67 protein-coding genes, 2 rRNA genes, 1 pseudogene and 2 other annotated features (1 of these 72 only partly in view) are annotated in these 56,658 nt (G+C 43.4%); all 70 genes and pseudogenes read right to left on the bottom strand.

Translation table 11 applies throughout. The annotated features are described in order from the left end of the window. A protein-coding gene (gene truA / locus ACTWQL_RS21870) for a tRNA pseudouridine(38-40) synthase TruA (RefSeq protein WP_443144505.1) crosses the window boundary here: on the bottom strand, positions 1 to 516 show its 5' portion. Its footprint begins 234 nt before the window's first position; the window shows 516 of its 750 coding nt (coding positions 1-516); its start codon is at positions 514 to 516; its stop codon lies off the left edge, out of view. Positions 517 to 528: 12 nt separating this feature from the next. Beyond that, entirely contained in the window at positions 529 to 1,326 is a 798-nt protein-coding gene (locus ACTWQL_RS21865) for an energy-coupling factor transporter transmembrane component T family protein (RefSeq protein WP_443144504.1), read from the bottom strand. Beyond that, positions 1,323 to 2,188: pseudogene (locus tag ACTWQL_RS21860) on the bottom strand (energy-coupling factor ABC transporter ATP-binding protein). Before ACTWQL_RS21860 ends, ACTWQL_RS21865 begins: the two are co-directional and overlap by 4 nt. Next, on the bottom strand, positions 2,164 to 3,003 hold the full coding sequence (locus ACTWQL_RS21855; protein WP_443144503.1) for an energy-coupling factor ABC transporter ATP-binding protein: 840 nt from the start codon (positions 3,001 to 3,003) through the stop codon (positions 2,164 to 2,166). The pseudogene ACTWQL_RS21860 and the gene ACTWQL_RS21855 overlap by 25 nt, the downstream one beginning before the upstream one ends. A gap of 434 nt (positions 3,004 to 3,437) precedes the next feature. After that, positions 3,438 to 3,650 (bottom strand): hypothetical protein, encoded by a 213-nt coding sequence (locus ACTWQL_RS21850; RefSeq protein ID WP_443144502.1) that lies wholly within the window; start codon positions 3,648 to 3,650, stop codon positions 3,438 to 3,440. A gap of 384 nt (positions 3,651 to 4,034) precedes the next feature. Then, entirely contained in the window at positions 4,035 to 4,397 is a 363-nt protein-coding gene (rplQ, locus tag ACTWQL_RS21845; protein ID WP_443144501.1) for a 50S ribosomal protein L17, read from the bottom strand. 46 nt (positions 4,398 to 4,443) lie between these two features. Then, the gene (locus ACTWQL_RS21840; RefSeq protein ID WP_221569165.1) at positions 4,444 to 5,388 is read right to left on the bottom strand and encodes a DNA-directed RNA polymerase subunit alpha; all 945 of its coding nucleotides are present in this window, start codon (positions 5,386 to 5,388) and stop codon (positions 4,444 to 4,446) included. Between the two features lie 193 nt (positions 5,389 to 5,581). Continuing rightward, a complete protein-coding gene (rpsK, locus tag ACTWQL_RS21835) occupies positions 5,582 to 5,977 on the bottom strand; it encodes a 30S ribosomal protein S11 (RefSeq protein WP_221569166.1) in 396 nt (131 codons plus the stop codon). An 18-nt stretch (positions 5,978 to 5,995) separates the two neighbouring features. Further along, on the bottom strand, positions 5,996 to 6,361 hold the full coding sequence (gene rpsM, locus ACTWQL_RS21830) for a 30S ribosomal protein S13 (protein ID WP_443144500.1): 366 nt from the start codon (positions 6,359 to 6,361) through the stop codon (positions 5,996 to 5,998). A gap of 19 nt (positions 6,362 to 6,380) precedes the next feature. Beyond that, positions 6,381 to 6,494: a 50S ribosomal protein L36 gene (gene rpmJ, locus ACTWQL_RS21825; protein WP_003322638.1), complete on the bottom strand. Its 114-nt coding sequence runs from the start codon at positions 6,492 to 6,494 to the stop codon at positions 6,381 to 6,383. A 174-nt stretch (positions 6,495 to 6,668) separates the two neighbouring features. Then, the gene (gene infA / locus ACTWQL_RS21820; protein WP_093073147.1) at positions 6,669 to 6,887 is read right to left on the bottom strand and encodes a translation initiation factor IF-1; all 219 of its coding nucleotides are present in this window, start codon (positions 6,885 to 6,887) and stop codon (positions 6,669 to 6,671) included. After that, positions 6,880 to 7,200: a KOW domain-containing RNA-binding protein gene (locus ACTWQL_RS21815; protein WP_261134657.1), complete on the bottom strand. Its 321-nt coding sequence runs from the start codon at positions 7,198 to 7,200 to the stop codon at positions 6,880 to 6,882. The genes infA and ACTWQL_RS21815 overlap by 8 nt, the downstream gene beginning before the upstream one ends. Before the next feature lie 16 nt (positions 7,201 to 7,216). Next, the gene (gene map / locus ACTWQL_RS21810; RefSeq protein ID WP_443144499.1) at positions 7,217 to 7,963 is read right to left on the bottom strand and encodes a type I methionyl aminopeptidase; all 747 of its coding nucleotides are present in this window, start codon (positions 7,961 to 7,963) and stop codon (positions 7,217 to 7,219) included. Continuing rightward, positions 7,963 to 8,613, bottom strand: a complete 651-nt coding sequence (locus ACTWQL_RS21805) for an adenylate kinase (protein ID WP_443144498.1) — start codon at positions 8,611 to 8,613, stop codon at positions 7,963 to 7,965. Before ACTWQL_RS21805 ends, map begins: the two co-directional genes overlap by 1 nt. Positions 8,614 to 8,685: 72 nt before the next feature. After that, positions 8,686 to 9,975 (bottom strand): preprotein translocase subunit SecY, encoded by a 1,290-nt coding sequence (secY, locus tag ACTWQL_RS21800; RefSeq protein WP_443144497.1) that lies wholly within the window; start codon positions 9,973 to 9,975, stop codon positions 8,686 to 8,688. After that, the gene (gene rplO, locus ACTWQL_RS21795) at positions 9,975 to 10,415 is read right to left on the bottom strand and encodes a 50S ribosomal protein L15 (RefSeq protein ID WP_261134661.1); all 441 of its coding nucleotides are present in this window, start codon (positions 10,413 to 10,415) and stop codon (positions 9,975 to 9,977) included. The genes secY and rplO overlap by 1 nt, the downstream gene beginning before the upstream one ends. A gap of 33 nt (positions 10,416 to 10,448) precedes the next feature. Next, positions 10,449 to 10,637, bottom strand: a complete 189-nt coding sequence (gene rpmD / locus ACTWQL_RS21790) for a 50S ribosomal protein L30 (RefSeq protein WP_221569173.1) — start codon at positions 10,635 to 10,637, stop codon at positions 10,449 to 10,451. 13 nt (positions 10,638 to 10,650) lie between these two features. Continuing rightward, positions 10,651 to 11,151 carry a 30S ribosomal protein S5 gene (gene rpsE, locus ACTWQL_RS21785; protein ID WP_221569174.1) on the bottom strand — a complete coding sequence of 167 codons (501 nt, stop codon included), beginning with the start codon at positions 11,149 to 11,151 and terminating at the stop codon, positions 10,651 to 10,653. A 21-nt stretch (positions 11,152 to 11,172) separates the two neighbouring features. Continuing rightward, positions 11,173 to 11,535 (bottom strand): 50S ribosomal protein L18, encoded by a 363-nt coding sequence (rplR, locus tag ACTWQL_RS21780; protein WP_443144496.1) that lies wholly within the window; start codon positions 11,533 to 11,535, stop codon positions 11,173 to 11,175. Positions 11,536 to 11,567: 32 nt separating this feature from the next. Then, positions 11,568 to 12,107: a 50S ribosomal protein L6 gene (gene rplF, locus ACTWQL_RS21775; protein WP_443144495.1), complete on the bottom strand. Its 540-nt coding sequence runs from the start codon at positions 12,105 to 12,107 to the stop codon at positions 11,568 to 11,570. A gap of 33 nt (positions 12,108 to 12,140) precedes the next feature. After that, positions 12,141 to 12,539, bottom strand: a complete 399-nt coding sequence (rpsH, locus tag ACTWQL_RS21770) for a 30S ribosomal protein S8 (RefSeq protein ID WP_443144494.1) — start codon at positions 12,537 to 12,539, stop codon at positions 12,141 to 12,143. Between the two features lie 30 nt (positions 12,540 to 12,569). Then, positions 12,570 to 12,755 (bottom strand): type Z 30S ribosomal protein S14, encoded by a 186-nt coding sequence (locus ACTWQL_RS21765; protein ID WP_138420165.1) that lies wholly within the window; start codon positions 12,753 to 12,755, stop codon positions 12,570 to 12,572. A gap of 21 nt (positions 12,756 to 12,776) precedes the next feature. Continuing rightward, entirely contained in the window at positions 12,777 to 13,316 is a 540-nt protein-coding gene (rplE, locus tag ACTWQL_RS21760) for a 50S ribosomal protein L5 (RefSeq protein WP_443144493.1), read from the bottom strand. 26 nt (positions 13,317 to 13,342) lie between these two features. Further along, positions 13,343 to 13,654, bottom strand: coding sequence for a 50S ribosomal protein L24 (rplX, locus tag ACTWQL_RS21755; protein WP_443144515.1), 312 nt, complete (start codon positions 13,652 to 13,654; stop codon positions 13,343 to 13,345). Between the two features lie 51 nt (positions 13,655 to 13,705). Continuing rightward, positions 13,706 to 14,074, bottom strand: coding sequence for a 50S ribosomal protein L14 (rplN, locus tag ACTWQL_RS21750; protein WP_221569179.1), 369 nt, complete (start codon positions 14,072 to 14,074; stop codon positions 13,706 to 13,708). Positions 14,075 to 14,120: 46 nt separating this feature from the next. Further along, complete coding sequence (gene rpsQ / locus ACTWQL_RS21745) at positions 14,121 to 14,384, bottom strand: 30S ribosomal protein S17 (RefSeq protein ID WP_443144492.1); 264 nt, start codon at positions 14,382 to 14,384, stop codon at positions 14,121 to 14,123. A 21-nt stretch (positions 14,385 to 14,405) separates the two neighbouring features. After that, positions 14,406 to 14,609, bottom strand: coding sequence for a 50S ribosomal protein L29 (gene rpmC, locus ACTWQL_RS21740; RefSeq protein ID WP_225067063.1), 204 nt, complete (start codon positions 14,607 to 14,609; stop codon positions 14,406 to 14,408). Continuing rightward, positions 14,599 to 15,033: a 50S ribosomal protein L16 gene (gene rplP / locus ACTWQL_RS21735; protein WP_221569182.1), complete on the bottom strand. Its 435-nt coding sequence runs from the start codon at positions 15,031 to 15,033 to the stop codon at positions 14,599 to 14,601. Before rplP ends, rpmC begins: the two co-directional genes overlap by 11 nt. Positions 15,034 to 15,035: 2 nt before the next feature. Further along, positions 15,036 to 15,695 (bottom strand): 30S ribosomal protein S3, encoded by a 660-nt coding sequence (gene rpsC / locus ACTWQL_RS21730; RefSeq protein WP_443144491.1) that lies wholly within the window; start codon positions 15,693 to 15,695, stop codon positions 15,036 to 15,038. 3 nt (positions 15,696 to 15,698) lie between these two features. After that, complete coding sequence (gene rplV, locus ACTWQL_RS21725) at positions 15,699 to 16,040, bottom strand: 50S ribosomal protein L22 (protein ID WP_443144490.1); 342 nt, start codon at positions 16,038 to 16,040, stop codon at positions 15,699 to 15,701. A 20-nt stretch (positions 16,041 to 16,060) separates the two neighbouring features. After that, positions 16,061 to 16,339 (bottom strand): 30S ribosomal protein S19, encoded by a 279-nt coding sequence (rpsS, locus tag ACTWQL_RS21720; RefSeq protein ID WP_443144489.1) that lies wholly within the window; start codon positions 16,337 to 16,339, stop codon positions 16,061 to 16,063. Positions 16,340 to 16,396: 57 nt separating this feature from the next. Beyond that, the gene (gene rplB / locus ACTWQL_RS21715) at positions 16,397 to 17,227 is read right to left on the bottom strand and encodes a 50S ribosomal protein L2 (RefSeq protein WP_443144488.1); all 831 of its coding nucleotides are present in this window, start codon (positions 17,225 to 17,227) and stop codon (positions 16,397 to 16,399) included. 26 nt (positions 17,228 to 17,253) lie between these two features. Beyond that, positions 17,254 to 17,544, bottom strand: a complete 291-nt coding sequence (rplW, locus tag ACTWQL_RS21710; RefSeq protein WP_221569187.1) for a 50S ribosomal protein L23 — start codon at positions 17,542 to 17,544, stop codon at positions 17,254 to 17,256. Next, the gene (rplD, locus tag ACTWQL_RS21705) at positions 17,544 to 18,167 is read right to left on the bottom strand and encodes a 50S ribosomal protein L4 (RefSeq protein WP_443144487.1); all 624 of its coding nucleotides are present in this window, start codon (positions 18,165 to 18,167) and stop codon (positions 17,544 to 17,546) included. Before rplD ends, rplW begins: the two co-directional genes overlap by 1 nt. A 17-nt stretch (positions 18,168 to 18,184) precedes the next feature. Continuing rightward, a complete protein-coding gene (gene rplC / locus ACTWQL_RS21700; protein WP_443144486.1) occupies positions 18,185 to 18,823 on the bottom strand; it encodes a 50S ribosomal protein L3 in 639 nt (212 codons plus the stop codon). Between the two features lie 39 nt (positions 18,824 to 18,862). Further along, positions 18,863 to 19,171 carry a 30S ribosomal protein S10 gene (gene rpsJ, locus ACTWQL_RS21695; RefSeq protein ID WP_221569190.1) on the bottom strand — a complete coding sequence of 103 codons (309 nt, stop codon included), beginning with the start codon at positions 19,169 to 19,171 and terminating at the stop codon, positions 18,863 to 18,865. A gap of 668 nt (positions 19,172 to 19,839) precedes the next feature. After that, on the bottom strand, positions 19,840 to 21,030 hold the full coding sequence (tuf, locus tag ACTWQL_RS21690) for an elongation factor Tu (protein WP_443144485.1): 1,191 nt from the start codon (positions 21,028 to 21,030) through the stop codon (positions 19,840 to 19,842). A 119-nt stretch (positions 21,031 to 21,149) separates the two neighbouring features. Next, on the bottom strand, positions 21,150 to 23,234 hold the full coding sequence (gene fusA, locus ACTWQL_RS21685; protein WP_443144484.1) for an elongation factor G: 2,085 nt from the start codon (positions 23,232 to 23,234) through the stop codon (positions 21,150 to 21,152). A gap of 53 nt (positions 23,235 to 23,287) precedes the next feature. After that, on the bottom strand, positions 23,288 to 23,758 hold the full coding sequence (rpsG, locus tag ACTWQL_RS21680) for a 30S ribosomal protein S7 (protein ID WP_221569193.1): 471 nt from the start codon (positions 23,756 to 23,758) through the stop codon (positions 23,288 to 23,290). A gap of 373 nt (positions 23,759 to 24,131) precedes the next feature. After that, positions 24,132 to 24,554 carry a 30S ribosomal protein S12 gene (gene rpsL, locus ACTWQL_RS21675; protein WP_221569194.1) on the bottom strand — a complete coding sequence of 141 codons (423 nt, stop codon included), beginning with the start codon at positions 24,552 to 24,554 and terminating at the stop codon, positions 24,132 to 24,134. A 111-nt stretch (positions 24,555 to 24,665) separates the two neighbouring features. After that, positions 24,666 to 24,914 carry a 50S ribosomal protein L7ae-like protein gene (locus ACTWQL_RS21670; protein ID WP_443144483.1) on the bottom strand — a complete coding sequence of 83 codons (249 nt, stop codon included), beginning with the start codon at positions 24,912 to 24,914 and terminating at the stop codon, positions 24,666 to 24,668. 86 nt (positions 24,915 to 25,000) lie between these two features. After that, on the bottom strand, positions 25,001 to 28,624 hold the full coding sequence (rpoC, locus tag ACTWQL_RS21665; RefSeq protein ID WP_443144482.1) for a DNA-directed RNA polymerase subunit beta': 3,624 nt from the start codon (positions 28,622 to 28,624) through the stop codon (positions 25,001 to 25,003). A gap of 35 nt (positions 28,625 to 28,659) precedes the next feature. After that, on the bottom strand, positions 28,660 to 32,202 hold the full coding sequence (rpoB, locus tag ACTWQL_RS21660; RefSeq protein WP_443144481.1) for a DNA-directed RNA polymerase subunit beta: 3,543 nt from the start codon (positions 32,200 to 32,202) through the stop codon (positions 28,660 to 28,662). Between the two features lie 451 nt (positions 32,203 to 32,653). Then, positions 32,654 to 33,256, bottom strand: a complete 603-nt coding sequence (locus tag ACTWQL_RS21655; RefSeq protein ID WP_443144480.1) for a class I SAM-dependent methyltransferase — start codon at positions 33,254 to 33,256, stop codon at positions 32,654 to 32,656. 165 nt (positions 33,257 to 33,421) lie between these two features. After that, a complete protein-coding gene (gene rplL / locus ACTWQL_RS21650) occupies positions 33,422 to 33,784 on the bottom strand; it encodes a 50S ribosomal protein L7/L12 (RefSeq protein WP_443144479.1) in 363 nt (120 codons plus the stop codon). A 63-nt stretch (positions 33,785 to 33,847) separates the two neighbouring features. After that, positions 33,848 to 34,345 (bottom strand): 50S ribosomal protein L10, encoded by a 498-nt coding sequence (gene rplJ / locus ACTWQL_RS21645; RefSeq protein WP_443144478.1) that lies wholly within the window; start codon positions 34,343 to 34,345, stop codon positions 33,848 to 33,850. A gap of 40 nt (positions 34,346 to 34,385) precedes the next feature. Beyond that, positions 34,386 to 34,530, bottom strand: a sequence feature (ribosomal protein L10 leader region). Between the two features lie 41 nt (positions 34,531 to 34,571). Then, the gene (gene rplA / locus ACTWQL_RS21640) at positions 34,572 to 35,315 is read right to left on the bottom strand and encodes a 50S ribosomal protein L1 (protein WP_443144477.1); all 744 of its coding nucleotides are present in this window, start codon (positions 35,313 to 35,315) and stop codon (positions 34,572 to 34,574) included. 64 nt (positions 35,316 to 35,379) lie between these two features. Continuing rightward, positions 35,380 to 35,805 carry a 50S ribosomal protein L11 gene (gene rplK, locus ACTWQL_RS21635; RefSeq protein ID WP_221569202.1) on the bottom strand — a complete coding sequence of 142 codons (426 nt, stop codon included), beginning with the start codon at positions 35,803 to 35,805 and terminating at the stop codon, positions 35,380 to 35,382. 714 nt (positions 35,806 to 36,519) lie between these two features. Continuing rightward, the gene (gene nusG, locus ACTWQL_RS21630; RefSeq protein WP_221569203.1) at positions 36,520 to 37,056 is read right to left on the bottom strand and encodes a transcription termination/antitermination protein NusG; all 537 of its coding nucleotides are present in this window, start codon (positions 37,054 to 37,056) and stop codon (positions 36,520 to 36,522) included. Between the two features lie 92 nt (positions 37,057 to 37,148). Continuing rightward, entirely contained in the window at positions 37,149 to 37,343 is a 195-nt protein-coding gene (secE, locus tag ACTWQL_RS21625; RefSeq protein ID WP_443144476.1) for a preprotein translocase subunit SecE, read from the bottom strand. A gap of 152 nt (positions 37,344 to 37,495) precedes the next feature. Then, positions 37,496 to 37,645, bottom strand: coding sequence for a 50S ribosomal protein L33 (gene rpmG, locus ACTWQL_RS21620; RefSeq protein ID WP_443144475.1), 150 nt, complete (start codon positions 37,643 to 37,645; stop codon positions 37,496 to 37,498). Between the two features lie 388 nt (positions 37,646 to 38,033). Further along, on the bottom strand, positions 38,034 to 38,684 hold the full coding sequence (gene sigH / locus ACTWQL_RS21615) for an RNA polymerase sporulation sigma factor SigH (protein ID WP_443144474.1): 651 nt from the start codon (positions 38,682 to 38,684) through the stop codon (positions 38,034 to 38,036). A gap of 71 nt (positions 38,685 to 38,755) precedes the next feature. Beyond that, entirely contained in the window at positions 38,756 to 39,265 is a 510-nt protein-coding gene (locus tag ACTWQL_RS21610; protein ID WP_443144473.1) for an NYN domain-containing protein, read from the bottom strand. Between the two features lie 2 nt (positions 39,266 to 39,267). Continuing rightward, entirely contained in the window at positions 39,268 to 40,014 is a 747-nt protein-coding gene (gene rlmB / locus ACTWQL_RS21605; protein ID WP_443144472.1) for a 23S rRNA (guanosine(2251)-2'-O)-methyltransferase RlmB, read from the bottom strand. After that, complete coding sequence (locus ACTWQL_RS21600; protein ID WP_443144514.1) at positions 40,011 to 40,418, bottom strand: Mini-ribonuclease 3; 408 nt, start codon at positions 40,416 to 40,418, stop codon at positions 40,011 to 40,013. Before ACTWQL_RS21600 ends, rlmB begins: the two co-directional genes overlap by 4 nt. A 20-nt stretch (positions 40,419 to 40,438) precedes the next feature. Then, positions 40,439 to 41,842, bottom strand: coding sequence for a cysteine--tRNA ligase (gene cysS / locus ACTWQL_RS21595; RefSeq protein WP_443144471.1), 1,404 nt, complete (start codon positions 41,840 to 41,842; stop codon positions 40,439 to 40,441). Further along, positions 41,839 to 42,486 carry a serine O-acetyltransferase gene (cysE, locus tag ACTWQL_RS21590; RefSeq protein WP_443144470.1) on the bottom strand — a complete coding sequence of 216 codons (648 nt, stop codon included), beginning with the start codon at positions 42,484 to 42,486 and terminating at the stop codon, positions 41,839 to 41,841. The genes cysS and cysE overlap by 4 nt, the downstream gene beginning before the upstream one ends. A 369-nt stretch (positions 42,487 to 42,855) precedes the next feature. Beyond that, positions 42,856 to 43,073 (bottom strand) — a binding site (T-box leader). Positions 43,074 to 43,123: 50 nt separating this feature from the next. Then, positions 43,124 to 44,590: a glutamate--tRNA ligase gene (gltX, locus tag ACTWQL_RS21585; protein ID WP_443144469.1), complete on the bottom strand. Its 1,467-nt coding sequence runs from the start codon at positions 44,588 to 44,590 to the stop codon at positions 43,124 to 43,126. A gap of 89 nt (positions 44,591 to 44,679) precedes the next feature. Then, the gene (ispF, locus tag ACTWQL_RS21580; protein WP_443144468.1) at positions 44,680 to 45,153 is read right to left on the bottom strand and encodes a 2-C-methyl-D-erythritol 2,4-cyclodiphosphate synthase; all 474 of its coding nucleotides are present in this window, start codon (positions 45,151 to 45,153) and stop codon (positions 44,680 to 44,682) included. Next, the gene (ispD, locus tag ACTWQL_RS21575) at positions 45,146 to 45,844 is read right to left on the bottom strand and encodes a 2-C-methyl-D-erythritol 4-phosphate cytidylyltransferase (RefSeq protein ID WP_443144467.1); all 699 of its coding nucleotides are present in this window, start codon (positions 45,842 to 45,844) and stop codon (positions 45,146 to 45,148) included. The genes ispF and ispD overlap by 8 nt, the downstream gene beginning before the upstream one ends. Before the next feature lie 25 nt (positions 45,845 to 45,869). After that, positions 45,870 to 46,979: a PIN/TRAM domain-containing protein gene (locus ACTWQL_RS21570; RefSeq protein ID WP_443144466.1), complete on the bottom strand. Its 1,110-nt coding sequence runs from the start codon at positions 46,977 to 46,979 to the stop codon at positions 45,870 to 45,872. A gap of 123 nt (positions 46,980 to 47,102) precedes the next feature. Beyond that, positions 47,103 to 48,176 carry a DNA integrity scanning diadenylate cyclase DisA gene (gene disA, locus ACTWQL_RS21565; RefSeq protein ID WP_443144465.1) on the bottom strand — a complete coding sequence of 358 codons (1,074 nt, stop codon included), beginning with the start codon at positions 48,174 to 48,176 and terminating at the stop codon, positions 47,103 to 47,105. A 3-nt stretch (positions 48,177 to 48,179) separates the two neighbouring features. Then, positions 48,180 to 49,550 carry a DNA repair protein RadA gene (radA, locus tag ACTWQL_RS21560; protein WP_443144464.1) on the bottom strand — a complete coding sequence of 457 codons (1,371 nt, stop codon included), beginning with the start codon at positions 49,548 to 49,550 and terminating at the stop codon, positions 48,180 to 48,182. 418 nt (positions 49,551 to 49,968) lie between these two features. Further along, positions 49,969 to 52,401 (bottom strand): ATP-dependent protease ATP-binding subunit ClpC, encoded by a 2,433-nt coding sequence (clpC, locus tag ACTWQL_RS21555; RefSeq protein WP_443144463.1) that lies wholly within the window; start codon positions 52,399 to 52,401, stop codon positions 49,969 to 49,971. A gap of 13 nt (positions 52,402 to 52,414) precedes the next feature. Beyond that, complete coding sequence (locus ACTWQL_RS21550) at positions 52,415 to 53,488, bottom strand: protein arginine kinase (RefSeq protein ID WP_443144462.1); 1,074 nt, start codon at positions 53,486 to 53,488, stop codon at positions 52,415 to 52,417. 3 nt (positions 53,489 to 53,491) lie between these two features. Then, a complete protein-coding gene (locus tag ACTWQL_RS21545) occupies positions 53,492 to 54,016 on the bottom strand; it encodes a UvrB/UvrC motif-containing protein (RefSeq protein WP_443144461.1) in 525 nt (174 codons plus the stop codon). A 14-nt stretch (positions 54,017 to 54,030) separates the two neighbouring features. Then, the gene (locus ACTWQL_RS21540; RefSeq protein WP_443144460.1) at positions 54,031 to 54,495 is read right to left on the bottom strand and encodes a CtsR family transcriptional regulator; all 465 of its coding nucleotides are present in this window, start codon (positions 54,493 to 54,495) and stop codon (positions 54,031 to 54,033) included. 127 nt (positions 54,496 to 54,622) lie between these two features. Further along, positions 54,623 to 55,339 carry an MgtC/SapB family protein gene (locus tag ACTWQL_RS21535; protein WP_443144459.1) on the bottom strand — a complete coding sequence of 239 codons (717 nt, stop codon included), beginning with the start codon at positions 55,337 to 55,339 and terminating at the stop codon, positions 54,623 to 54,625. A gap of 877 nt (positions 55,340 to 56,216) precedes the next feature. Beyond that, positions 56,217 to 56,332: ribosomal RNA gene (rrf, locus tag ACTWQL_RS21530) — 5S ribosomal RNA — on the bottom strand. 200 nt (positions 56,333 to 56,532) lie between these two features. Next, positions 56,533 to 56,658 (bottom strand): 23S ribosomal RNA (locus ACTWQL_RS21525); the annotation flags it as partial.

Here is a 56,658-nt window from a genome sequence, read left to right as displayed (position 1 = left end):
CGTAATAATACGAATCCGCTCCATCACTTCCGTTTTCGCTGAACAGAACGACGTGAAATCATGCTCTCCAATCAAAAGCTCCGCGGCAGTCCGCATACTCAACACGTCAAGCTCATACGGAAAATGATAGGTGTAGTTCCTTCTGAAAACATCCTCATCAAACTTCCTTAATATTCGATAACGGTATTCTTTTGCTGATACATCATAACGAGCATGAAAATCAGGATCCTCTTCGGTTATTGACTGGATGCGGATATCAGCGGGAAGGAGCGTATTCAACGCTCGTTTCCAGGCGGATGGTTCGATATGAAGCGTTGTATCAAAATGAATCACCTGACCGACCCCATGAACACCTGCATCAGTCCGGCCTGAAGCAGTCGTCCTGACAAAATCTCCTTTATGCATTCGTTGGAGAACCTGTTCGATTGTTCCCTGAACCGTTCTCAGGTCTGGTTGGATCTGATATCCCGAAAAACCTGTACCATCATAACTCACTATTCCGCTTATCCGTTTCAAAAAGGCCACCCTCTAAGATCTTAGTAAAAATAATACGATGATCAATACAGCCACCATAGAAAGTGCCAGCGTATCAATCACTTGCCATTTCAATATTCTAAGCTTCGTCCTGCCTTCACCGCCCCGGTAACCTCTGGCTTCCATCGCAAGCGCAAGGTCCTCAGCTCTTTTAAAAGCACTGATGAATAGTGGAACGAGCAATGGAACGAATGCCTTGATCCGTTCTTTGATCGGACCGCTCGAAAACTCTGCACCTCTCGCCGATTGTGCCTTCATGATTTTTTCTGTCTCTTGTAAAAGAGTCGGAATGAAACGCAAGGAAATCGACATCATCAACGCGAATTCATGGACAGGGAACTTCACTTTTTTCAATGGATCCAGCAGACTTTCAATTCCATCCGTAATATCAATCGGTGTAGTTGTAAGGGTCAATAAAGATGTTAAAAGAATAAGGAATAAGAGCCGTAAAGCAATGAATACCCCTTGAACGACACCACCTTCGTGAATCGCTGTCCAACCGAAATCCACTAACACCGGACCTTCCTTCGTCATGAACAGGTGCAAGATCATCGTAAATAGGATGATCCAAAGAATCGGCTTCAACCCTTTGATGATAAAGGAGATCGGCACTCTTGATAAAAGAGCTGTCGCAATCGTGAAGATACCGAGAAAAGCATAGCTTGCCCAGTTGTTTGCGAGAAAGACGATGATGACATAGATGAAAACAGCCACCAGCTTAGCGCGCGGATCCATACGATGGATCGGTGAATTTCCAGGGATGTATTGACCGATTATGACATTTTCCATCATTGGAGATTCCCCGCCTTCATCGTCTGCTCAATGATTTCTACGACTGCCTCTTCTGTAAAGCCCGCTTCAATAGAAATTCCGAAACGTTCTTGGACCGATTTGAGAAAACGTGTAGATTCGGGGATGTCCAATCCTACAGCTTGAAGCTTGTCTTCCTGCCTGAAAATTTCTGCAGCAGTCCCTTCCATATAGACGGTTCCACCAGACATGACCATGATCTTGTCAGCGTAACGTGCAGCATCTTCCATGCTATGCGTCACTAAAATGATTGTAATGTTGTGTTCCCGTTGCAATGACAGGAACAAGTCCATCATTTCACGCTGTCCGCTTGGATCGAGACCCGCAGTCGGTTCATCAAGGATCAGGACATCAGGCTTCATCGCTAAAACGCCTGCAAGGCTACACGGCGCATTTGCCCACCGCTCAACTCAAAAGGTGACCGTTGCAAGTACTCATCTCCAAGACCGACTGTGACAAGCGATTCCTTCGCCCTACGTTTTGCTTCAACCTCACTTACACCAAAGTTGCGAGGTCCGAAACAAATGTCTTTCTCGATTGTTTCTTCAAACAATTGATGTTCAGGATACTGGAATACCATGCCGACGTGCTTCCGGACTTCCTTGAGCCTTTTCCCTTTTTCATTCGGACGGATCGTTGTATCACCAATCGCAACAGAACCCGAAGTTGGTTTCAAAAGTCCGTTCAAATGCTGAATCAATGTCGATTTTCCTGAACCGGTATGACCGATGATCGCATAAAAGCTCCCAGGCGGTACATCGATTGATACATCATACACTGCACGACGTTCCTTCGGCGTTCCCTTGCTATAGATGTGCGCTAGCTGTTTTGTCGATAGTTCCATAATGCATCCACCAATTCTGTTTGTGTTAAAGTCGGCGCAGGTAAGTTTATCCCTTTTTCCTTCAACTTCTGTTGGATGTTCAATGAAAAAGGTAATTCTAGTCCAGCATCTAACAATAACCCGGTATTTTGGAAAACGTCTTTCGGTGATCCAGATGCCACCACTTCCCCTTGCTTCATCACAACGATCCGGTCTGCTTTAATTGCCTCTTCTAAATCATGGGTAATGGACAACACAGTGATGCCATCCTTTTCATTCAATTCACGGATTGTTGCTAATACCTCTTGCCGTCCTTGTGGATCAAGCATGCTCGTAGCTTCATCCAGGACGATGACATCAGGTCTTTGTGCTAAAACCCCTGCAATCGCCACTCTTTGCTTTTGTCCTCCTGATAGCTGGTGAGGCTCCTGATTTTCATACTCGTTCATCTGTACCCGTGCCAACGACTCAGAAATCCGAACAATCATTTCTTCACGCGGTACACCGTTATTCTCGAGCCCGAATGCGACATCATCTTTAACGGTCGTCCCGACAAACTGGTTATCTGGATTTTGAAAAACCATTCCTACCTGTTTCCTGATTTCCCAAAGGTTTTCTTCGTTATCAGTCCTCTTCCCTCCGACAATGACGGTCCCTTCATCCGGAAGCAACAGTCCATTCAAGAGCTTCGCAAGCGTCGATTTCCCTGAGCCATTATGCCCGACGATCGAAAGCCATTCGCCCTTGGGAACAGTCAATTTCACATTAGATAATCGATATGGACCGTCGGTTTCATAGCGAAATGATACATCGTTTACTTCGATCAATTCCTTCATTTCCGTCCCCTCCTCTACACTGCAGGGCTGCCCCATTTTTATTAATAAATGACTTTGTTAAATACTAATGTTGATTTGGGTAGAGTTTGATTGAGCGAAATTCATGACACTCTTGCCGGAAAAATGAGTTAGATGCACTCAAGTTTCAGTTAACGGACACCAGAGCCGTTATTTGTGGCAAAATCGATGTTTCTGAATTTTTAACGGACACCACAACCGTTATTTGTGAAAAAAGCAGCTGATTTTCGATGAAACTTGCAAAATAAGGTCCCTGGTGTCCGTTAGCTTTGTAATACCTTGTTGTTTTGGCCAAATAAGGTCTCCTGTGTCCGTTAACGGTTGACGAGGATTACAGACCGCCTGCGGAAAGGGAGTGAATTTCGAATAAATCCACATCCATTATACGTTTTGGATCGTCCCTTATCCAGCTCTGCTCAACTAAATCTATTATTTAGGCTTTTTCTAAAAGATTGTTGCTTTTTAGTCATTTTTAAAAAATCACCTTGTGCAAGTTGATTGGAGAGCAAGGTGCTAGACTCCTCGAAAATGAAAATCGCATTTTCTTCGTGCGATGTAACGCTTCCGAAGCTTTCCTTGTCCTGCGGGATCAGCGTGCCTACTACCTGAATAATCTCCTCGCAAGGCATGCGACGAGGAAGCTCGCTTCGACAGGACTTTCTTGTAGACGCAGGAGCACAAATGCTTCCTTGAAAAGGAGACTCCTGAGGTAGCAAGGCGACGAGTGGGCTCACCGCCGCCTCGCGGAAAGCGAGCATCCTGGAGCGGAAATCAACGACTTTTAAAGAAAACTTGGCGAGACCAAGCCTTTTGTAGGTCGAGCCTTAGCTGCCCTTATACTGAAGAAAGTATTTAATACTTTCTTTAAGTGCAAGAGCAACAAAGTTTGCGAATACAGCCATTATTTAAAATAAACTTTTGAACGTACGAAAAAAAGGGCATAGAATCAGTATCTGCTTTAGATTCTGTCCCGCCCTTTTCGTCGATGTTATTGCACATTAATCTATTGTCGATTAAACAAGCTCAATAATAACCATTGGTGCACCATCGCCGCGGCGAGGACCAATCTTCTGAATGCGAGTGTATCCACCCTGGCGATCTTCGTAGCGAGAAGCGATGTCAGAGAAAAGCTTCTGTACTGCTCCTTCTCCAGACTCTTCGTTCGCAACTTCATTACGTACGAATGAAGCAGCTTGACGGCGAGCATGAAGGTCACCACGTTTGCCAAGTGTAATCATCTTTTCAACGACTGAACGAAGCTCTTTCGCTTTCGCTTCTGTAGTTTCGATGCGCTCGTTGATGATTAGATCTGTTGTTAAATCACGGAGTAAAGCTTTTCGTGCAGATGATACACGACCTAACTTTTGATAAGCCATGAGAGGTCCCTCCTTCTTTTGTTATTTCTTTATATCTGTAACGTTGCTATTCTTCATTACGTAAGCCAAGCCCAAGTTCTTCAAGCTTCTCCTGGACTTCTTCCAATGACTTCTTACCGAGATTTCGAACTTTCATCATGTCCTCTTCAGACTTCTGAGTGAGCTCTTGTACGGTATTGATGCCTGCACGTTTCAAGCAGTTGTAAGAACGAACGGAAAGATCAAGTTCTTCGATCGTCATCTCGAGTACTTTTTCCTTCTGATCTTCTTCTTTTTCAACCATGATTTCAGCTTTTTGTGCTTGGTCGGTCAAACCTACGAAGATATTAAGGTGTTCCGTAACAATCTTCGCTCCAAGTGAAACAGCTTCTTCAGGTCGGATACTGCCATCTGTCCAGACATCGAGGGTTAGTTTGTCATAGTTTGTAACTTGGCCGATACGAGTATTTTCTACCTGGTAGTTCACGCGAGTAACAGGCGTAAAGATCGAGTCAATTGGAATGACTCCAATTGCTTGTTCTTCCGACTTATTTCCTTCCGCTGGTACATAGCCTCTACCACGGACCGCAGTGATTTTCATTTGAAGATGCGCATCCTTATTCAATGTAGCAATGTGAAGATCTGGATTGAGAACTTCAACGTCACTATCATGTGTAATGTCTGCAGCTGTTACGACACCTTCACCTTGAACATCAATTTCAAGGGTCTTTTCTTCTTCAGAATAAATTTTCAACGCAAGCTTTTTAAGGCTTAAAATGACTGTTGTCACATCTTCTACAACACCATCAATCGTTGAAAACTCGTGCAATACCCCGTTTATTTGGACAGAGGTAGCCGCAGCTCCCGGAAGAGAAGACAATAAAATACGACGTAAGGAGTTGCCCAACGTGATCCCGTATCCACGCTCTAGAGGTTCAACAACAAATTTCCCGTAAGTTGCATCGTCGCTGAGCTCTACCGTTTCAATTCTTGGCTTTTCGATTTCAATCATTCAACAAACCCTCCTTCAAAACGTCGAACCTCGGTCAGACCCCGTCGATCTAACCGAAATTCCTAATAATGCGTCCTTAATAGATTATTACCTATAAATAACCTACCAGTCTGCATTGCTCAATTATAGTTCATACATAACCATTATAGACAGGTTTCCAAATTGTAATACTTAAGGCTTTGAACCTCAAGCATTAAACACGACGACGTTTTGGCGGACGGCATCCATTATGAGGAACTGGTGTTACGTCACGGATTGCTGTTACTTCAAGTCCTACAGCTTGAAGTGCACGGATAGCAGCTTCACGTCCAGCGCCAGGACCCTTTACAGTAACTTCAAGAGTCTTCATTCCGTGTTCCATTGCAGTTTTCCCAGCTGTTTCGGCTGCCATTTGCGCTGCAAACGGAGTGGATTTACGAGAGCCTTTGAATCCAAGGTTGCCTGATGAAGCCCAGGAAACTGCATTACCGTGTGTATCAGTAATTGTAACAATCGTATTGTTGAAAGTGGAACGGATATGAGCGATACCACTCTCAATATTCTTTTTGACTTTACGCTTACGAGTGTTTGTTTTACGTTGTTTAGCCATGTGAGTTTACCTCCCTTACTATTTCTTCTTATTCGCAACTGTACGACGTGGGCCTTTACGTGTACGTGAGTTGTTTTTCGTATGCTGTCCGCGAACTGGAAGACCACGACGGTGACGGATACCTCTGTAGCTTCCGATCTCGATCAAACGCTTGATGTTAAGGGAAACTTCACGACGAAGGTCACCTTCTACTTTGTGTTTGTCGAGGATATCACGAATCTTGTTCAATTCTTCTTCAGTCAGGTCTCTAACACGTGTTTCTTCAGAGACACCAGCTTCAGCAAGAACCTTTTGAGCAGTAGACTTTCCGATACCGAAAATATACGTTAATGAAATGACGACTCGTTTGTCACGAGGGATATCAATTCCTGCAATACGTGCCATGTATGTGCACCTCCTGTTCTTAACCTTGTTTTTGTTTATGCTTAGGGTTTTCGCAAATTACCATAACGGTTCCTTTACGACGAATTACTTTACATTTTTCGCAGATCGGTTTGACTGATGGTCTTACTTTCATTCCTAAATACCTCCTTATGCCACGGACTTGCACAAAATTTGTGCTGACTTCGACGACAAAATCGAAAATCCTATTGAGCGAGGCACTTCAATTAGCTTAACCGTTTCACTCACTACAGTGTGGTCTTATTCATATGCCTTCAAACATACACAAGGCATTTACCGGAAAAATGTCTTACTTGTAACGATACGTGATACGACCACGTGATAAATCGTACGGAGACAATTCCACGGTTACTTTATCGCCTGGCAGTATGCGAATATAGTGCATACGAATCTTTCCAGAAACGTGAGCTAAAATTTTATGACCATTCTCAAGCTCTACACGAAACATTGCATTCGGAAGAGGCTCAATAACGGTTCCTTCTACCTCGATTACATCTTCTTTAGCCATCGATTTGTTCTCCCTTCTCAAGCAAGTGTGCTTGATCATTCAAGAATTTCGACACGGCGAAACGCAATTTACCGTTTGTTACACGTCCTGTTTCATCGATGCTTCGCTTAACTTCCGGCGAAATATATTGAAACAGCTCTAGATGATTGATGTTCTTCTTTTTTGCTCGGTCATATTTTCGTTTATCACCGTCAGCGATGAGGACAAATTTATCGTCCACGATACCCACAATTACATTGATTTGACCAGCATCCCGCCCTCGCAAGATATGGACCAATTGTCCAACTTGCGGTATCGGCTCGGATTCACTCACCATTTATCACCTTCACTTAGGCTTTAGTTAAAATTTCGAAACCATCTTCAACAATAGCAATGGTATGCTCGAAATGCGCACAGCTTTTACCATCCTGGGTAACGACGGTCCAGTTATCTGCTAACGTTCGAACATATCGTGATCCTGCATTCACCATCGGCTCAACAGCTAGAACCATCCCTGGCTTCAGACGCGGTCCTTTTCCCGGTGGTCCAAAATGAGGAATTTGTGGATCCTCGTGGAGATCTTGCCCAACTCCGTGGCCGACGTATTCACGTACTACCGAAAAGCCTTCCGCTTCAACATACGATTGAATCGCATGAGAGATGTTTGTGAGTCTTTCCCCAGGTTTCGCTTCTGCAAGACCTTTATATAACGATTGTTCGGTTACCTCTAAAAGATGTCTGTTCTCGTCGGAGATTTCTCCGACACCGTAAGTCCAAGCTGAATCGCCATGGTATCCATTGTATTTTGCACCGATGTCGATTGAGATGATATCTCCATCCTTCAGTACTTTTTTACCTGGAATCCCATGAACCAGCTCTTCGTTTACGGAAGCACAAATACTACCTGTAAAACCATTATAGCCTTTAAAAGAAGGAATTGCATCGTGGCTACGTATAAACTTTTCAGCGATTGCATCAAGTTCCTTGGTAGTCACACCTGGTTTAATGTGCTTCTGGAGCTCCTGATGAGTTAAAGCAACAATCTTCCCAGCTTCTCGCATGATTTCAATCTCACGCGAAGTCTTAGATATGATCATTACTTCAACCCTCCAAGTAATTGATCGATATCGTTAAATACCTGATCGATATCCTGGTTTCCGTCGATGTTACGGAGATAGCCCTTCTGATCGTAGAATTCGAGCAGCGGCTTCGATTGTTCAATATTTACTTCAAGTCGTGTTTTGACTGTTTCTTCATTATCATCTTCACGCTGATAAAGCTCTCCGCCGCACTTATCACAAACGCCTTGTTCAGATGGCGGATTGAAGATCACGTGATAAGTCGTTCCGCATTGTTTACAGATCCTGCGGCCAGTCAAGCGTTCCATCAACTTCTCTTTCTCGACATTGATATTCAAGACGAAGTCGATCGAACGATTCTTGTCGAAGAGGATTTTTTCCAGCGCTTCGGCCTGTGCGACCGTCCGAGGAAACCCATCAAGTAAGAAACCTTTTTCACAGTCACTTTTGCTTAATCGTTCATCCACGATACCAATCGTGACTTCATCGGGTACTAGATTACCAGCATCCATATAGGACTTGGCTTTTTTACCCAACTCAGTTCCCTCTTTAATTGCAGCTCGGAACATGTCACCTGTTGAGATATGGGGGATACCATATTTGTCAACAATCTCGGCAGCCTGGGTTCCTTTTCCGGCACCTGGCAGACCCATGAGTACTAGATTCATCTAATCCCTCCATACGGTCACAAACGTACATTGTAAAGAGAGTGGGGAATTCGGATGATTCCCTGTTCTCCTCTATTTGATAAAGCCTTTGTAATGACGTTTAATTAATTGGCTTTCAATTCGTTTCATAATGTCTAATGCTACCCCAACCACGATCAATAAGCTGGTACCGCCTATTTGCAAAGATTGAGGCAAGTTAGCGAACTTGATGAAGAAAATCGGTAAGATCGACACAAAAGCCAAGAATAATGCGCCGACAAAAGTCAGACGATAGAGAATACGCACAATGTACGTTTCTGTATTCTTACCCGGACGGATTCCTGGGATGTATCCACCTTGTTTCTTCAAATTCTCCGCCATTTGCTCAGGGTTGACCTGAACGAATGTATAGAAATACGTGAATCCGATAATTAAGGCCGAGTACACGACCATACCCACCGGCGTCGTATAATCAAACGTGTTTGTAATGAATCTGGTCACCGCGTTTTCAGCAAAGAATCCCGCTATTGTCGGTGGTGCAATGATCAATGAAATTGCAAAGATAACCGGAATTACCCCTGCAGCGTTGACCTTGAGTGGAAGATGTGTCTGTTGTCCTCCCACAGGCTTGTTGTTCACAACACGTTTTGCATATTGAATCGGGATCTTACGCAATCCTTGTTGAATGAAGATTACGAAGACAGTCAATACCACTATTGCTAGTACAATCAGGAGCACCTTGACGATTCCGATGAACAGTGTCTGTTCTGATCCTGCGAACTGTGTAGCATAGAACTGGTTCACTGCACCTGGCACAGCTGCTACGATACCAGCGAAAATCAGAATGGAAATACCATTCCCAACACCATGTGCTGTGATTTGCTCACCTAACCACATTAGGAACGCGGTACCTGCTGTCAACACTAAAGCGATGAGCAGATAAGTCGGGATGCTTGGGTTAGGAATCAAACCTTGGAACAGGTTGTTGAATCCAATCGACATTCCAATCGCTTGGATGAATCCAAGTACGATCGTTCCATAACGAGTGAATTGAGCAAGCTTTTTACGCCCAACTTCACCTTGCTTTGACCATTCGGTAAACTTCGGTACAACATCCATCTGTAATAACTGTACAATGATCGATGCGGTGATATATGGCATGATCCCCATTGCAAAAATCGAGAAGTTTTGCAGGGCGCCACCGCCGAATGTATTCAGAAAACCGAATACGTTCATCTGATTCTGAAAATCTAGCACATCCTTGTTTACACTCGGCACAGGAATGAATGTTCCGATCCGAAAGATAACAAGCATTGCTAGTGTAAATATTACTTTGTTTCTTATATCACTTACGCGCATAATATTGGAGATTGTACGGAACATTACATCACCTCAGCATTTCCGCCTGCTGCTTCAATTGCTTCCTTAGCAGAACCAGAAAATTTATGAGCTTTTACAGTAAGCTTCGTTTCTAATTTTCCGTTTCCAAGGACCTTCACTCCGTCTTTCAACTTGCTGATGACACCAGTCTCAAGAAGTAGTTCAGGAGTGACTTCAGTTCCTTCTTCAAAACGGTTTAAAGCATCCAAGTTCACAACCGCATATTCAACACGAGTTGGGTTTGTAAATCCACGTTTCGGTAAACGTCTTGCAAGCGGGTTTTGACCACCTTCGAATCCTGGTCGTACGCCTCCACCAGAGCGAGCATTTTGCCCTTTGTGTCCGCGTCCACTTGTCTTACCATTACCGGAACCAATTCCACGTCCAACACGATTACGGTTGCCACGAGAACCTTCAGATGGTTTTAGTTCATGAAGTTTCATTATCGGCACCTCCTCATGATTTATATCGTCTTATTATTCGTTGATTTCATTAACAGTTACAAGATGAGACACCTTGTTCACCATACCACGAATCGCTTCGTTGTCTTCGTGTACAACTGTTTGGTGCATCTTGCGCAAACCAAGTGTCTTCACTGTAACACGTTGGTTCTCAGGACGACCAATTAAACTACGAGTGAGGGTGACTTCTAATTTCTTAGCCATTCAAAATCCCTCCTTAACCTAATAGTTCTTCAACTGATTTGCCGCGTAATTTCGCAACGTCCTCAGCACGTTTTAGATTTTTAAGTCCATTGATTGTTGCACGTACCATGTTGATCGGGTTGTTAGATCCTAATGATTTAGATAGGATGTCACCAACTCCAGCCAACTCTAGTACCGCACGTACAGGTCCTCCAGCGATGACTCCTGTACCCTCAGATGCAGGCTTCAGCAATACGTTACCTGCTCCATATCGTCCGTTGATCTGGTGAGGAAGCGTCGTACCAACAATCGGTACTGTGATAAGATTCTTCTTCGCATCTTCGATAGCCTTGCGGATCGCTTCTGGTACCTCTTGTGCTTTACCAGTACCGAATCCTACATGACCGTTTTTATCTCCAACTACCACAACCGCAGCAAAGCGAAAGCGACGTCCACCTTTTACAACCTTTGCAACACGGTTAACGGTAACAACACGTTCTTCAAGTTCTAGTTTGTTTGGATCGATTCCACGCATGATTGGATTTCCCTCCTTCTATTAAAATTGTAGTCCAGCTTCGCGAGCTGCGTCAGCCAATGCTTTCACACGTCCGTGATAGATATAACCACCGCGGTCGAATACAACTACTTTATGTCCAGCTTCAACTGCTCGCTTTGCAAGTGCTTCGCCGACTTTCTTTGCAGCTTCAACATTTCCACCGTTATCAGCATCTACATCAGAATCTAAAGTAGAAGCAGACAACAACGTTACTCCGTTTTCATCATCGATCAATTGAGCGTAAATGTGCTTTGATGAGCGGAATACGTTCAAGCGAGGACGTTCTGCTGTTCCGAAAATAGTACGGCGCACACGAGCGTGTCTTTTCTTACGCGCAGCATTTTTATCAAGCTTCGTAATCATCCTACGCCACTCCTTTCCGTAATCTTACGTTACTATTTACCAGTCTTACCTTCTTTACGACGAACATATTCTCCTTCGTAACGGATACCTTTACCTTTATACGGTTCTGGAAGACGAACAGAGCGAATATTCGCTGCAACAGCACCAACACGTTCTTTGTCGATACCTTTAACGACTACTTTCGTATTCGCTGGTACTTCAATTTCAATTCCTTGTTCAGGAACGATTTCAACAGGGTGAGAGTAACCAACGTTCAACACTAGTTTGTTACCGGATTTGTTAGCACGGTATCCGACCCCAACTAGTTCAAGAGCTTTCTCATATCCCTTAGCAACACCTTGGATCATGTTACCGATGATACTAGCTGTTGTACCGTGAAGAGCTTTATGGTCTTTGTGATCGCTTGGGCGTTCAACAGTAACCTTGCTATCTTCAATGTTGATTTTCATGTCAGGGTTAAAAGAGCGAGTCAATTCACCTTTTGGACCTTTAACAGTTACGACGTTGTTGTCATTTTTCTCAACTGTCACGCCGCTTGGAATTTCTAAGTGTTTGTTACCAATACGAGACATTCAGGCTGCACCTCCATTCTTTCTATCTTTCAATTACCAAACGTATGCTAAGACTTCTCCGCCAACTTGTTGGTTACGAGCGTCTTTATCAGTCATAATACCTTTTGATGTTGATACTAGGGCAATTCCTAGTCCACCAAGAACACGTGGTACTTCATAAGCTTTCGCGTAGACACGCAAACCAGGCTTACTGATTCTCTTAAGGCCAGTAATAACACGTGCGTTGTTTTGACCGTACTTTAAGAAAATGCGGATAACACCTTGCTTGCTATCTTCAATGTATTCAACGTCACGTACGAAACCTTCGTTCTTCAGGATTTCTGCAATTTCTCTTTTGAGCTTTGATGCAGGAACCTCTAGTTTATCGTGACCTACAGTATTTGCATTACGAATACGAGTTAACATATCTGCAATTGGATCTGTCATGACCATTACTAATTACCTCCTTCCCGACAATGGGGTTTACCAGCTAGCTTTTTTGACGCCAGGGATTTGACCTTTATATGCAAGTTCGCGGAAACAAATTCTGCAAAGCTTGAATTTACGAATTACGGAATGCGGACGTCCGCAGCGTTCACAACGAGTGTATTCTTGTACTTTGAACTTCTGCTTACGCTTTTGTTTAGCGACCATTGATTTTTTCGCCACAGTTTTCCCTCCTTTGGCTCATTATTTTTGGAATGGCATACCTACTTGAAGAAGTAGTTCACGAGCCTCTTCGTCAGTGTTCGCAGTAGTTACGATAACGATATCCATACCGCGCACTTTGTTGACCTTATCATAATCGATTTCTGGGAAAATAAGCTGTTCTTTCACTCCAAGCGTGTAGTTTCCGCGACCGTCAAATGATTTCTTAGAAACACCGCGGAAGTCACGTACACGTGGAAGAGAAACACTAATCAGCTTGTCGAGGAATTCGTACATACGCTCGCCGCGCATTGTAACTTTCGCCCCAATCGGCATTCCTTCACGAAGCTTGAATCCAGCGATGGATTTCTTAGCCTTCGTAACGACTGGCTTTTGACCAGCGATTTCAGTCAATTCTTCAACCGCAACATCAAGAGCTTTTGCGTTAGAAACAGCATCTCCGATACCCATGTTGACAACGATCTTTTCGATTTTCGGTACTTGCATCACAGATGTATAGTTGAACTTCTCTTGTAGAGAAGGAACGATTTCTTTTTTGTATCTTTCTTGTAGACGATTCATTCTAGGTAACCTCCTTTCAACAAAGCTTATTTATCAAGAGCTTCTCCTGACTTTTTAGCAACACGTACTTTCTTTCCATCCACATCTTTATATCCTACACGAGTAGGTTCATTTGATTTAGGGTCGATCAACATAACGTTAGAAGCATGGATAGATGCTTCAACATTAAGGATTCCACCTTGTGGATTATCTTGAGAAGGCTTGGCGTGTTTCTTCACAACGTTAATTCCTTCAACGATGACACGATTGTTCTTTGGTAACGCTTGAAGGACTTCTCCTTGCTTCCCTTTATCCTTACCTGAAATAACTTGAACTTTATCGCCTTTTTTTACGTGCATTTTAGGCATAGCGATTTGCGCACCTCCTTACAAGACAGGGCTTGAATTTTATTAAAGAACTTCTGGCGCTAATGAAACGATTTTCATGAATTGATTGTCACGTAATTCACGTGCGACAGGTCCGAAAATACGTGTTCCTCTTGGGCTCTTGTCGTCACGTACGATTACTGCAGCATTCTCATCGAAACGGATGTAAGATCCGTCTGGACGACGCATACCGCGCTTAGAGCGTACGATTACTGCTCGAACGACTTCACCTTTCTTAACAACGCCTCCTGGTGTTGCGGATTTAACAGAACACACAACCATATCACCGATGTTCGCATACTTACGTCCAGATCCACCGAGGACCTTGATCGTTAGTAGTTCACGAGCTCCAGAGTTGTCAGCGACTTTCAAGCGTGATTCTTGTTGAATCATTTACGTGTACCTCCTTTCGGACTGAAGATATCGATCCGAACTTTATTTAGATGATGATTGATTCTTCTACCACTTCAACTAGACGGAAGCGCTTATCTTTTGATAACGGGCGAGTTTCCATGATTTTAACAATGTCACCCATTTTAGCAGTGTTGTTTTCATCATGTGCTTTTAACTTTTTAGAGTACTTTACACGCTTACCGTACAATTTATCATTTTTATAAGTTTCAACAAGTACAGTGATTGTCTTTTCCATTTTGTCGGAAACGACACGACCTACATATACTTTGCGTTGATTGCGATCGCTCATTTTTTAAGTCCTCCCTTCAATTTAGGCGTTCGTAATTCCGAGCTCACGTTCGCGCAAAACAGTTTTTGCACGTGCAATGGCTTTACGGACCTCACGAATGCGGGCAGGGTTCTCTAATTGACCAGTTGCTAATTGAAAGCGAAGGTTGAATAGCTCTTCTTTAAGAGTTTTAACATTCTGTTCGATTTCTGCAGTGGTTAAGTTACGGAAATCATTAGCTTTCATTTGTGTCACCACCCACTTCTTCGCGTTTTACAAATTTCGTTTTGATTGGCAGCTTGTGAGATGCAAGACGAAGTGCTTCGCGAGCTACTTCTTCTGATACTCCAGCTATTTCAAACATGATTTTCCCAGGCTTTACGACTGCAACCCATCCTTCAGGCGCCCCTTTACCGGAACCCATACGTACTTCTAGAGGCTTAGCTGTGTAAGGCTTAGAAGGGAAAATTTTAATCCATACTTTACCGCCACGCTTCATGTAACGCGTCATCGCGATACGAGCTGCTTCGATCTGGCGGTTAGTGATCCAAGACGATTCAACTGCTTGTAGACCGTACTCACCAAATGCGATTTCTTGGCCGCCTTTAGCGCGTCCACGCATTTTACCACGGTGTTCTCTACGATATTTAACACGTTTTGGCATCAACATAATTATTTTCCTCCTTCCTCTTGTTTCGTTCCTTTCGTTGGAAGGACTTCACCACGATAGATCCAGACTTTTATGCCTAACTTACCGTAAGTTGTGTCTGCTTCGGCAGTTCCATAATCGATGTCTGCACGAAGAGTGTGAAGCGGAACAGTTCCTTCACTGTAGGATTCAGAACGAGCGATATCAGCGCCACCAAGACGACCTGATACTTCCGTTTTTATTCCTTTCGCACCTGCACGCATCGCACGTTGGATTGTTTGCTTCATAGCACGACGGAACGAAATACGATTTTCAAGCTGACGCGCAATGTTTTCTGCAACGAGCTTGGAATTAAGATCTGCTTGCTTGATTTCAAAGATATTTACATGAACTCTTTTACCTGTAAGTTCGTTAAGGGATTTACGAAGTGCTTCTACTTCAGATCCACCTTTACCGATGACCATACCAGGCTTAGCAGTTTTGATTGTGATGTTTACACGGTTTGCTGCACGCTCGATTTCAACCGTTGCTACAGCAGCATCTTTCAAACGATTTTCAATGTATTCACGAATTTTGATGTCTTCATGTAGTAGATCCGCGTAATCTTTATCAGCGTACCACTTTGATTCCCAGTCACGAATGACGCCTACACGAAGTCCTACTGGATTTACTTTTTGACCCACGATTTATCCCTCCTTCTTTTCTGAAACTACGATCGTAATGTGACTTGTGCGCTTATTGATGCGGCTTGCACGACCCATAGCACGTGGGCGGAATCGTTTCAATGTTACACCTTCATCAACAAATGCAGTTTTGATTACCAAGTTGTTTGGTTCCAATTCATAGTTGTGTTCTGCGTTTGCGATTGCAGAATTCAATACCTTTTCTACAATTGGAGACGCTGCTTTTGGCGTGTGACGCAAAATCGCAATCGCTTCTCCAACTTCCTTTCCTCGAATGAGATCGACGACTAGGCGAGCTTTACGAGGAGCAATTCGAATCTGTTTTGCAACAGCTTTAGCTTCCATTCGGAGTACCTCCTCTCTTGTTAACGTCTTGTTTTCTTATCATCAGCTGCGTGGCCTTTATATGTGCGTGTAGGTGCAAATTCACCTAGCTTGTGTCCGACCATGTCTTCAGTCACATATACCGGCACATGCTTACGTCCGTCATAAACGGCAATTGTGTGTCCGATGAAATCCGGAAAAATAGTAGAGCGACGAGACCAAGACTTGATAACCTTCTTCTCGTTTGTTTCGTTAAGTGATTCTACCTTTTTCATTAAGTGATCATCTACGAAAGGTCCCTTTTTCAAACTACGACCCATGTTTGTACCTCCCTTCGCGATTGCGCTACGGTTCGCTTGAACCGTAGTTCAATCCCGTTATTTTTTACGACGACGTACGATATATTTGTCACTTGGCTTGTTTTTCTGACGAGTCTTGTATCCAAGTGTAGGTTTGCCCCATGGAGACATTGGTGATTTACGTCCGATTGGCGCACGTCCTTCACCACCACCGTGTGGGTGATCGTTAGGGTTCATTACAGATCCACGTACAGTTGGGCGTTTACCCATCCAACGAGAACGACCTGCTTTACCGATATTGATCAATTCATGCTCTAGGTTTCCTACTTGACCGATTGTCGCACGGCAAGTCAATAGGATACGGCGAGTTTCACCAGAACGAAGACGTACAAGTGCATAACGCTCTTCCTTACCTAGTAGTTGTGCTTCTGCTCCAGCAGAACGAACGAGCTGACCTCCACGACCAGGCTTCATTTCGATATTGTGGATGGTAGTACCAACCGGGATATCTTTAAGAGCCAATGCGTTTCCAGTCTTAATGTCCGCGTCTGGACCTGACATAACTTCCTGTCCAACTTGCATACCTTTCGCAGCAAGGATATAACGCTTTTCACCATCAGCATAGTGGATAAGCGCGATGTTTGCAGAACGGTTCGGATCATATTCGATCGTAGCAACGCGTCCTGGTATTCCATCTTTGTCGCGTTTGAAATCGATGATACGATACTTACGCTTGTGGCCTCCACCTTGGTGACGTGTAGTAATACGCCCGTGGTTGTTACGTCCAGCTTTTTTGCTTAATGGCGCTAACAACGACTTTTCGGGCTGATCTGTTGTAATTTCACTAAAATCAGATGACGTCATATGACGACGACCATTTGATGTTGGTTTATACTTTTTGATAGCCATTTACGGTCCCTCCTTTACGAGTAGGTTTATACTCCTTCGAAGAAATCGAGTTCTTTACTATCAGATGTCAACTGTACAATCGCTTTTTTGCGTTTAGCAGTGTATCCGAAGTAACGACCTACGCGTTTCTTCTTTCCTTTGTAATTTTGTGTGTTTACATTTTCGACTTTAACACCGAAAATTTCTTCTACCGCGTCTTTAATCTGAGTTTTGTTAGCACGAGGGTCTACCTCGAACGTGTATTTACCATCACCCATGATTTCTGTAGTACGTTCAGTGATAACGGGGCGCTTAATGATTTCACGTGCGTCTGCCATTATGCGAGCACCTCCTCTACCTTTTCTACAGCATCTTTCGTCATGAATAATTTATCGTGGTTCAGCACATCCAACACATTCACTCCGTCAGCAGTCACGATTGTAACTCCAGGGAGATTACGAGCGGATAAAGCTGCAAATTCGTTATAATCACCAGTAACGACAAGTGCTTTTGCTTCTGAAGAGAAGTTTGCTAATAAAGCAGCCATCTCTTTTGTCTTTGGTGCTTCGAACTTAAGCTCATCTAATACGACCACATTGTTATCTTGCACTTTAGAAGAAAGCGCAGATTTGATTGCTAAGCGACGCACTTTTTTAGGAAGTTTGTAGCTGTAGCTTCTTGGTGTCGGTCCGAATACGACTCCACCGCCTACCCATTGTGGAGAACGAATGGATCCTTGACGAGCACGTCCTGTACCTTTTTGACGCCAAGGTTTACGGCCTCCGCCTCTTACCGCAGAACGGTTTTTCACAGCGTGAGTCCCTTGACGAGTTGATGCTTGTTGCATGACAACCGCATCAAAAAGTACGTTTTCATTTGGTTCAATTCCAAATATATTGTCATTTAATTCGATATCTCCGATTTCAGAACCGGATTGGTTATAAAGCGTTACTTTTGGCACCGGTGTATCCTCCTTTCTTACTTAGCTTCTTTAGCCTTGACTGCAGATTCTACTGTAACGTAGCTCTTTTTCGCACCAGGTACGTTACCTTTAATCAATAGTAGGTTGCGCGCTGCGTCAACTCTAGCAATTTCAAGGTTCTGTACTGTAACTGTGTTTCCACCCATGCGTCCAGGAAGTTTCTTTCCTTTGAATACGTGCATAGGGTCAACAGCACCCATTGAACCAGGGCGACGGTGGTAACGTGAACCGTGAGTCATTGGTCCGCGTGATTGTCCGTGGCGCTTGATCGCACCTTGGAATCCTTTACCTTTTGATGTTCCAGTGACGTCAACTTTATCGCCTTCCTGGAAAATATCTACTTTGACTTCCTGACCAACTTCATAGTCCGCTAGCTCAACATTGCGAACCTCTTTAACGTAGCGCTTAGGGTTTGTGTTTGCTTTTTCAGCATGGCCCTTTGCAGGTTTGTTAGTACGAGATTCTTTCTTGTCAGCATAACCGATTTGGATTGCCTCGTAGCCGTCGTTTTCAGCTGTCTTCTTTTGTAGAACAACGTTCGGAGCAGCTTCGACAACAGTTACAGGAATTACCTCACCGTTTTCTGCAAAAATTTGAGTCATACCGATCTTCTTACCTAAGATTCCTTTGGTCATTCGTCACACCTCCTAATATATCCTTATGATTTTTGTTTTTTATAGCTTGATTTCGATGTCTACGCCAGATGGTAGATCCAAACGCATGAGTGAATCGACCGTTTGTGGCGTTGGCTCGATAATGTCGATCAAACGCTTATGTGTGCGCATTTCAAACTGTTCACGAGAATCTTTGTACTTGTGAACCGCACGCAAGATAGTGTATACAGACTTTTCAGTTGGTAGTGGGATTGGTCCCGATACCTTCGCACCAGATCTCTTAGCAGTTTCAACGATCTTTTCACCAGATTGATCTAAGATACGGTGATCATAAGCCTTTAAACGAATACGAATCTTTTGCTTTGCCATTATTTCCCCTCCTTCTCGTCCATTAATATAGACAATTCTCAGTAGAAATTTACCGAACGTTCCCGCCATGGCAAAGGGGCCGGGTGTGTCCGCAACCTTCTACTTCATCGCAAAATGATGGCCAACATTACAGATTATACTAGAGTCACAAGGGTTTTGCAAGCAACTTTAGTGTAAGTAAGTATTCAGCCACACTTGAACTATTATAATGGTTCTTCCTATGATTTGCAAGGAATTTTTGAATAGAATCGAAATTTGTTGGGAACGGATTTTTATTTGATGTCCTTAGATGAATTATTACGGAATAAAAATTGGCGGTGGGCTTTTCTGAGTCAGGAAATCAAACCGTTTCAATACAGGACTGATGATCGTCAGTCTTCTATTTTGGAATTATGGTGTTTTTAGACTTATTCGGAACGTTTTAGACTTCTTTGAGAATTTTTTAGACATAGAGGATCAGTTTTTAGACTTATGTCCTGATTTTTAGACATGAATCAGTGATATGGTATTACGTTGTTCATTTATCTCTACAACTTCATAGTGAAACGCCGCAAATTTAAAATTATCTCTACAACTCAGAAATTATCTCTACAACTTGCGAATTTCCTCTACAACGCAAGAAAAAGCACCCCGCATAATACGGAGTGCTTTGAATCTTAACTTATCGATTATTCAACGATAGTTGATACTACTCCAGCACCTACAGTACGTCCACCCTCACGGATAGAGAACTTTGTGCCGTCTTCGATCGCGATTGGCGCGATTAGTTCAACTGTCATTTCGATGTTGTCTCCAGGCATTACCATTTCAGTTCCTTCTGGAAGAGCGATTGTTCCAGTTACGTCCGTAGTACGGAAGTAGAACTGTGGACGGTAGTTAGCGAAGAATGGAGTGTGACGTCCACCTTCTTCTTTAGATAGAACATAAACTTCAGCTTTGAACTTAGTGTGAGCTTTAACAGTTCCAGGTTGAACAAGAACTTGTCCACGCTCGATGTCGTCACGGGAAACACCACGAAGTAGTGCACCGATGTTGTCACCAGCTTCAGCATAGTCAAGAAGCTTACGGAACATTTCTACACCTGTAACGGTAGTTTTCTTCGGCTCTTCAGTTAAACCAAGGATTTCGATTTCGTCTCCAACTTTAACTTTACCACGCTCAACACGTCCAGTAGCAACTGTTCCACGACCAGTGATTGAGAATACGTCCTCAACAGGCATCATGAATGGCTTGTCGTGGTCACGTTCTGGAGTTGGGATGTACTCATCAACTGCTGCCATAAGTTCGAAGATTTTCTCTTCCCACTCAGCGTCTCCTTCAAGAGCTTTAAGAGCAGAACCTTTGATTACTGGTACATCGTCACCAGGGAAGTCGTATTCAGTAAGTAGGTCACGTACTTCCATTTCTACTAATTCAAGTAGTTCTTCGTCGTCTACCATGTCACACTTGTTCATGAATACAACAAGGTAAGGTACACCTACTTGACGAGAAAGTAGAATGTGCTCACGAGTTTGTGGCATTGGGCCGTCAGCAGCAGAAACAACAAGGATTCCGCCGTCCATTTGTGCAGCACCAGTGATCATGTTCTTAACGTAGTCTGCGTGTCCTGGGCAGTCAACGTGAGCATAGTGACGGTTGTCAGTTTCGTACTCAACGTGTGCAGTAGCGATTGTGATTCCACGCTCACGCTCTTCTGGAGCACCATCGATTTGGTCGTATGCACGAGCTTCACCTTTACCAGACTTCTTGTGAAGTACTGTAGTGATTGCTGCAGTTAGTGTAGTTTTACCATGGTCAACGTGTCCAATTGTACCAATGTTAACGTGGTCTTTGGAACGATCAAATTTTTCTTTACCCATGAGTATGTTCCTCCTTTAAATATAAAAAATAGTTGTTTTTTTATTTGTAAGATAGGCGAATATTACTTCACCTATCTTAGCTTACAATAAATGTACTTTCTTGTACAAGTCGCAAACGATTATTGACCGCTTACTTTTTTGATGATTTCTTCTGAAATGGACTTTGGTACTTCTTCGTACTTTTCAAAGTGCATCGTGTAAGTTCCGCGACCTTGCGTTCTAGAACGTAGTGTAGTCGCATAACCGAACATTTCAGATAGAGGTACCATTGCACGGATAACTTGAGCGTTACCGCGAGCTTCCATACCTTCAACTCTACCACGGCGAGATGTTACATCTCCCATGATATCTCCCATGTATTCTTCAGGGACAACAACTTCAACCTTCATCATTGGCTCAAGAAGAACTGGAGAACAATATTGTTTAGCGTTCTTCAATGCCATGGAACCAGCAATCTTAAACGCCATTTCGTTTGAGTCAACATCGTGATAAGAACCGTCGTAGATTCTAGCTCTAAGGTCAATTACAGGGTATCCTGCAATCATACCGTTTTGCATAGCTTCTTCGATTCCGTTTTGTACCGCTGGAATGTATTCACGTGGTACAACCCCACCGACGATCTTGTTCTCAAATTCGAATCCTGCACCCTCTTCGTTTGGTTCGAATTCAATCCAAACGTGACCGTATTGACCACGACCACCTGATTGACGTACGAACTTACCTTCAACTTTCGCGCCTTTGCGGATTGTTTCACGGTAAGCAACTTGAGGTGCCCCAACATTCGCTTCAACTTTAAACTCACGACGCATACGGTCAACGATGATGTCAAGGTGAAGTTCACCCATTCCAGAAATAATCGTTTGTCCAGTTTCTTGGTTCGTTTCAGTTTTGAATGTTGGATCCTCTTCAGCCAATTTCGCAAGAGCGATCGCCATCTTGTCTTGGTCAGCCTTAGATTTAGGCTCAACAGACAATGAGATAACCGGCTCTGGGAAGTCCATTGATTCAAGGATGACCGTGTCATTCTCAGCACATAGAGTGTCACCAGTAGATGTATCCTTCAATCCAACTGCAGCAGCGATATCCCCTGCGTAAACAGTTGCAATCTCTTCACGAGAGTTTGCGTGCATTTGCAGGATACGTCCTACACGTTCACGCTTATCCTTCGTAGAGTTTTTGATGTATGATCCAGAATCAAGTGTACCAGAGTACACACGGAAGAATGTTAATTTACCAACGTAAGGATCCGTCATAACCTTAAATGCTAAGGCAGAGAATGGCCCATTATCGTCAGCTTCACGTGTAACTTCCTTCTCTTCATCACCTTCTGGGATGAAACCTTTGATTGGAGGTACATCTAATGGAGATGGTAAGTAATCAAGTGTAGCATCCAATACTAGTTGAACACCTTTGTTCTTAAAGGCAGAACCACAAAGAACTGGGTAGAATTCAACATTGACAGTACCTTGACGGATACCAGCTTTCAGTTCTTCAACTGTAAGCTCTTCACCTTCCAAATACTTCATCATTAGATCTTCGTCTAATTCAGCTACTGCTTCAACAAGCTTTCCGTGATATTCTTCAGCGAGTTCTTTGTACTCCTCTGGAATTTCACCTGCTTGTGTACGAGTGCCTAGATCATCTTCATAGAAATAAGCCTTCATTTCTACAAGGTCGATGATTCCTTCGAAGTTATCCTCTGCTCCAATTGGAAGCTGGATCGCATGTGCGTTAGCACCTAGGCGTTCACGAAGCGTTCCAAGGGAGTAGAGGAAATCTGCTCCGATTTTGTCCATCTTGTTGATGAACACGATACGTGGTACATGGTATGTTGTCGCTTGACGCCATACTGTTTCTGTTTGCGGTTCAACTCCGGATTGAGCATCAAGAACTGCTACCGCTCCATCTAATACACGTAGTGAACGTTCAACTTCAACAGTGAAGTCTACGTGTCCTGGTGTATCGATGATGTTGATACGGTGGTCTTTCCATTGAGCAGTTGTAGCAGCGGAAGTGATTGTGATTCCGCGCTCTTGTTCCTGCTCCATCCAGTCCATTTGTGAAGCTCCCTCATGAGTTTCACCAATCTTGTGGATACGTCCTGTATAGAATAAGATACGTTCAGTCGTAGTCGTCTTACCGGCATCGATGTGAGCCATGATCCCGATATTACGTGTATCTTTCAAGGAGAACTCTCTTGCCATAGGGTCTTTCTCCTTCCTTCGAATGTGATTGATAGTTTATTATTTCTTTGATCTTACCAACGATAGTGAGCGAATGCTTTGTTCGCTTCAGCCATCTTGTGCATGTCTTCACGCTTCTTGACAGAAGCACCAGTGTTGTTAGCTGCATCCATGATTTCGTATGCTAGTCTCTCTTCCATCGTTTTTTCTCCACGAAGACGAGAGTAGTTCACTAACCAACGAAGTCCAAGTGTCGAACGACGCTCAGGGCGTACTTCGACTGGTACTTGATAGTTTGCACCACCTACACGGCGAGCTCTTACTTCAAGAACTGGCATGATGTTCTTAAGTGCTTGGTCAAGTACTTCCATTGGATCCTGGTTTGTTTTCTCTTGTACGATGTTGAACGCATTATATAAGATCGTTTGCGCTACACCTCTTTTTCCATCAACCATGATCTTGTTGATTAGGCGTGTCACAAGTTTAGATTTATAAATTGGATCTGGTAATACATCACGACGTTCTACAGGTCCTTTACGAGGCATGTAGTCCCCTCCTTTCAAAAGTTGTCAATATTTTCGAGTGTTCAAAAGCGGCAAAGTTGCCATTCATCATTCGATGACATTTTCAATGAAGGTTCAAAAGTTAGCGAATCAGGAACAAGAAGTTCTAGGCGCGATGGTTTTGAGGACCGGAGTGACGAGCGATACTTGCATATTAGCTACGAGTTGTACCGAGGAAGCTTTCTTCGAAGGTTACGCTCGTAGACGCAGGTACATATGCTCTTACTCTAGACCGGTGAAACCAAGCACAAGAATAAACTTCGGAAGCGATACCTCGCACGAAGGAAAAGTGATTTCCTTTTTCGAGGAACGCGGAAATTCGCCGTTCATCATTTGATGACTTTTGAACTACCTTTTATTTCTTTTCATCTTTAGGCTTCTTCGTCCCATACTTAGAACGACCTTGTCTGCGGTCATTGACTCCAGCAGTATCAAGTGCACCACGAACGATGTGGTAACGTACCCCTGGTAAGTCTTTTACACGACCTCCACGGATAAGTACAACACTGTGTTCTTGTAGGTTGTGACCAATTCCAGGAATGTAAGCTGTAACTTCAATCTGGTTAGTCAAACGAACACGCGCATACTTACGAAGTGCAGAGTTCGGCTTCTTAGGTGTCATTGTACCAACACGTGTACAAACACCGCGCTTTTGCGGAGAAGAAAGATCAGTGTTCACTTTCTTGAAGCTATTGTAGCCTTTGTTAAGTGCTGGAGAGTCGGATTTCTTACCTTTTGAATGACGACCCTTACGTACCAATTGGTTAATAGTAGGCATTTTATATCCTCCCTTCTAATACTTGTATTCCTAGCCCACACATCCAGGTGGTTCATTTTTGGACAAAATAAAGTTTTTGCGCAGGGCTAAAGAGCCCTGGCAAAAACGATTTTATCCTATTATCGCAACCGTTGCAGCACCAACGTCAATTCCGCAAGCTTTTCCAAGCTTTTTCATAGAGTCGACGCTTGTGACAGGAACGCTTTTTTCTTTTGCGATGTGAACGACTTTATTCGTTACACGCTGATCTGCATCATTTGCAACGATTAGCTCTTTCACTTCCCCATTCTGAAGGGCTTTTATTGTTTGCTTCGTGCCAACAATAAAATTGGTTGCCTGCGTCACTTTTTCATAAGACATTTGTTTTTATATCCTCCAAAGCAACAGGTTTATATGAAAGCACTCCGTTATATTATCAGAGTTGAAAAATGTTGTCAACAATACAATTAATCTTGTGTGACTAATTCTTCTGCGGCAACAGATTCTTCAGTCGCTTCCAATTCGGTTTCTTCTCCAACTGGAACAATGCTGCGGTAACGCGACATTCCTGTTCCTGCTGGTACAAGTTTACCGATGATGACATTCTCTTTCAGTCCAAGCAGCTCATCACGCTTACCTTTGATTGCTGCATCAGTCAGAACACGTGTTGTTTCCTGGAAGGAAGCTGCTGATAAGAATGACTCGGTTTCAAGAGAAGCTTTCGTGATACCAAGTAAGATCGGTCGTCCTGTAGCTGGTTGACCGTCTTCTAACAGGACTTGCGTATTGACATCTGTAAACTGGTTGATGTCGACAAGTGATCCCGGTAAGACGTTTGTATCTCCAGCTTCAATGACACGTACTTTACGCATCATTTGACGAACCATTACCTCAACGTGCTTATCACCGATTTCTACCCCTTGCATACGGTAAACCTTCTGCACTTCGCGAAGCAGATAATTTTGGACTGCATCGACACCTGAAACCTTCATCAGTTCTTTCGGATCGATCGAACCTTCTGTCAGTTCTTGGCCGGCAACAATCGTATCATCTACTTTCACCTTGATACGTGCACCGTAAGGGATGGTGTACGAACGGCTCTCAACTTCACCTTGAACTGTGATTTCACGTTTATCGCGAACTTCATTGATCGCTGTAACCGTACCATCAAGCTCAGAAATGACCGCTTGACCTTTCGGGTTACGCGCTTCAAACAATTCTTGGATACGAGGCAGACCCTGTGTGATATCGTCTCCTGCAACTCCACCTGTATGGAATGTACGCATTGTAAGCTGGGTTCCTGGCTCACCGATTGATTGAGCAGCGATGATTCCGACAGCTTCCCCAACTTCAACTTCAGTACCTGTAGCGAGGTTGCGTCCATAACATAAGTTACACACACCGTGACGGGTGTTACATGTAAATGCAGAGCGGATGACGACTTCTTCAATTCCAAGGTCGATGATTTCTTTCGCAATGTCTTCTGTAATCAATTCGTTACGTCCGACAATGACAGAATCATTTTCAGGATGATGGATCGTCTTGAACGCTACACGACCAATCAATCGTTCATCGAGCGGTTCGATGACTTCATTTCCTTCTTTAATCGCTTTGACAGTCAGACCTCGATCTGTTCCGCAATCTTTTTCACGGACAATGACGTCTTGTGCAACGTCGACAAGACGACGAGTCAGATAACCAGAGTCTGCAGTCTTAAGTGCTGTATCAGCCAGACCTTTACGAGCACCATGCGTTGAAATGAAGTATTCAAGGACCGTAAGACCTTCACGGAAACTAGACTTGATCGGAAGTTCGATGATTTGACCAGCCGGGTTAGCCATCAATCCACGCATTCCAGCAAGCTGGGTGAAGTTTGATGCGTTACCACGGGCACCTGAATCACTCATCATGAAGATCGGGTTATACGGATCCAATGAAACCATCAGTTTTTCTTGGATTGCATCCTTCGCATTACTCCAGATGGAGATGACACGATCATAACGTTCTTCATCCGTGATGAGTCCTCGGCGGAATTGCTGTAATACTTTTGTGACTTTCTCTTCAGCTTCCTCAAGGATCTCCTTCTTCTCAGAGAGGACCACGATGTCAGATACACCAACGGTAATACCTGCTTTAGTCGCGTATTTGAATCCAAGATCTTTCATTCGGTCAAGCATTCTAGAGGTTTCAGTGATTTTGAATCGTTTGAAGACCTCTGCAATGATCTTTCCTAAAATACCTTTTTTGAAAGGCGGAATCAATTCACGCTTATCGAGTTCCTCATTCAAATCAACAGTTGGATCGATAAAGTACTTCTCTGGTGTTGCTACTTCCAGATTGTATTCGGTCGGTTCGTTGATATATGGGAATGACGGCGGCAAGATTTCGTTGAAAATCAATTTACCAATCGTCGTAACTAACAATTTACTGTTCTGCTCCTCAGTAAATGAACCTTTACCGAGTGCTTTCGCTGGAATTGCGACACGTGTATGAAGATGTACATAACCATTCTGGTATGCAGTAAGTGCTTCATTCGTATCATTGACGATCATACCCTCACCGATAGCGCCTTTCCGTTCAAGCGTAAGGTAGTAGTTCCCCAATACCATATCCTGAGACGGTGTTACAACCGGCTTTCCATCTTTCGGGTTCAAAATGTTTTGTGCTGCAAGCATCAAGATACGCGCTTCAGCTTGAGCTTCTGCTGACAATGGAACGTGAACCGCCATTTGGTCTCCATCAAAGTCCGCATTGTATGCTGTACATACTAGCGGGTGAAGACGAATCGCACGGCCTTCAACCAATGTCGGTTCGAATGCCTGGATTCCCAAACGGTGAAGTGTAGGTGCACGGTTCAACAGAACTGGGTGTTCTTTAATGACTTCTTCAAGAACATCCCATACTTCAGGTTGGACGCGTTCAACTTTACGCTTCGCACTCTTGATGTTATGAGCAAGGCCTTTGTTGACCAACTCTTTCATGACAAACGGTTTGAATAGTTCAAGTGCCATCTCTTTAGGAAGACCACACTGATACATTTTCAAGTTAGGGCCTACAACGATAACGGAACGACCAGAATAGTCGACACGTTTACCAAGCAGGTTTTGACGGAAACGACCTTGTTTACCCTTCAACATATGGGAGAGGGATTTCAACGGACGGTTTCCTGGTCCTGTGACCGGTCTGCCGCGTCGTCCATTATCGATCAATGCATCCACAGCTTCTTGCAGCATTCGCTTCTCGTTTTGGACGATGATATTCGGTGCACCAAGATCCAACAGACGCTTCAGACGGTTGTTACGGTTAATTACCCGACGATATAAGTCGTTAAGGTCGGATGTCGCAAAACGACCGCCATCCAATTGGACCATAGGACGTAGTTCCGGTGGAATAACCGGAAGCACTTCGAGAATCATCCATGAAGTAAGGTTTCCGGAGTGACGGAATGCTTCCAATACTTCAAGTCTTTTGATTGCTCGGGTACGTCTTTGTCCTTGTGCAGTTTTCAGTTCTTCTTTCAATACCGCTACTTCTTTATCAAGATCGATATCTTCTAGAAGTTTCTTGATGGATTCCGCACCCATTTGCGCTGTAAATCCTTGACCATACTTTTCACGGTATGAACGGTATTCTTTTTCGGATAAAAGTTGTTTCTTCTCAAGTGGTGTTTCACCTGGCTCCGTCACTACCCAAGAAGCAAAATAAATCACTTCTTCAAGAGCTCTAGGTGACATATCCAGCACAAGGCCCATTCTGCTCGGAATGCCTTTGAAGTACCAGATATGAGAAACTGGTGCAGCAAGTTCGATATGTCCCATGCGTTCACGTCGAACTTTTGCACGTGTGACTTCTACACCACAGCGGTCACAAACGACGCCCTTATAGCGGACGCGCTTGTATTTACCACAGTGACACTCCCAGTCCTTTTGCGGACCGAAAATTCTTTCACAGAATAGCCCATCTTTTTCAGGCTTCAACGTACGGTAGTTAATCGTTTCCGGTTTCTTGACTTCACCGCGAGACCAAGAGCGGATCTTATCAGGTGAAGCAAGACCTATTTTCATATACTCAAAGTTATTTACATCGATCAAGGGGTCTACCTCCCTTATGATATGCTGCTATACCCTTATTCACCGACGGATTGGGTTTCTACGTTCAAGTTCAATTTATCGTTAGAACTTTCCTCTTCATCATCCAGTTCACGCATTTCGATTTCCTGTTCGTCGCTCGTAAGCATCTTGACATCCATTCCAAGACTCTGAAGTTCTTTGATCAATACTTTAAAGGACTCCGGAACACCTGGTTCAGGAACGTTTTCGCCTTTGACGATCGCTTCATATGTCTTCACACGGCCGACAACATCGTCGGACTTGACTGTGAGGATCTCTTGGAGCGTGTAGGCTGCACCGTATGCTTCAAGCGCCCAAACTTCCATCTCACCGAAACGCTGTCCGCCGAACTGGGCTTTACCACCTAGCGGTTGCTGGGTTACGAGTGAGTATGGTCCTGTTGAACGAGCATGTAGCTTATCATCTACCATGTGAGCCAGCTTGATCATATACATGACCCCGACAGAAATACGGTTATCGAACGGTTCACCTGTTCGACCGTCGTATAGAACTGTCTTACCGTCTCTTGATAGACCTGCTTCATCGAGCGTTTCCCAAACGTCTTCTTCACGCGCACCATCGAATACTGGTGTTGCCATATGAAGTTTCAGTTCTCTAGCTGCCATACCCAGGTGAAGCTCTAATACCTGACCGATATTCATACGAGATGGTACCCCTAGAGGGTTCAGCATGATATCGATCGGTGTACCGTCAGGCAAGTACGGCATATCTTCTTCAGGTAAAATCCTGGAGATAACACCTTTGTTACCGTGACGTCCTGCCATCTTATCTCCTTCATGAATCTTACGCTTCTGTACGATATAAGCACGTACGAGCTGGTTGACTCCTGGAGGAAGTTCATCGCCATCTTCACGGTTGAAGACTTTCACATCATGGACGATTCCGTCGCCACCGTGAGGTACACGAAGTGATGTATCACGGACTTCACGTGCTTTTTCACCGAAGATCGCATGCAAGAGACGTTCTTCTGCTGTCAGCTCAGTTACACCTTTAGGCGTTACTTTACCGACCAGGATATCCCCGTCTTTTACTTCAGCACCAACACGGATGATTCCACGTTCGTCCAGGTTTTTAAGCGCATCTTCACCAACGTTCGGAATATCACGTGTGATTTCTTCTGGTCCAAGCTTCGTATCTCGTGCTTCTGATTCATACTCTTCAATATGGATCGAAGTATAGACATCATCTTTCACCAGACGTTCACTCATTATGACGGCATCCTCGTAGTTATATCCGTCCCATGTCATGAATCCGACGAGTACGTTTCGCCCAAGAGCAAGTTCACCAACTTCCATCGAAGGACCATCTGCGAGAATTTCCCCTTTGGTCACCCGGTTCCCTTCACTGACGATCGGACGTTGGTTGTAGCAAGTTCCCTGGTTTGATCGGACGAATTTCATCAAGTTATAACGGTCCAAATCACCTTTTACTTCTTTACCGTCGACTGTTTCAATACGACGAACATATACACGAGCGGCAGATACCTTCTCGACAATACCTTCGTGTTTACAAATGACAGCAGCACCAGAGTCTTTTGCAGAAACGTGCTCCATTCCTGTTCCAACGATAGGTGACTCAGGAACCATCAATGGTACAGCTTGCCGCTGCATGTTCGCACCCATCAATGCACGGTTGGAGTCATCGTTTTCTAAGAACGGAATACAAGCAGTCGCTGCTGAAACGACCTGTTTTGGTGATACGTCCATGTAATCGATTTTGTCACGTTTTGCAATCGTGTTCTGGTCACGATAACGTGCAATGACCTCTTCATCGACAAATGATCCGTCTTCTGCAAGCTTTGCGTTTGCCTGTGCGACCACGTAATTATCTTGTTCATCAGCCGTCAAGTAATCGATCTGAGCTGTCACTTTCCCTGTTTCAGGATCGACACGTCGATAAGGCGTTTCGATAAATCCGTATTCATTGACCTTCGCATAGCTTGATAGAGAGTTGATCAATCCGATGTTCGGACCTTCAGGCGTTTCAATCGGACACATTCGGCCGTAGTGGGAGTAGTGGACGTCACGTACTTCGAATCCAGCACGTTCACGCGTCAAACCACCAGGTCCAAGTGCAGATAAACGACGTTTATGAGTAAGCTCTGCCAACGGATTCGTCTGATCCATGAATTGAGAGAGCTGTGAGCTTCCGAAGAACTCTTTGATTGATGCAATTACCGGTCTGATATTGATCAGTGCTTGCGGTGTAATCGAGTTCGTGTCTTGAATGGACATACGTTCACGGACAACACGCTCCATACGGGATAAGCCGATACGGAATTGGTTTTGTAAAAGTTCTCCTACAGAACGAAGTCGACGATTACCAAGGTGATCGATATCATCTGTCAGACCTACACCATGCAACAGGTTAAAGAAATAGTTGATGGCAGCAATGATGTCAGCCGGTGTAATGTTTTTGATGGAACGATCGATCTGACCGTTTGCAATCACATTGATCACCTGATCTTGCTCACCTTCAACCGGGGAGTATATTTTAATAGATTGAAGTCGAACTGGTTCATCTTCAATCACTCCACCCGCGGGTGTAACTTCTTTAAATGCTTCATCTTTTTCTAAAGCCGGCAAAATACGCTCAAGAAGACGGCGATCAAGAACTGTTCCTTCTTCTGCAATCACTTCGCCAGTTTCAGGATCCGCAATCGTTTCAGCTAGGCGCTGATTGAATAGACGGTTTTTGATATGAAGCTTTTTGTTAATCTTATAGCGTCCAACGTTTGCAAGATCATAACGCTTCGGATCAAAGAAACGGGACTCTAATAGACTTTTAGCATTATCTACTGTAGGGGGCTCTCCCGGACGTAAACGCTCATAAATTTCAAGAAGCGCTTTTTCTGTACCTTCTGTATTATCTTTTTCTAGTGAATTACGAAGGTACTCATCTTCCCCTAGCAAATCGATGATTTCTTGATCAGAACCAAACCCTAATGCACGCAACAAGACCGTCACTGGTATTTTACGAGTACGGTCGATACGAACATGGACGACGTCTTTAGCATCTGTTTCAAGCTCTAACCATGCGCCCCGGTTTGGAATTACCGTAGCTGTGAAACCTCTCTTGCCGTTTTTGTCCAATTTTTGATTGTAATACACGCTCGGTGAACGAACGAGTTGTGAGACAATTACGCGTTCTGCTCCGTTGATGATGAAAGTACCAGTGTCCGTCATCAAAGGGAAATCTCCCATGAACACTTCTTGTTCCTTCACTTCACCTGTCTCTTTGTTAATCAGGCGTACCTTAACACGAAGCGGAGCGGCATAGGTAACGTCTCGCTCCTTGGACTCCTCTACAGAATACTTAGGCTCTCCTAAACTATAATCGATGAACTCAAGCACTAAGTTACCTGTGAAATCCTCAATTGGAGAAATGTCGTGGAACATCTCTCTCAAACCCTCATCAAGAAACCATTGATAGGAGGAAGTTTGGATTTCAATGAGGTTTGGAAGTTCCAAAACTTCATTAATTCTTGCATAGCTTCTCCGTTGGCGGTGGCGTCCAAACTGAATGAGTTGACCTGTCAACTGATTCACCCCTCAAATCCAGCATAGTATCGTCAAGCAACTAGTTATAAAAACTAGAAAAACGAAGCAAACACCAATCTTTATATAGGTGGTTGCCAGTTGTCCCCTTCCTACCCTACCAGCCTCAGCAGAGAAAATCTAGCAGATGCCGTTCGTAGAGTAAAAAGAAAACTTGGCTAATGCCAAGCTAAAAATAGCGACAATAGCCTTTTCACCTTAAGGTAGATCCTAAAGGCTCTTGCACTTATACTTTGAAAGCAGACTTTTCACTTTCATGACGTGCAAAAAGAAAAAAAGGGTTATATAACCACATTTTTTCCAAACAAACAAATGATTATACTATTTTTCCCACACCATTTGATTTTTATGCAAATTTTGCGCTAAAAATTCAATTGGTGAAAATACACGTATCTTTGGCATTTTATAATATTACCATAGACCCAAATTCGAGTCAACACTTTTTCGAACGAATAATAAAATACCCTTTTTTCCGCTCTACGACTTCGACTTCCCCGAAAATGGACTCTAGCTTTTCGATAGCTGATGGAGCTCCCTGTTTCTTTTGAATGACGATCCAAAGCTCTCCATCTTTCACAAGATGATCATTGGCCTGTTCAAATATTGCGTGAACAACGTTTTTTCCAGCCCGGATCGGCGGATTCGTAAGGATAGCACCGAAATCATTTTCTTTCACCTGATCAAATAAGTTGCTTTGGTAGATGGTCACATTGTCCAATTGATTGCGCATCGCGTTCTTTTTCGAGAGCTCGATTGCCCGCTCGTTGATATCAACCATTGATACCGGCGTATCTGGATAGGCTGCCGCAAGGGACAATCCGATCGGACCATATCCGCAGCCCATATCTAAAATCCCGCCATCTGCTTCCGGTTTTTCAAATGTTTCTATTAAAAGCCGACTGCCGAAATCCACTTCTCTTTTGGAGAAAACACCCGAATCTGAATAAAAACGGAAAGTGCGGCCCTTTAATGTAAACGACCAATCTTTCATATCGCTCTGCGAAACAGGTTTACTCGAATAATAATGATCTCCCATTTTGCCATCTCCTTAGATAACATACTATGATCGAAGGAAGTCCTAACATCTTGTATAACTCTTTGCTGCGGTAAATATACATGCCTTTACACGTGGTTGACTATAGCAAGAAAAAAAGCCCGCGATTCACGCGAGCTTCTTTTGTAAAGTCAATAAGGTTCAAGATTACTTAAGTTCGATCGTAGCTCCAACTTCTTCAAGCTTAGCTTTCATTTCTTCAGCTTCTTCTTTAGCTACGCCTTCTTTAAGTGGCTTTGGAGCTCCGTCTACTAGTTCTTTAGCGTCTTTAAGTCCAAGACCTGTGATTTCACGAACTACCTTGATGACTTTGATCTTAGAAGATCCAGCGCTTTCAAGGACTACGTCAAATTCAGTTTTTTCTTCAGCTCCGCCTTCAGCAGCGCCACCAGCAACAGCTACAGGTGCTGCAGCAGTTACTCCAAATTCTTCTTCGATTGCTTTTACTAGATCGTTAAGTTCTAGTACAGACATTTCTTTAATTGCATCAATGATTTGATCTTTACTCATTGTTAATTCCTCCTATTAGTTGTTTTTAATTAAATAAACGTTTCCGTTATTTTGAAATCCAGATTATGCACCTTGCTCTTCTTTTTGATCTGCAACAGCTTTCGTAGCCAACGCGAAGTTACGCATTGGTGCTTGAAGTACGCTAAGAAGCATAGAAAGAAGTCCTTCGCGTGATGGAAGTTCAGCAAGTGCTTTGATGTTCTCGACAGATGTGATCTGACCTTCGATTACACCAGTTTTGATTACTAACGCTTCGTGTTCTTTAGAGAAGTTGTTCAAAATCTTAGCTGGAGCAACAACCTCTTCATCACTGAAAGCGATCGCTGTAGGTCCAACTAGTGATTCACTCAATCCGCCAAGCTCAGCTTCCTCAGCAGCACGACGAGTCATCGTGTTTTTGTATACTTTGAAAGTGATACCAGCATCACGAAGTTGCTTACGCAATTCAGTTACTTCAGCAACATCCAGTCCGCGGTAATCTACGAAGATCGTAGCTTTACTATTACGAAGCTGATCTGCAATTGTTGAAACTAACTGTTTCTTTTGTTCAAGTACGCTCATTTTTTACACCTCCTGTTTTTTCATACCGCAGTTGTTTGCACAACTCATGAAAAAAGCCTTTATGTCGTGTAGACATAAAGGCGTAGTGTCATAAAATCATAACGATGTATGAATTTCAACACACCTCGGCAGGAAATTAAGCGATTCCTCGCACCTACTGTCTACGGTATGACCTATTCAATTGCCGATAGTTATTATATCTTGGGTGTATCTAAAAGTCAACAGCTTATTTTGTGCCAAAGCTATTCGGGTTGACTTTGATTCCAGGTCCCATAGTTGAAGCGATAGCAATGTTCTTGATGTAAGTTCCTTTAGCTGCCGCTGGCTTGACTTTGATCAATGTGTCCATGATTGTAGTCAAGTTTTCTACAAGCTTGTCATCTTCGAACGATACTTTACCGATTGGGCAGTGAACATTACTTTGCTTGTCTACACGGTATTCAACCTTACCAGCTTTGATTTCTTGAACTGCTTTTTCAACTTCGAATGTTACTGTTCCTGTTTTCGGGTTCGGCATCAAGCCTTTAGGTCCTAATACACGACCAAGCTTACCAACTTCACCCATCATGTCAGGTGTTGCAACGATTACGTCAAATTCGAACCAACCTTGGTTGATTTTGTTGATGTAATCAGCATCCCCTACATAATCAGCTCCAGCAGCTTCTGCTTCCTTCGCTTTATCACCTTTTGCAAAAACAAGAACACGTTGTGTTTTACCAGTTCCGTTCGGAAGTACAACTGCTCCACGAACTTGTTGGTCTGCTTTCTTAGGGTCAACCCCAAGACGTACAGCAATTTCTACAGTTTCGTCAAACTTAGCTGGAGCTGCTTTTTTCACAAGCTCGATCGCTTCGTTTGCACTATATTGATTGGAACGATCAACAAGCTTTGAAGCTTCTTGATACTTCTTTCCTTTTTTAGCCAATTTCATTTCCTCCTTAAGTGTGGTTTTTACGGAATATCCTCCCACTTGTGCGCCAATTCAGCGCCATAAGAAAGGTTGCGAAGAACGCAACCTTATGTGCTATGCATGATTAGTCCTCAATTACAATACCCATACTGCGCGCAGTACCTTCTACCATACGCATGGCAGATTCTACGTTTGCAGCATTAAGGTCAGGCATTTTCGTCTCAGCGATCTCTTTTACCTTATCACGCTTAACCGTTGCAACCTTGTTACGGTTAGGTTCTCCAGAACCCGACTCGATACCTGCTGCTTTTTTCAACAATACTGCAGCCGGTGGAGTTTTCGTAATGAATGTAAATGAACGGTCTTCAAAAACCGTAATTTCAACCGGGATAATCATACCAGCTTGATCAGAAGTTCTTGCGTTGAATTCTTTACAGAATCCCATGATGTTAACACCTGCTTGACCTAAAGCCGGTCCTACTGGTGGTGCTGGGTTTGCTTTCCCTGCAGGAATTTGCAATTTTACTACCTTAATTACCTTTTTAGCCACGTGACACACCTCCTTAGTCCGTGATGTGGTATATTGGGCTCTTTTGGCCCTCCCACTCAATAACGGGGCTGGCGTACGCCAACCCTCCCAATTTTATATCGGGTTGTTTCAAACATTAAAATTCTATCATTTCCTGTTTTACATTTCAACATTTTCTTGAAAGTTTTGTTGAAAAGGCGAATTAGACACCTATGAAAGACTGGCTTACTTTTTTAAAAAGATATGCAATACATTATTGTTGATTATTACAAAAGTACGTCTCGTCTTAGTTTGGTTAACGGACACAGGAGACCTTATTTGACCAAAATAAGGGGATTTCACAAACTTAGCGGACACCAGGGACCTTATTTCATGTAAAAACATAGAAATCATCTACAAAATTGACAAATAGCGTCTCTCATGTCCGTTAAAATTTCCAAAACCCTCTAAATGTCACAAATAACGGCGCTGATGTCCGTTAATCGGTAACTTGCTTAACTGTAAACCCTCGCCTGGCTCGCTGTTCCGAGTGGCTTAAAGCAACTTTCTCACCCAGTAAGTCAATACGTGAGGACCGGAAAAACGAGTAACGATCACCGGCTACTAAAACCGTCACGTCCTGTGCGTCGGAAATTCGCCGTTTATCAACGAGCGATACTTGCACGCATTCTACGAGTTGTACCGAGGAAGCTTTCTCCAAAGGATTACTAGTAGACGCAGGTACATGGAGTATAGCTATTGGATCTTCTCGACTTGGGTAAACCCAACCTCAACAGGAGTCTCTCTTCCGAACATGTTGACGTGGACCTTGAGCTTTTGTTTATCGATGTCGATATCTTCAACAGAGCCTACGAAATTCGCAAAAGGACCCTCTTTAATTTTCACACTTTCTTTAACTTCGTAATCGACCTCAGCTTTTGGTTTTTCAAGTCCCATGCTAGATAGAATACGATCTACTTCTTCAGGTAACAGGGGTGTAGGTTTCGAGCCTGAACCCGTGGAACCTACGAATCCTGTAACACCAGGTGTATTCCGTACGACATACCAGGAATCGTCTGTCATGACCATCTCTGTCAAGACATACCCTGGGAACACCTTCTTCATAGCGGTCTTCTTCTTGCCGTTTTTAATTTCTGTTTCTTCTTCTTGCGGCACAAGCACACGGAAGATTTTATCCTCCATGCCCATTGATTCAACGCGCTTTTCCAGGTTCGCTTTTACCTTGTTTTCGTATCCAGAATACGTGTGTACTACATACCATCTTTTTTCCATAACTTGTGAGGACACGATCGTCCTTTCCCTCCCAAACGGATATACTTTACCATTGTAGCCATTTGTTTTTCAGATTAATCAAGTACGTTCAATTATTCAAATACGGTTTCAATGACCCAAGTTAATCCTTGGTCAATCAATGCAAAGAATATTACGATGAAAATTACTGTCGCCAAAACAGTAATTGTGTACTTTGTCAATTCTTTACGATTCGGCCAAGAAACCCTTTTTAGTTCCCTGACGACATTAGTGAAAAACCTACCTGTTTTTTGTGCAATTCCAGCCATTTATTTTACCCCCCAGTAAAATTGGTTATGAATGAATAACTCCCTAAACTTCCCGTTTTGCCATGTTGATTTGCATAAAGTGACAGGTTCAATGTTGAATCGGCGGCTACCGCAGGCAATACGGTTCTATTTATCTGATCGTCGGACGGATTTCATTTGGTTTCACGATGTAACGTGTGCGTCTGGCAATGTTTGCAGAACTTTTTCATTTCATTTCGACCTTGATCACTTGCTTTGTTCTTCTTAGTCGAATAGTTTCGTTGTTTACATTGTTCACAAGCAAGTATGACCTTCGTACGCATCAGTAATCATCTCCAGAACACATCAAAATCCGAACAATTTTCGAGTTTAATCCATACTTTGTCCATTTTATGCTATACACTTTATCACAGGGGTATAGTCCTGTCAACGCAACCAGAGCGTGCTCCAAAGCACTCTGGATACGTTTTTAAAATGTATATTTGTGACTTTTGAATCAGCATTAAAGTCCAAAAAAGTCGAAAAGTTGACAGTGACTTTTTGAGCCACCCTATAAAGTGCAAGAAAAAAACAGGGACATATCCTTCCCTGTCAATAGTGAATGCGCGTTCAAAAGTCGCCGTATTAAATTTGATGCTTTTTTGCACTTGATGAATTTCTCAAGTATAAGCGCAACAAAGGTTCACATTCGCCAAGTTTTTTAAGAGTTCTCTATAATCCAACTTCTCTTAACTCGAGATAACGTTCAAGTTTTCTTTTTACTCGCTGAAGGGCATTGTCAATTGATTTCACGTGACGATTCAAATCAACCGAAATCTCCTGATAAGATCGTCCATCAAGATAAAGCATCAATACTTTCCGTTCCAGATCACTTAACAGTTCCCCCATTTTGAGTTCGATATCATCAAATTCTTCTTGATTGATGATCAGCTCTTCCGGGTCTGTTACCCTTGAACCACATATGACATCCAACAGCGTCCGATCAGATTCTTCATCATAAATTGGTTTATCGAGTGATACGTATGAATTAAGCGGAATGTGTTTTTGTCTTGTTGCCGTTTTAATGGCGGTTATCATCTGGCGAGTAATACAAAGTTCAGCGAAAGCCTTGAAAGAAGATAGCTTGTCCTCTTTAAAATCACGGATAGCCTTGTAAAGTCCAATCATACCTTCTTGAATGATGTCTTCGCGATCCGCACCAATCAAAAAATAAGACCGTGCTTTTGCGCGGACGAAATTCTTGTACTTGTTGATTAAGTATTCAAGTGCGGGGCTGTTACCTTCGTGAACCTGCTCCACAATCGACTCATCTTCAAGCTCGTCAAATTTCGGGTGTACAATCTCTTTGAGTTCTATGCTCACGAGAATCCCTCCGACCATGGCGACCTAGATATAGAAATATTATACAGTCAGATTCGACAAGCGTCAACCACTCACCGGTCCCCTCGCCGCCATTTTTCAAAAATTTCTGCAACTTCATCTGATAATGTCAAGGCTGAAGAGCGCCTTTCATTTTGAATATCTTTCACTTTTCGACTGATTCTTTTTTCGATATTGTCTACCTCGATTGCCAGTTCCCGAGCAGACTTCCGCAGAGCTCCAAGGCCAAACGTAACCCATTGTTCCATAAAATCAGATGTAGCTACATGGACTTTGGTGCGGATGTCTTTCAGTTCTTTTGCCAGCTTTTCAATTCGCTCATCTGCCGATTCATTTTCTTTTGTAAAAATAACTTCGATCCGATAGTTTTTGTATTTCGTTTCGTTCCCTGGTACATAATGGGCATCAAAAACGACGATTACTCTCATGCCCGTGTATGCCTGATATTCTGCCATCTTATCGACCAAAAGATCACGTGCGGCGGCAAGGTCATCATCCCTAAGGATTCGGAGGTCCGGCCAATCCCCTATCATGTTATAGCCGTCAACCAGTAGAATCTCCACCGTTATTCACCGGAAGACCTTCGTTGCCTGAATACCTCGTACATCAACAGTCCTGCAGCCACCGAAGCATTCAAGGAAGTCACTTTACCTTTCATTGGAAGAGATACGAGAAAGTCACATTTTTCCTTCACCAATCGACCGATCCCTTTTCCTTCGCTTCCTATGACCAACCCGATGGGCATATCGTATTTCGCATCCGTGTAGTCCTGGTCTCCTCTGGCATCTGTCGCAACAAACCATACTCCGCGCGCCTTTAAGTCTTCAATTGTCCTTGCAATATTCGTCACACGGACAACGGGCACGTACTCGATTGCACCTGTCGAAGCCTTTGCCACAGCTGAGGTCAATCCTACCGCCCTTCGTTTCGGTATGATCACACCATGTGCACCGGAGGCATCGGCTGTCCGTAAAATCGACCCGAGATTATGAGGGTCTTCGATTTCATCCAACACAAGGAAGAATGGATCTTCATTCTGTTTTTTCGCTAGATCGAAAATATCCTCGATATCTGCATAATCATAAGCCGCTACATAAGCCAGCACACCTTGATGATTGACTCCTTCAGCCAGGGAATCCAGCTTTTTCTTTGGAACATACTGGACTTGGATCCGTTCTTTCTTAGCCTGACTGATAACTTGTCCGATCGACCCTTTCTGTGCCCCTTCTGCCACAATGATCTTGTTGATGTCTCGTCCAGATCGAAGTGCTTCGAGGACAGGGTTCCTTCCGGTTACGATATCATTATTCATCTGCTTTCCCCTCCTTCAGGTTCTTCTACGATGGTTATCGCCTTTTCAATGATCGAATCCAGACGTTCTTTACTGTCGGATAAATATAGAAATCCAATCAAGGCTTCAAAGGCTGTCCCATATCGGTAGGTCTGGATGTCTGTATTCTTCGGAATCGTTCCCATTTTACTATTCCTTCCTCTACGGACCACGCCTTGTTCTTCTTCCGTCAATTCAAGGTTCTCAAGCATCGTCAAAATGACAGATGCTTGAGCCCTGGCTGAAACATAACGGGTAGAAAGCTTATGCAGCTGGTGTGGTTTAACCTCTCCTTTCCCTAACAAATAGGAACGGATATACACTTCATAGACAGCATCCCCAATATAAGCGAGAGCAGAGGATTTTAATTGTTTCGGATCTGCAATTGACTGACTGTAAGGCTCCTTCATGATTTCCGTTTCCACCTTACTCCTTGAGGAGTATCTTCAAGTATGATGCCTTGCTCAACCAAATTATCTCGGATTTCATCAGCAAGTTGAAAGTTCTTTTCTTTACGTGCTTGATTCCGTTTTTCAATCAATGCTTCGATGTCTTCGTCCAATAACTCTTTTTCACCTTTAAGAACTAACCCTAGAACCTCTCCGATTTCCGCAATAACTGAAACGAATTTCTCTAACACCTCAATGGTTGTATTCTTTTCTTGTAGGTATACATTCGCTTCTTTAGACAAATCGAACAGGGTTGCGATTGCATTCGAAGTGTTGAAATCGTCATCCATTTCCTTGATGAAACGCTGCTTGTAATCCTCGATTTTTTGCAGCCATTTTTCATTATCCATACCCAGATCCGCACTATGCTCGATACGATGTTCTAGGTTTTCAACAGTCGTTCGGATCCGGTCTAAACTTGTCTTTGCACTTTCAAGCAGTTCTTCAGTGAAGTTAATCGGGTGTCTGTAATGTACATTCAGCATGAAGAATCGGAACGCTTGCGGATCGACCTTTTTGATTAGGTCATGCAACAGGATGAAATTCCCGAGTGACTTCGACATTTTTTCATTGTTGATGTTAATATACCCGTTATGCATCCAATAATTTGCCATCTTCTTATCATTCAATGCTTCAGATTGAGCAATCTCGTTTTCATGGTGAGGAAATGATAGGTCTTGCCCGCCTGCGTGGATGTCAATTGTGTCTCCCAGATATTTTTTCACCATGGCAGAGCACTCGATATGCCACCCTGGTCTTCCTTTACCCCATGGGCTTTCCCAGAAGATTTCTCCTTCTTTGGCTGTTTTCCATAAGACGAAATCTAACGGATCTTCTTTGTGTTCTCCTACCTGGATCCTCGCCCCCACACGGAGTTCATCAATCGATTGCTGTGAAAGCTTCCCGTAATCCTTGAACTTCTTCGTCCTGAAATAGACGTCTCCCCCTGCTTCATAGGCGTATCCTTTTTCAATCAATGTTTCAATGAATTGGATGATATCGTCCATTGTTTCGGTTACACGTGGATGGAGATCGGCTTTTCTGACATTCAATTCGGTTGTATCGTTGTGGTAGGCCTCTATGAACCTTTCCGCTAAACTTGGCACTTCCTCACCAAGTTCATTTGCAGCCTTGATGATTTTGTCATCTACATCTGTGAAGTTTGAGATGAAATGAACATCATATCCTCGATACTCGAGATAACGGCGGACCGTATCGAAGACGATCGGGGGCCTCGCATTTCCGATATGAATGTAGTTGTAGACTGTCGGTCCACACACATACATGTTCACTTTTCCTTCTTCAATTGGTTTGAATGGTTCTTTTTGCCGTGTCAATGTGTTATAAATGTGAATGCTCATTTCAACTCACTCCTTCTTAAAAACTCGATTTCTTCTTTCAAACGCTCGATTTCTTTCTCCATCACTTTCAATTTATCCGATACAGGATCCGGGAGGTCACTATGGTCGAGATCCCCTTTCACGCGAACGCCATCTTGAACCACTACCTTGCCGGGTATACCGACGACCGTGGAATTTTGGGGTACATCTTGTAAAACGACCGATCCCGCTCCCACCTTAGAATACTTACCTATTGTGATCGAACCTAAAACTTTCGCACCTGTTGCAACCAATGTATGATCTTCAAGCGTCGGGTGACGTTTACCTTTTTCTTTCCCGGTTCCACCTAATGTTACGCCCTGGAATAAGGTTACGTTATCTCCGATTTCACATGTTTCGCCAATGACGACACCCATTCCATGGTCAATGAAACAGCGTCTGCCCACCTTTGCACCAGGGTGTATTTCAATACCAGTAATGAAACGGCTCAATTGCGATATGACGCGGGCCAAAAAGAAGAATTTCTTTTTCCAGAAAAAATGTGCGAAGCGATGTGCCCAAATGGCATGCAGACCTGAATAGGTCAAAATCACTTCAAAATAGCTTCTTGCAGCAGGGTCTTGGTCGAATACCACATCGATATCTTCCTTCAAGGTTTTAAACATATACGTCACTCCTCTCCACTATGATTTTCTTTAGATAAAACTTTTTAATGCGTTTTGGATATGTTTGGGATATTCATTCCCAGATGTCTTTTAACGGACACAGGAGACCTTATTTAGCCGTTTTTAATATTAATTGAGATGCTAACGGACACCAGGGACCTTATTTAGTGAAAAATATGGAAAATCAGCTGTTTTGTTCACAGATAACGTCTCTCATGTCCGTTACACCTGTTCGCTTTCCCCGAAGGAGTGTCGCACTCCTATTCAACACTGTTTTTCATAAAGTCTCTTGGAACTGCATTCTTTTTCAAACGAAAAGAGACTGGGGGAGCAAAAGGGAAAACATAAAAAAACGCCTCTGTGATCACTCACAGAGACGCTTTTGGCGCGGTCCCACTCTGTTTAGAAGAACGAATGCTCTTCTCTCTCAGCTTCCTCTAACGGTGGAAGAACCGCTCCTATCTACTCGTTTCAATAAGAGTCTCAGAGGTGCATTTCGGGCGTCCTTTCTTGAACCACTTTCAGCCGATGATGGTTCTCTCTACTAAGAAATGGCACACCTTACTTCTCCTCTTCACAGATTTATTGTCATTGTTTTCTTTTTACTATATTACATTTCACTTAAAATGTGTATCGTTTAGTTTCCGAATTGCTGGATTGCATCTTCTAGCCTTGCGATGACCACATCTTTACCAAGCAATGATAAGGAATCCGGAAGTTCTGGTCCGTGGGACTGGCCTGTCGCCGCTACACGGATCGGCATGAACAACTTCTTGCCTTTGTGTCCGGTCGCTTTTTGCGTTGCTTTGATCGCAGACTTGATTTCAGCAGGTTCGAATGTCTCCATCGGCCTGATTTGTTCAATCAATCCGGTCAATACTTCGGGAACTTGTTCTTCGCTTAATACCTCAGCAGCTGCTTCATTGTAATCAACAGATTTGTTGAAGAACAATTCCGTCAAAGGTACAATTTCCGCTCCAAACGTAAGCTGCTCTTGATATAGGGCGACAAGCTTACGAACCCAAGCTTCCTGTTGTTCATTACGCTCTTCAGGAACACGTCCAGCACGCTCTAGGTGGGGAACAGTCAAATTCAGTACACGATCGAAGTCGGCTTGTTTGATATATTGGTTGTTCATCCATTCCAATTTTTTCGTATCGAATACTGCTGCCGCTTTAGACAATCGGTCTGCATCAAAAATTTCGATGAACTGTTCTTTCGTGAACAGCTCCTCTTCCCCTTTTGGAGACCAGCCAAGCAAAGCGATGAAGTTGAATAACGCCTCAGGTAAATAGCCGAGGTCTTCATATTGTTCGATGAATTGGATCGTCGATTCATCACGCTTACTGAGCTTTTTGCGGTTTTCGTTAACGATCAAGGTCATATGACCGAATTTCGGTTCATCCCATCCGAAGGCTTCATAAATCATCTGTTGCTTCGGCGTATTCGAAATATGATCGTCTCCGCGTAAAACATGAGAAATCTTCATATGATGGTCATCAACAGCAACTGCGAAGTTGTATGTCGGAATGCCATCTTTTTTCACGATGACCCAGTCACCGATTCCATCAGATTCGAAGGTTACGCGATCTTTTACGATGTCGATGAACGAATATTCCTTTCCACGTGGAACCGCAAAACGGATACTTGGTTTTCTTCCTTCTGCCGCAAGCTTTTCCCGCTCGTCTGTCGTCAAGTGGCGGCACTTTCCGGAATAGCGAGGCATTTCGCCGCGCGCCTGCTGTTCTTCTCTTTCTTGTTCGAGTTCTTCTTCCGTACAATAGCATTTATATGCTAAACCTCGATCGAGCAGATCATTGTAGTGTTCGCGGTAAATATCAATACGCTCCATCTGGCGATATGGACCGTAGTCACCACCGACATCGACACTTTCATCCCAATCGATGCCAAGCCATTTCAAATAGTTGAGCTGGCTGTATTCGCCGCCTTCTACATTTCTTTTTTGATCGGTATCTTCAATACGAATTACGAATGTCCCGTTCTGGCTGCGGGCAAACAAGTAATTGAACAAAGCCGCACGCGCATTACCGATATGTAAATGTCCTGTTGGACTTGGTGCATAACGAACTCTTACGTTAGACATAATGATCTCACCTTCCACATTTTCTTTGTAGCTATTCTATCATAGTTGTAAAGCACCTTCCTGTTAATGATTCCCACCAACAGGAATTGCTATTTCTCCAATAAAACGACTGCCTGGGCAGCGATTCCCTCTCCTCTACCCGTAAAACCTAGTTTTTCCGTCGTGGTCGCTTTTATGTTCACTTGATCAAGTTCAGCCTCAAGCAATTCAGCGACGACGTTTCTCATGTCTTCAATATAAGGAGCCATTTTCGGGCGCTGGGCGATGATCGTTGCGTCCACATTCCCGAGTGAAAATCCTTTTTCTTTACCCAGTTCATACGCATGCTTCAATAGGATTTTCGAATCGATATCTTTAAAATCATCACTCGTATCTGGGAAGTGTTTTCCAAGATCACCTTCACCGATTGCGCCGAGAACGGCATCGGTGATGACATGCAAGAGGACATCTGCGTCAGAATGTCCGAGCAGACCTTTTTCGTACGGGATGGTTACACCTCCGACGATAAGCGGCCTCCCCTCAACCAATTGATGTACATCAAAGCCTTGTCCTATCCTAAACATCCTTTTGTTGCGCCTCCCTCTCCCGAATGATTGCATTCGCAAACAACAAATCTTCCTTTGTCGTCAACTTGATATTCAGATAATCCCCTTTTACGATCGACACAGGTTGTCCAAAATGTTCAACCAGACTAGCATCATCTGTACCAAGATGCCCTTTCTCTGCAGCAGCTTCATGTGCATCCCGGATAAGGGACAGATGAAAAGCTTGTGGGGTTTGAACAGCCCACAAGCTACTTCGATCCACAGTCTCGATGACGGTATTCTGATTGATCCGCTTCACTGTGTCTTTAATCGGTACTGCAAGAACAGCTGCACCACAATCTTTTGTTTTCGTAACAAGGTTATGGATGGATTCAATCGAAACGAACGGTCTGGCGCCATCATGAATCAATACGAGCGTTTCTGAATCAATCGCTTTTACTCCCTCATACACGCTATGTTGTCTTTCATGACCGCCTGGGATTATATGTTCAACTTTATCCAACTTATAAGTGGCGACGATCCGTTCGAGTTCAGCCAACTCGTTTTTATTTCCGACAAGGATAATACCACTGCACCAATCATCCTCTTGAAAAATCCGCAAGGTATGAACGATAAGTGGTATTCCTTGAAGTGTTATGAATTGTTTATTCTTACCTGCACCCATCCGTTTACCTTGACCGGCAGCAGGAATGATCACGACATAATCCACACATCTCATCTACTTTCCGAAAGGATTACAGAGCCTTTTCTAACAGTTTAGGCTTTGCAAAAATCATTCGACCGGCAGATGTTTGGAGCACACTTGTAACCAGGACATCAATCGTTTTACCGATATAATCACGTCCATCTTCCACAACGATCATTGTGCCATCATCAAGATATCCCACACCTTGATTCTGTTCCTTTCCGTCTTTGATCACCTGAACATTCAGTTCTTCTCCTGGAAGGACCACTGGTTTGACAGCATTGGCTAAATCATTGATATTCAACACTGGAACACCCTGGAACTCACATACCTTATTCAGGTTATAATCATTCGTTACGACCATTCCAGAGACTAATTTCCCTAGCTTCACAAGCTTACTATCAACTTCTTGAACGTCTTCAAAGTCACCTTCGTAGATTTCAACTTTGACAGCAAGCTCTTTTTGGATCCGGTTCAGGATATCGAGCCCCCGACGTCCTCTATTCCTTTTTAATACATCAGAAGAATCCGCGATATGCTGCAATTCTTCAAGGACGAATTGAGGGATGACGATCGGACCTTCCAAAAATCCTGTCTGACAAACATCTGCGATTCTACCGTCAATTATGACACTCGTATCAAGGATTTTCAATATACCGGTGCCCGTAGATTTTGTTTCGATTTCCGCTTCCTTTTTCTTATTCGCAAAACGTGCTGAAGTAAATACGTTGACTAACTCCTCACGTTTCTTGAAACCGAACTGGAACCCGATATACCCTAACAAAGCAGTGACGAAAAAGCCGATCACATTCACAACGATACTCAATTCCATACTGTTCAACGCAAACATGGCTAAATAAGCAACAAACAGACCGAAAATCAAACCGAATGAACCAAAGAGCACATCAGCTACAGGCGCCTTCATCAAGGATTCCTCAATCCATTGGATGAACCCGACGATATAATCCGCCAACCAGAATGTACTTAGGTAAAAGACAATTGCACCAATGACAGTTCCCATGTAAGGTGATGTAACGAACCCAGGTAAATCTCCAATATTAATTAAATTATTTAATAATCGTATAAGTTCAGGTACATACAAGTAACCCAGGGTCCCACCCACGATGATAATAAACAATTGAACAATTCGCTTTAACAAAATTGTTCACCTCCTTCTTTTCATTATAGACAGTTCATCAAATTTGAAACCTATTGCTATCATTTTACATAAAATTACATGAAAAATACAGTCATTTGAACTCGTAATCCTATCTATTTTATGTCAGATATGGCGATCAAGAAACAGCTGCTCTTGGATCCGCTTCAAACCATCCTTGATTTTCCGAGCACGGATTTCTCCGATGCCCTCTACTTCATCCAATTCTTCAATCGAAGCCTTCAATGTATTTTGAAGGTGTTTGAAATGTTGGACGAGATTTTCAATGATAAGGGAAGGCAATCTCGGTATTTTATGCAAAATACGATAGCCCCTTGGCTTGACCGGCTCTTCATATATATTCGCTGATGGGAGGTAACCTAATAACCGCACAATCGCATTTTCTTCTAATAATTCTTCACTGGAAAGTTTTTTCAGTTCATTTAAGGTCCGATATGGATCTACTTTCGAATCTTTAGCATAATCTTTCACAATGAGAGCGGCTTCCGATTCGATATTGGATACGAGTTCCTCCATCTGCATGCTGATCAAACGCCCCTCGGATCCGAGTTCGTTTACATACTTGATGATTTCGTTACGGATACGGAGTACCATTTCGATGCGATGGATAACCTGGGAAACCTCCTGGAAGGTAACCAGTTCTTCAAACTCGAGCGCCCCAAGATCAGTCAGACTCTGATCAAGGACGGATTTATATTTTTCCAGCGTCTGCAATGCTTGATTGGCTTTTGTCAGAATTACACCGATATCCTGCAAGGAATAACGAATATTCCCTTGATACAACGTGATGACATTCCTTCTCTGTGAAATGGAAACTACTAGATTTCCGGTTTGCTTGGCAACACGTTCTGCGGTACGGTGCCGTATCCCTGTCTCTTTTGAAGGTATCGATGTATCTGGTATTAGTTGAGTATTCGCAAATAAGATTCGATTTCCTTCATCATTTAAAATAATTGCGCCATCCATCTTCGCCAATTCGTATAAATAAGCTGGAGAGAAGCGGCAATTGATCGAAAAACCGCCATCGACAAGCTTCTGGACCTTGTCATTGCAGCCGACGACAATCAATCCACCGGTTTTCGCCCTTAGAACGTTATCGATTCCATCACGTAAAGGCGTTCCAGGTGCTATATATTGAAGCATTTTACTTACAATCAGTTCTTTCATGGTAACGTCCATGCATCATCCTCCTAATGTGTGGCGTAGCGTATCTTGAACAGATGATACACCGACAACTTCTATTCCTTCAGGGACTGTCCATCCTCCTATATTCTTCTCAGGCAGGATGACCCGTTTGAACCCTAGCTTTGCAACCTCGTGAACACGTTGTTCAACACGTGAGACACGTCGCACTTCCCCGGTCAAACCGATTTCGCCTATGTACACATCGGTAGGTTTCGTAGGTTTATCTTTGAAACTGGAGGCGATACTCACTGCAATTGCCAGGTCCACCGCAGGTTCATCCAATCGGACACCTCCAGCAACATTGACATACGCATCCTGATTCTGCATCAATAACCCTACCCTTTTTTCAAGGACTGCCATCAAAAGGGAAACCTTGTTATGATCGATCCCGCTCCCCATCCGGCGCGGATTGCCAAAGCTTGTCGGTGATACTAATGCCTGTATTTCTACGAGAACGGGTCGTGTTCCTTCCATGGAAGCCACGATAGCAGAACCAGCTGCACCGTCCGATCGTTCTTCTAAAAAGACTTCAGAGGGGTTCTCGACTTCGTCTAACCCTGCTTCCTTCATTTCAAAAACACCGATTTCATTTGTAGATCCAAAACGGTTTTTTACAGCACGTAGTATCCGATACGTATGATGCCTCTCTCCTTCAAAATAAAGAACAGCATCTACCATATGTTCAAGTAAGCGAGGACCTGCGATTGATCCTTCCTTAGTAACGTGTCCTACAATAAACGTTGCAATTCCATTCGTCTTCGAAATTCTCATGAACTGGGATGTGCATTCCCTTACTTGCGAAACACTTCCTGGTGCAGAGGTGATTTCAGCTCGGAAAACAGTCTGAATCGAATCGATGATCAATAGGCTGGGGTTGATTTCTTCAATCGCTTTTTCGATCAGATCCATATCTGTTTCAGCATGGACATAAAGGTTATCATGATTGATTCCAAGTCTTTGTGCTCTCAATTTCGTCTGTTTGATCGATTCTTCCCCGGATATATACAAGACGGTATGGTTGTATTGAGCGAGTTTGGCAGACGTCTGCAGCAACAGGGTGGATTTCCCGATACCGGGATCTCCGCCGACCAAAACGAGCGATCCTGGGACAATCCCTCCACCCAGCACTCGGTTCAATTCATTGATCTGCGTATTGATCCTAGGTTCTTTTTCACTTTTTATTTTCGTGATCGGAGCGGGCTTCTGACTGGATCCTCCGGTTTGAAAGGATCTGCGATGTCCTTTCTCAGGTTGGGTGATTTCTTCCACCATCGTATTCCACTGTCCACATCCAGGACATTTCCCCATCCATTTTGGAGAATCATACCCGCAATCCGAGCATAAGAAACTTGTTTTTCTCTTTGCCATCTATTTTTTCCCCATTTCCCAAGCGGTTTCCATTTTCTATATTTGTTACATTTAAAGAAAGTATAACTACTTTCTTCAATATAAGCGCACAAGCTGGTTGCCTCGGAAGCAATACACCGCACGAAGGAAAAGCGATTGCTTTTTCGAGGAACTAAGGCTCAGCCTGCGCTAAGGCTTGGCAAAGCCCAAGTTTTCTTTATTGTCATCATATCATAAACGGGTTTGGGAACTCTTCTTTTATACATTGTATTCATAAGTTCTCAGCATATGGGTATTTCTGGGGATTTGATGATAAAACCGTCCGAAAATTGATCCAAATCTACCCTTACCTTTCTGCGAAATCTTCTCCATTCCCGCTCACAAAGCAAAAAACCCCATCAGCTTTGGGGGCTGATGGAGCTTGCTCGATCCCTTTTTATCAGGTGCCGGCACCAACGGTATTGACTGTGAAGTCGTTGTTTTCCACGTCGATCCGTACTGTCTGGCCTTTGGCGATTGTACCTCTAAGCAGCTCTTCTGATAGCCGGTCTTCGATTCGACGCTGCAATGCACGGCGCAATGGACGTGCGCCATAATCCGGATCGTATCCTTCTTCAGCGATCTTCTCTAGTGCTGCCTCAGTCAATTCAATATCGATACCTTGCTCAGCAAGACGTTTCTGAAGCTGGTTCGACATCAAGCCGATGATGTGTTTGAGGTGTTTTTTATCAAGTGTATGGAAGACGATCGTTTCATCAATACGGTTCAGGAACTCTGGACGGAACGCTTTTTTCATTTCGTCCATTACCTTGGTTTTCATATTTTCATAAGCCTGATCTTCCGATTGGGTCGTGAAGCCCATGTGCTTATTACGTTTCAATGTACTTGCTCCTACATTGGAAGTCATGATGACAACCGTGTTACGGAAGTCGACGGTACGCCCTTTCGAATCAGTCAAGCGACCATCTTCAAGTACTTGAAGTAAGATGTTGAACACTTCAGGATGCGCCTTTTCGATTTCATCCAACAGAATGACAGAGTATGGGTTACGGCGTACTTTTTCAGTCAGCTGTCCGCCTTCCTCATGCCCGACATATCCTGGAGGCGAACCGACGAGACGGCTTGTTGTATGCTTTTCCATGTACTCGGACATATCAATTCGGATTGTCGAGTCTTCATCCCCGAATAATGCTTCGGCAAGTGCACGGGCAAGTTCCGTCTTACCGACACCAGTCGGTCCAAGGAAAATGAATGAACCGATCGGACGCTTCGGATCCTTCAATCCAGCACGAGCACGGCGGATCGCTTTGGAAATCGCCTTGACCGCTTCATCTTGACCGATGACCCGGTTATGAAGGATATCCTCCATATTAAGTAATCGCTCCGTCTCTTCTTGCTTGAGCTTGGATACTGGAATTCCAGTCCAGTTGGCAACCACGAGTGCAATATCTTCAGGTGTCACTTCTGTATTTTCCTGACCTTGCTTTTGTTTCCAGCTGTTTTTCGTCGTTTCAAGCTCTTCTCGCAACTTTTGCTCTGAGTCACGTAACGAGGCTGCTTTTTCAAATTCTTGACTCTGTACAGCAGCATCTTTCTCTTTACGGACACTTTCGAGCCTTTGTTCAAGCTCTTTCAAGTTCGGAGGTGCTGTATAAGAACGGAGGCGTACTTTGGAAGCGGCCTCGTCGATCAAGTCGATCGCTTTATCTGGTAAGAAACGATCGGAAATGTAGCGGTCTGATAATTTTACCGCCGCATCAATTGCATCGTCCGTGATCGTGACACGATGGTGGGCTTCATAACGGTCACGCAATCCTTTTAGAATCTGAATGGATTCGTCATTAGTCGGCTCATTGACACGGATCGGTTGGAAACGTCGTTCTAAAGCCGCGTCCTTCTCAATATATTTTCTATATTCATCTAATGTTGTTGCACCGATACACTGCAGTTCACCGCGGGCAAGGGCAGGCTTCAGAATGTTCGAAGCATCAATTGCACCTTCTGCACCTCCAGCACCGATCAATGTGTGGAGCTCATCGATGAACAAGATGATGTTTCCGGCCTGACGGATTTCATCCATTACTTTTTTCAATCGATCTTCAAATTCACCACGGTATTTCGTTCCAGCGACGACCGTCCCCATATCAAGTGTCATGACGCGTTTATCTCTCAACGTCTCAGGTACTTCATTATTGATAATTTGCTGTGCGAGTCCTTCTGCAATCGCTGTTTTACCGACACCTGGCTCCCCGATCAAAACCGGGTTGTTTTTCGTACGACGGCTCAACACTTCGATGACACGTTCAATCTCTTTACCGCGGCCGATGACTGGATCAAGACTGCCATCACGAGCTACAGCTGTGAGATCTCTCGCAAGACTATCAAGTGTTGGTGTATTCGCATTGACTGAAGATCCGCCTGATGACGAGGATGATTCATTGCTTCCCAACAGTTGCAGAACCTGTTGACGTGCTTTATTCAGGCTAACCCCGAGGTTGTTCAGGACTCGCGCTGCTACGCCTTCACCTTCACGGATCAAACCTAGTAATATATGTTCAGTCCCAACATAAGAGTGACCAAGTTTCCGAGCTTCATCCATCGATAATTCAATGACTTTCTTGGCTCTTGGTGTATAGTGGATCGTTTGGACGGACTCCTGACCTTTGCCAATCAGTGTTTCGACTTCTTTTTGAATTTTTTCAGGACTTAATCCTAGAACAGAAAGTGCTTTTGCTGCAATGCCTTCACCTTCACGTACTAAACCAAGCAGAATATGCTCAGTTCCAACATTGTTATGCCCTAGGCGGATCGCTTCCTCTTGTGCAAGAGCGAGGACCTTTTGTGCTCTTTCCGTAAATCGACCAAACATCATCTTGATCACCTTCCTATTCGTTGTTCTTTTCTAATTTCAATCTCTCACGTATCAATGTTGCTCGGCGGATGTCCCTTTCATCAGGGGTCAACGTTTCGCCTGCGTATTGTTGTAAAAAACCTGGTTGAGTGAGTATCATAAGTTCATTCAATATTGTGTGTGAAATACCTTCTATCAATTTCAAATCGATTCCAAGCCGTACATCTGATAAACATTTAGTGGCCTCTTTAGATTGTATGATTCGACTGTTTGCTAGGATACCGAGTGACCGGTAAACCCGATCCTCTAATTGCAATTTCGAGGTCTCAAGCAAATGTTTTCTGGCGGATCGCTCCTCTTCTATCAGCTGAATGACGACTCCTCTTAAATCTTCTACAATATCCTGTTCAGATTTACCCAATGTCATTTGATTTGAAACTTGAAACAGATTACCTTGTGCTTCGCTGCCCTCTCCGTAAATTCCTCTGACCACCAGACCTAACTGGTTGATCGCTGGAACGATACGCTGTATTTTCTGTGTTAGTACAAGAGCTGGCAAGTGCATCATGACCGATGCTCTCATTCCTGTACCGACATTCGTCGGGCAACTTGTAAGATAGCCGTGTTGTTCATCAAACGCATAATTCAGCTTTTCCTCGAACCAATCGTCTATACCGCTTGCTAAAGTCAACGCTTCAATCAGTTGAAAGCCTGGAAAAAGGCACTGGATCCGTATATGGTCTTCCTCATTGATCATGATGCTTACATTTTCTTCATCACTCATCAACACTCCTGAATGCTTTGGTTCTTCTGTGAGGTTCGGACTGACTAAATGTTTTTCTACTAAAACCCTTTTTTCAATCGGTTTCAAATCATCTATATCGATATACGATAAGACACCTACATTACCATATGTTTCGTTCTGATAATGTTTTCGGATTTGTTGATTTACTTCATCCGCTTGCTGATCGTCCGAAATAATTGGAAAAACATGATTTTCAAGGTTCCTTGCTAACCGGATCCGACTGCTTAAGACAATATCCGAATCAGGACCTTCTCTTTTCATCCAAGGGCTAATCGCTTCACTGATAAATTTTTTAAGAGACATCGATCAGCTCCCCCCTTTGAACCGTTTTTCCATCATTCGAATCTCATCTCTTATTTTAGCAGCTTCTTCAAATTCTTCTTGGGTGATGAGCTGTTTCAGTTGCTGCTTCAGTTGGTCGATTTTTTTGCGCTCGATTAGATCATTTCCGACTCGTTTAGGAATTTTTCCAGTATGGCTTGTATTTCCACCGTGGATGCGCTTAAACATCGGGGTCAATTTCGACTCGAAGGTTTTATAGCAGTTCGTGCAGCCGAACCGGCCGATCTTCGCAAACTCAGCGTAACTCAATCCGCATTGAGAACATTTCGTGACTTGTTTTTCTGGTTGAGAGCTGGCGCCTCCTATCGGTTGATCGAAATGAAGTAGTCCTGATAATAAATTGTGAATTGAAAACGAATTGGATCCGGGTATTAAATCACCTTTATCCTTTGCACATTGCTCACAAATATGGAATTCATTCTTTTTCCCATTGATGATTTTCGTGAAGTGCAAAGTTGCGGGCCTTTGTTGGCATTCTTGACAGTACACGCCTTACACTCCCCTCAATCTTTATATTTCAAGCTTTGTATCATTGCTCGTAACAGATTTGCACGCAGTTCATCTCGATAAGGCAATACGATATTGATTGTGGAGCGATCGATTACACTTTTCATCAGCCGTGCTTCTTTCTTCGTTATAATTCTTTCTTCAAATAGCCTGTAGATGATGTTTTCACTAGTAGCTTGGCTGACCCGTGTGTTGATCATTTTGAGGATTTCATCAAGTAAAATGGTCGAACTATCTGTTTCTACTTTTATAATCCGAATATATCCTCCTCCTCCTCTTTTACTTTCCACAATAAAGCCTTTTTCAATCGTAAACCTGGTATTGATGACATAATTGATTTGTGAGGGGACACATTGAAATTTCTCAGCAATTTCACTTCGTTTGATTTCAATTGCTTTTTTATGGCTTTCTTTAATGATTTCCTTCAAATGCGCTTCAATAATATCAGATATGTTTTTCATCCCATCGTTGCCCCTCCTACTATCTGACTTTGACTTTCTTTGACTATAATTATAAACATTTGCCCGTAAGTTGCAAATGTTTTGATGTCTACATTATAGACAGACTTTCAGGTGAATAAACTATTTTTTACTCTGTTGCAAACACTTTATGAACAAACTCGATGGATTGTATCTTGTCATACAATTCCGGCAGCTTTTTTGGGTTCGATAACTGGATTTTGAATGTATATTTTATAAGGGGAATCGAAGCATCATTCGGATAATCATCTACTGATAAACTTAAAATCGGTGTTTTCAATGCTTCCAATTCATTTACGATTCTGGATAAGGATACTTCTTTATTTTCAACTATGACTGTGACATGATGGTAACGCTGTTTCCGTAAATATAAATCCTCGAACTTGTTCAGGAACAATAAACTCAAAATCATGATGAATGTTGTAAAAATGGCTTCATAATACATCCCGATACCTACTACAAGGCCAATCCCTGCCACAAGCCAGATCGATGCTGCTGTCGTCAGTCCTTTTACTGTGACACCGTGTACCAGAATCGTCCCTGCTCCTAAAAATCCGATTCCGCTTACAACATAAGCAGGTAAACGTGAAGGATCAAATCCCTGGACACGCTGATGGGAATTTAAGAAATCCTCAAACCCGAACATCGATAAAATCATCATCAAACAAGCGCCGACACCGACCAATAAGTGCGTCCGGAATCCAGCTGGATGTCGTTTGAATTCACGCTCAATACCGACTAATCCACACAATAAAGCAGCTAACAAAAGCCGGATAGTGATCGTCGCTGTTTCGTCTGTCCACCAATTGAACAAATCAAATGCCATGTTTATCTCCCCTATAAGTATGAAAGTATAATGCCCTTACTATTACATCGTATGGTATATAGTATTCAATTATAGGCTAACAGCTATAAAAGGTGAAATAAAAATGATTATCGTGATTGAGTCAAGTGCTTGTAGGAGCTTTTAAATAATGCGGTTGAATTCTTCGACAATTCACTCCCTTTCCGCTGGCAAACGAAAAGCGGAAACGATCTTATACGGTCTTTAACAGGTAAAATAGTTCTGTTCCTGTACGTCAAAATGTTATATCTGTTCTATGACGGAACAGATAAGCCTCTTGCTGTAATCTAATTATGATTCCTGCGCTTTCACGGTACGAATAGCCCTCTTACTATACGTCAAATCACGATATCTACGCTTTGACGGTACGAATAACCCTCTTACTGTACGTCAAATCATAATTTCTGCGCTTTGACGGTACAAATAACGGTATAAGCCCCCTATTTTTTGTATAACCAGCCACACTTGCATTACTTTAAGGTACCTCAACCACCTTTCCGAATACATCAAATCCGGTTATCTGGGTTCTTCATTTCTTCCTTAAACACAAAAAAGAACAGCTTTACAGCTGCTCTCTTGATTGCCCGGCGACGTCCTACTCTCACAGGGGGAAGCCCCCGATTACCATTGGCGCGCAAGCTTCACTTCCGTGTTCGGGCTTCGGCCTGCGATGAACGGCGGATCTTCGTCATCGGCACTCGCTCCGGTCCTCGCGTATATCATACGCTGCGGGCGTCCCTCCCTGGTTTCCTCGATCTCCTTGTTCCTCACAACCCTCATATTCTTTGATATATTTGCCCTTTCGGGCATCTTTTTTGAAACACAAAAAAAGAACAGCTTTACAGCTGCTCTTTTAGTTGCCCGGCGACGTCCTACTCTCACAGGGGGAAGCCCCCAATTACCATTGGCGCTGAAGAGCTTAACTTCCGTGTTCGGCATGGGAACGGGTGTGACCTCTTCGCCATCGTCACCAGACTATCGATTTGTGATAACCATCGAGCTTCTTTGTCAGCTGTGTTCACTCTCATCCTCATGTACAGCGAAAGTACACTCCGGTGATCGTTCACTTGCTTCCTCAAATCTCTTGGTTCTGACAAATCGTCGTATGAAGTTGAAGGAAACCATTCCCTCAAAACTAGATAACGTCTTTCTTGAAAACATCTTCGATGTAAAATGTGGTTAAGTCCTCGATCGATTAGTATCTGTCAGCTCCACGTGTCGCCACGCTTCCACACCAGACCTATCAACCTCATCATCTCTGAGGGATCTTACTCGCTTGACGCGATGGGAAATCTCATCTT

Source organism: Pseudalkalibacillus sp. R45, assembly GCF_052246725.1.
GTDB lineage: Bacteria > Bacillota > Bacilli > Bacillales > Fictibacillaceae > Pseudalkalibacillus.
Note: the sequence above shows the minus strand (reverse complement) of the source record. Positions and strands in the feature narration are given on the sequence as shown.

Excerpts from the sequence above, each read along its gene's own strand:
- ACTWQL_RS21865 (WP_443144504.1), bottom strand. The coding sequence starts at position 1,326 with ATGATGGAAAATGTCATAATCGGTCAATACATCCCTGGAAATTCACCG.
- ACTWQL_RS21855 (WP_443144503.1), bottom strand. The coding sequence starts at position 3,003 with ATGAAGGAATTGATCGAAGTAAACGATGTATCATTTCGCTATGAAACC.
- ACTWQL_RS21850 (WP_443144502.1), bottom strand. The coding sequence starts at position 3,650 with ATGCCTTGCGAGGAGATTATTCAGGTAGTAGGCACGCTGATCCCGCAG.
- rplQ (WP_443144501.1), bottom strand. The coding sequence starts at position 4,397 with ATGGCTTATCAAAAGTTAGGTCGTGTATCATCTGCACGAAAAGCTTTA.
- ACTWQL_RS21840 (WP_221569165.1), bottom strand. The coding sequence starts at position 5,388 with ATGATTGAAATCGAAAAGCCAAGAATTGAAACGGTAGAGCTCAGCGAC.
- rpsK (WP_221569166.1), bottom strand. The coding sequence starts at position 5,977 with ATGGCTAAACAACGTAAAACAAACACTCGTAAGCGTAAAGTCAAAAAG.
- rpsM (WP_443144500.1), bottom strand. The coding sequence starts at position 6,361 with ATGGCACGTATTGCAGGAATTGATATCCCTCGTGACAAACGAGTCGTC.
- rpmJ (WP_003322638.1), bottom strand. The coding sequence starts at position 6,494 with ATGAAAGTAAGACCATCAGTCAAACCGATCTGCGAAAAATGTAAAGTA.
- infA (WP_093073147.1), bottom strand. The coding sequence starts at position 6,887 with ATGGCTAAAGAAGATGTAATCGAGGTAGAAGGAACCGTTATTGAGCCT.
- map (WP_443144499.1), bottom strand. The coding sequence starts at position 7,963 with ATGATCATATCTAAGACTTCGCGTGAGATTGAAATCATGCGAGAAGCT.
- ACTWQL_RS21805 (WP_443144498.1), bottom strand. The coding sequence starts at position 8,613 with ATGAATCTAGTACTCATGGGTCTGCCAGGTGCCGGAAAAGGAACCCAG.
- secY (WP_443144497.1), bottom strand. The coding sequence starts at position 9,975 with ATGTTCCGTACAATCTCCAATATTATGCGCGTAAGTGATATAAGAAAC.
- rplO (WP_261134661.1), bottom strand. The coding sequence starts at position 10,415 with ATGAAACTTCATGAACTAAAACCATCTGAAGGTTCTCGTGGCAACCGT.
- rpmD (WP_221569173.1), bottom strand. The coding sequence starts at position 10,637 with ATGGCTAAGAAATTAGAAGTCACCCTCACTCGTAGTTTAATTGGTCGT.
- rpsE (WP_221569174.1), bottom strand. The coding sequence starts at position 11,151 with ATGCGTGGAATCGATCCAAACAAACTAGAACTTGAAGAACGTGTTGTT.
- rplR (WP_443144496.1), bottom strand. The coding sequence starts at position 11,535 with ATGATTACGAAGCTTGATAAAAATGCTGCGCGTAAGAAAAGACACGCT.
- rplF (WP_443144495.1), bottom strand. The coding sequence starts at position 12,107 with ATGTCTCGTATTGGTAACAAACACTTAGAAATTCCAAGCGGCGTGACA.
- rpsH (WP_443144494.1), bottom strand. The coding sequence starts at position 12,539 with ATGGTCATGACAGATCCAATTGCAGATATGTTAACTCGTATTCGTAAT.
- rplE (WP_443144493.1), bottom strand. The coding sequence starts at position 13,316 with ATGAATCGTCTACAAGAAAGATACAAAAAAGAAATCGTTCCTTCTCTA.
- rplX (WP_443144515.1), bottom strand. The coding sequence starts at position 13,654 with ATGCACGTAAAAAAAGGCGATAAAGTTCAAGTTATTTCAGGTAAGGAT.
- rplN (WP_221569179.1), bottom strand. The coding sequence starts at position 14,074 with ATGATTCAACAAGAATCACGCTTGAAAGTCGCTGACAACTCTGGAGCT.
- rpsQ (WP_443144492.1), bottom strand. The coding sequence starts at position 14,384 with ATGAGCGATCGCAATCAACGCAAAGTATATGTAGGTCGTGTCGTTTCC.
- rpmC (WP_225067063.1), bottom strand. The coding sequence starts at position 14,609 with ATGAAAGCTAATGATTTCCGTAACTTAACCACTGCAGAAATCGAACAG.
- rplP (WP_221569182.1), bottom strand. The coding sequence starts at position 15,033 with ATGTTGATGCCAAAACGTGTTAAATATCGTAGAGAACACCGTGGTAAA.
- rplV (WP_443144490.1), bottom strand. The coding sequence starts at position 16,040 with ATGGAAGCTAAAGCTGTTGCAAAACAGATTCGAATTGCTCCTCGTAAA.
- rpsS (WP_443144489.1), bottom strand. The coding sequence starts at position 16,339 with ATGGGTCGTAGTTTGAAAAAGGGACCTTTCGTAGATGATCACTTAATG.
- rplB (WP_443144488.1), bottom strand. The coding sequence starts at position 17,227 with ATGGCTATCAAAAAGTATAAACCAACATCAAATGGTCGTCGTCATATG.
- rplW (WP_221569187.1), bottom strand. The coding sequence starts at position 17,544 with ATGGCAGACGCACGTGAAATCATTAAGCGCCCCGTTATCACTGAACGT.
- rplC (WP_443144486.1), bottom strand. The coding sequence starts at position 18,823 with ATGACCAAAGGAATCTTAGGTAAGAAGATCGGTATGACTCAAATTTTT.
- rpsJ (WP_221569190.1), bottom strand. The coding sequence starts at position 19,171 with ATGGCAAAGCAAAAGATTCGTATTCGTTTAAAGGCTTATGATCACCGT.
- tuf (WP_443144485.1), bottom strand. The coding sequence starts at position 21,030 with ATGGGTAAAGAAAAATTTGATCGTTCCAAAGACCACGTTAACATTGGT.
- fusA (WP_443144484.1), bottom strand. The coding sequence starts at position 23,234 with ATGGCAAGAGAGTTCTCCTTGAAAGATACACGTAATATCGGGATCATG.
- rpsG (WP_221569193.1), bottom strand. The coding sequence starts at position 23,758 with ATGCCTCGTAAAGGACCTGTAGAACGTCGTGATGTATTACCAGATCCA.
- rpsL (WP_221569194.1), bottom strand. The coding sequence starts at position 24,554 with ATGCCTACTATTAACCAATTGGTACGTAAGGGTCGTCATTCAAAAGGT.
- ACTWQL_RS21670 (WP_443144483.1), bottom strand. The coding sequence starts at position 24,914 with ATGTCTTATGAAAAAGTGACGCAGGCAACCAATTTTATTGTTGGCACG.
- ACTWQL_RS21655 (WP_443144480.1), bottom strand. The coding sequence starts at position 33,256 with ATGGGAGATCATTATTATTCGAGTAAACCTGTTTCGCAGAGCGATATG.
- rplL (WP_443144479.1), bottom strand. The coding sequence starts at position 33,784 with ATGAGTAAAGATCAAATCATTGATGCAATTAAAGAAATGTCTGTACTA.
- rplJ (WP_443144478.1), bottom strand. The coding sequence starts at position 34,345 with ATGAGCGTACTTGAACAAAAGAAACAGTTAGTTTCAACAATTGCAGAT.
- nusG (WP_221569203.1), bottom strand. The coding sequence starts at position 37,056 with ATGGAAAAAAGATGGTATGTAGTACACACGTATTCTGGATACGAAAAC.
- secE (WP_443144476.1), bottom strand. The coding sequence starts at position 37,343 with ATGGCTGGAATTGCACAAAAAACAGGTAGGTTTTTCACTAATGTCGTC.
- rpmG (WP_443144475.1), bottom strand. The coding sequence starts at position 37,645 with ATGCGTACGAAGGTCATACTTGCTTGTGAACAATGTAAACAACGAAAC.
- rlmB (WP_443144472.1), bottom strand. The coding sequence starts at position 40,014 with ATGAATAATGATATCGTAACCGGAAGGAACCCTGTCCTCGAAGCACTT.
- cysS (WP_443144471.1), bottom strand. The coding sequence starts at position 41,842 with ATGAGCATTCACATTTATAACACATTGACACGGCAAAAAGAACCATTC.
- cysE (WP_443144470.1), bottom strand. The coding sequence starts at position 42,486 with ATGTTTAAAACCTTGAAGGAAGATATCGATGTGGTATTCGACCAAGAC.
- gltX (WP_443144469.1), bottom strand. The coding sequence starts at position 44,590 with ATGTCTAACGTAAGAGTTCGTTATGCACCAAGTCCAACAGGACATTTA.
- ispF (WP_443144468.1), bottom strand. The coding sequence starts at position 45,153 with ATGTTTAGGATAGGACAAGGCTTTGATGTACATCAATTGGTTGAGGGG.
- disA (WP_443144465.1), bottom strand. The coding sequence starts at position 48,176 with ATGGACGTTACCATGAAAGAACTGATTGTAAGTAAAATGCTTCAATAT.
- radA (WP_443144464.1), bottom strand. The coding sequence starts at position 49,550 with ATGGCAAAGAGAAAAACAAGTTTCTTATGCTCGGATTGCGGGTATGAT.
- clpC (WP_443144463.1), bottom strand. The coding sequence starts at position 52,401 with ATGATGTTTGGTCGATTTACGGAAAGAGCACAAAAGGTCCTCGCTCTT.
- ACTWQL_RS21550 (WP_443144462.1), bottom strand. The coding sequence starts at position 53,488 with ATGTCTCTTAAAAAATTTATCAGTGAAGCGATTAGCCCTTGGATGAAA.
- ACTWQL_RS21540 (WP_443144460.1), bottom strand. The coding sequence starts at position 54,495 with ATGAAAAACATATCTGATATTATTGAAGCGCATTTGAAGGAAATCATT.
- ACTWQL_RS21535 (WP_443144459.1), bottom strand. The coding sequence starts at position 55,339 with ATGGCATTTGATTTGTTCAATTGGTGGACAGACGAAACAGCGACGATC.